This window comes from Pseudoalteromonas sp. C2R02 (genome assembly GCF_018860845.1).
Lineage (GTDB): Bacteria > Pseudomonadota > Gammaproteobacteria > Enterobacterales > Alteromonadaceae > Pseudoalteromonas.
Map to the genome: position 1 here is coordinate 258467 of NZ_JAHKQC010000034.1, position 42055 is coordinate 300521.

The 42055-nt window shown below is 33.4% G+C and carries 36 protein-coding genes (1 of these 36 only partly in view); 13 read left to right on the plus strand and 23 right to left on the minus strand.

Going from position 1 to position 42055, the window contains the following annotated elements:
- Both KO527_RS14390 and KO527_RS14395 read left to right on the plus strand, forming a co-directional pair.
- Positions 1-1279: the 3' portion of an acyltransferase gene (locus KO527_RS14390; protein WP_216040976.1), read on the plus strand. It extends 44 nt beyond the left edge of the window; 1279 of the gene's 1323 nt are visible here — the last part of the coding sequence; the start codon falls outside the window, past its left edge; it ends in the stop codon at positions 1277-1279.
- Between the two features lie 15 nt (positions 1280-1294).
- The gene (locus tag KO527_RS14395; RefSeq protein WP_216040977.1) at positions 1295-6427 is read left to right on the plus strand and encodes a diguanylate cyclase; all 5133 of its coding nucleotides are present in this window, start codon (positions 1295-1297) and stop codon (positions 6425-6427) included.
- Between the two features lie 24 nt (positions 6428-6451).
- Here KO527_RS14395 and KO527_RS14400 read toward each other — a convergent pair whose 3' ends face one another.
- The 5 genes from KO527_RS14400 to KO527_RS14420 form a co-directional block, all read right to left on the minus strand.
- Entirely contained in the window at positions 6452-7060 is a 609-nt protein-coding gene (locus KO527_RS14400; protein ID WP_216040978.1) for an ABC-type transport auxiliary lipoprotein family protein, read from the minus strand.
- Positions 7061-8719 carry an intermembrane transport protein PqiB gene (pqiB, locus tag KO527_RS14405; protein WP_216040979.1) on the minus strand — a complete coding sequence of 553 codons (1659 nt, stop codon included), beginning with the start codon at positions 8717-8719 and terminating at the stop codon, positions 7061-7063.
- The gene (locus KO527_RS14410; protein ID WP_216040980.1) at positions 8716-9969 is read right to left on the minus strand and encodes a PqiA/YebS family transporter subunit; all 1254 of its coding nucleotides are present in this window, start codon (positions 9967-9969) and stop codon (positions 8716-8718) included. Before KO527_RS14410 ends, pqiB begins: the two co-directional genes overlap by 4 nt.
- 104 nt (positions 9970-10073) lie before the next feature.
- Complete coding sequence (locus KO527_RS14415; protein WP_216040981.1) at positions 10074-10346, minus strand: hypothetical protein; 273 nt, start codon at positions 10344-10346, stop codon at positions 10074-10076.
- Between the two features lie 79 nt (positions 10347-10425).
- Positions 10426-11205 (minus strand): hypothetical protein, encoded by a 780-nt coding sequence (locus tag KO527_RS14420; RefSeq protein WP_216040982.1) that lies wholly within the window; start codon positions 11203-11205, stop codon positions 10426-10428.
- A 134-nt stretch (positions 11206-11339) separates the two neighbouring features.
- Here KO527_RS14420 and KO527_RS14425 point away from each other — a divergent pair, with 134 nt between their 5' ends.
- Positions 11340-11918, plus strand: a complete 579-nt coding sequence (locus tag KO527_RS14425) for a hypothetical protein (RefSeq protein ID WP_216040983.1) — start codon at positions 11340-11342, stop codon at positions 11916-11918.
- A gap of 53 nt (positions 11919-11971) precedes the next feature.
- Here the strand turns inward: KO527_RS14425 and KO527_RS14430 are convergent, their stop codons facing one another.
- Positions 11972-13165, minus strand: a complete 1194-nt coding sequence (locus KO527_RS14430; RefSeq protein WP_216040984.1) for a cation:proton antiporter — start codon at positions 13163-13165, stop codon at positions 11972-11974.
- Positions 13166-13301: 136 nt separating this feature from the next.
- Here KO527_RS14430 and KO527_RS14435 point away from each other — a divergent pair, with 136 nt between their 5' ends.
- From KO527_RS14435 to KO527_RS14480, 10 genes are all read left to right on the plus strand, one after another.
- The gene (locus tag KO527_RS14435; protein ID WP_216040985.1) at positions 13302-13709 is read left to right on the plus strand and encodes a hypothetical protein; all 408 of its coding nucleotides are present in this window, start codon (positions 13302-13304) and stop codon (positions 13707-13709) included.
- A 60-nt stretch (positions 13710-13769) separates the two neighbouring features.
- Positions 13770-14096, plus strand: a complete 327-nt coding sequence (locus tag KO527_RS14440; protein ID WP_216040986.1) for a DUF3302 domain-containing protein — start codon at positions 13770-13772, stop codon at positions 14094-14096.
- A 4-nt stretch (positions 14097-14100) separates the two neighbouring features.
- Positions 14101-15249 carry an HlyD family secretion protein gene (locus KO527_RS14445; protein WP_216040987.1) on the plus strand — a complete coding sequence of 383 codons (1149 nt, stop codon included), beginning with the start codon at positions 14101-14103 and terminating at the stop codon, positions 15247-15249.
- A gap of 66 nt (positions 15250-15315) precedes the next feature.
- Positions 15316-15882, plus strand: coding sequence for a DUF4136 domain-containing protein (locus tag KO527_RS14450; protein ID WP_216040988.1), 567 nt, complete (start codon positions 15316-15318; stop codon positions 15880-15882).
- Between the two features lie 152 nt (positions 15883-16034).
- Entirely contained in the window at positions 16035-16850 is an 816-nt protein-coding gene (locus tag KO527_RS14455; RefSeq protein ID WP_216040989.1) for a DUF3365 domain-containing protein, read from the plus strand.
- Positions 16847-17707 carry a methyl-accepting chemotaxis protein gene (locus KO527_RS14460; RefSeq protein WP_216040990.1) on the plus strand — a complete coding sequence of 287 codons (861 nt, stop codon included), beginning with the start codon at positions 16847-16849 and terminating at the stop codon, positions 17705-17707. The genes KO527_RS14455 and KO527_RS14460 overlap by 4 nt, the downstream gene beginning before the upstream one ends.
- Positions 17708-17822: 115 nt before the next feature.
- The gene (locus tag KO527_RS14465) at positions 17823-19031 is read left to right on the plus strand and encodes an iron-containing alcohol dehydrogenase (protein ID WP_216040991.1); all 1209 of its coding nucleotides are present in this window, start codon (positions 17823-17825) and stop codon (positions 19029-19031) included.
- Positions 19032-19125: 94 nt separating this feature from the next.
- Entirely contained in the window at positions 19126-19776 is a 651-nt protein-coding gene (locus KO527_RS14470; RefSeq protein ID WP_216040992.1) for a hypothetical protein, read from the plus strand.
- Between the two features lie 4 nt (positions 19777-19780).
- Entirely contained in the window at positions 19781-22141 is a 2361-nt protein-coding gene (locus tag KO527_RS14475) for an EAL domain-containing protein (protein WP_216040993.1), read from the plus strand.
- Entirely contained in the window at positions 22126-23355 is a 1230-nt protein-coding gene (locus KO527_RS14480) for a hypothetical protein (protein ID WP_216040994.1), read from the plus strand. The genes KO527_RS14475 and KO527_RS14480 overlap by 16 nt, the downstream gene beginning before the upstream one ends.
- A gap of 83 nt (positions 23356-23438) precedes the next feature.
- Here the strand turns inward: KO527_RS14480 and KO527_RS14485 are convergent, their stop codons facing one another.
- The 17 genes from KO527_RS14485 to KO527_RS14565 all read right to left on the minus strand — a co-directional run.
- The gene (locus tag KO527_RS14485; RefSeq protein ID WP_216040995.1) at positions 23439-24833 is read right to left on the minus strand and encodes a hypothetical protein; all 1395 of its coding nucleotides are present in this window, start codon (positions 24831-24833) and stop codon (positions 23439-23441) included.
- A gap of 217 nt (positions 24834-25050) precedes the next feature.
- A complete protein-coding gene (locus KO527_RS14490; RefSeq protein ID WP_216040996.1) occupies positions 25051-26277 on the minus strand; it encodes a threonine/serine exporter family protein in 1227 nt (408 codons plus the stop codon).
- 204 nt (positions 26278-26481) lie between these two features.
- Entirely contained in the window at positions 26482-27702 is a 1221-nt protein-coding gene (locus KO527_RS14495) for a glycosyltransferase (RefSeq protein WP_216040997.1), read from the minus strand.
- Between the two features lie 178 nt (positions 27703-27880).
- Positions 27881-28483 (minus strand): hypothetical protein, encoded by a 603-nt coding sequence (locus KO527_RS14500; protein ID WP_216040998.1) that lies wholly within the window; start codon positions 28481-28483, stop codon positions 27881-27883.
- Between the two features lie 105 nt (positions 28484-28588).
- Positions 28589-28954, minus strand: coding sequence for a hypothetical protein (locus KO527_RS14505; RefSeq protein WP_216040999.1), 366 nt, complete (start codon positions 28952-28954; stop codon positions 28589-28591).
- Positions 28955-29032: 78 nt separating this feature from the next.
- Positions 29033-30502, minus strand: a complete 1470-nt coding sequence (locus KO527_RS14510) for a M48 family metalloprotease (protein WP_216041000.1) — start codon at positions 30500-30502, stop codon at positions 29033-29035.
- 12 nt (positions 30503-30514) lie between these two features.
- A complete protein-coding gene (locus tag KO527_RS14515) occupies positions 30515-31177 on the minus strand; it encodes a hypothetical protein (RefSeq protein WP_216041001.1) in 663 nt (220 codons plus the stop codon).
- Positions 31178-31264: 87 nt separating this feature from the next.
- Positions 31265-31876, minus strand: coding sequence for a hypothetical protein (locus KO527_RS14520; RefSeq protein WP_216041002.1), 612 nt, complete (start codon positions 31874-31876; stop codon positions 31265-31267).
- Positions 31877-31912: 36 nt separating this feature from the next.
- Positions 31913-32911, minus strand: a complete 999-nt coding sequence (locus tag KO527_RS14525) for a vWA domain-containing protein (protein WP_216041003.1) — start codon at positions 32909-32911, stop codon at positions 31913-31915.
- A gap of 8 nt (positions 32912-32919) precedes the next feature.
- On the minus strand, positions 32920-33999 hold the full coding sequence (locus KO527_RS14530; protein ID WP_216041004.1) for a vWA domain-containing protein: 1080 nt from the start codon (positions 33997-33999) through the stop codon (positions 32920-32922).
- Between the two features lie 3 nt (positions 34000-34002).
- On the minus strand, positions 34003-35295 hold the full coding sequence (locus tag KO527_RS14535) for a hypothetical protein (protein WP_216041005.1): 1293 nt from the start codon (positions 35293-35295) through the stop codon (positions 34003-34005).
- Positions 35296-36108 carry a MotA/TolQ/ExbB proton channel family protein gene (locus KO527_RS14540; protein WP_216041006.1) on the minus strand — a complete coding sequence of 271 codons (813 nt, stop codon included), beginning with the start codon at positions 36106-36108 and terminating at the stop codon, positions 35296-35298.
- Positions 36109-36120: 12 nt separating this feature from the next.
- Positions 36121-36396, minus strand: a complete 276-nt coding sequence (locus KO527_RS14545; protein ID WP_216041007.1) for a hypothetical protein — start codon at positions 36394-36396, stop codon at positions 36121-36123.
- Positions 36397-36408: 12 nt separating this feature from the next.
- Positions 36409-38481 (minus strand): PEGA domain-containing protein, encoded by a 2073-nt coding sequence (locus KO527_RS14550; RefSeq protein ID WP_216041008.1) that lies wholly within the window; start codon positions 38479-38481, stop codon positions 36409-36411.
- A 4-nt stretch (positions 38482-38485) separates the two neighbouring features.
- Positions 38486-40003 carry a hypothetical protein gene (locus KO527_RS14555; RefSeq protein ID WP_216041009.1) on the minus strand — a complete coding sequence of 506 codons (1518 nt, stop codon included), beginning with the start codon at positions 40001-40003 and terminating at the stop codon, positions 38486-38488.
- Positions 40004-40158: 155 nt separating this feature from the next.
- The gene (locus KO527_RS14560; RefSeq protein ID WP_216041010.1) at positions 40159-41328 is read right to left on the minus strand and encodes a hypothetical protein; all 1170 of its coding nucleotides are present in this window, start codon (positions 41326-41328) and stop codon (positions 40159-40161) included.
- Between the two features lie 5 nt (positions 41329-41333).
- On the minus strand, positions 41334-42055 hold a 722-nt coding region (locus KO527_RS14565), incomplete at its 5' end, for a hypothetical protein (RefSeq protein WP_216041011.1).

Here is a 42055-nt window from a genome sequence, read left to right on the forward strand (position 1 = left end):
TCGCGCTAATATCATTTTCACTAATGGATATGTTTTTGATGGCACAGCCGATATTAATCAACTCAAAAAAAGTTTTAAAGCTGTATTTGATTATGTAAATAAATTTAAGTTTCAATTAAAATACACATCTCAAAGTGATTTTGTTTGGCTTAACACGGATTCAACTACAACCTTATTCAATCATCAATTATCTGATAATATAGAAGCCGATTTTAAAAACCTATCAAGTCAAAGTATCGATCTTATTGGTAACGCACCAATGATCGTTACTATGATTGAAAATAAATATAAATCAGAATTCATAATTGCAGTATCAAGTAACCATAAATATATGGATGCAAGAAGTGCCAATTATTTTTTTAACAATTTCATAAATCATTATAATTCTGTGTTACAAGATGAACCTGCTTTAAGCAAAGGGATATTAAGTAAAATAAAATCTCTTCAAACAATTTCAGGCGACAATTTTATAACGCAAGCTCTATCACAAAGAACAGAAATAAATAACTCTCAAAATATTGAAGACTTACTAGAATACAAAATTGAAGATATCGGTGAATATGGTATAGACAGATCTGAACTGACAAAGTGCCTGGCTCATTTCAAAACCAGTATACGAGCACCTCAAATTAGTCAGTTAGATATTAATCAATGTATCGCTCACTGTCGTATTATTTATCCCCAAATAACAAAAAATAGTATTGTATGTGCAATGCTTGCAAAATCGATTTATCTAGTCAATGTTGAGCAAAGGTCTAAACCAGCTAAACATAAAATCAGTTTCAAAATGTTATCTGATTTATTAAACGACGAGAATAGACAACAATACACGGGTAACTATATTTCGTTTTTACCTGTGACTATTGATGGTGAAAAATCCCTGAGTGAAATTGCTTTACAGATACATAATCGTATCGTGGAATTTAAAAAAAATGGCATTGATATATCTATGTTTTCTTTAACAGAGCAGGCAATAAAACAGGAATTGGTAGGAACGTCAGATGAAGCCCTTTCTTTTGTTGTAACCAACTGGAATAATTATGATTTCCTAGACTCTAACAGATTCTTACATGATTGTATCTCCAAAAAACATTTAAGTGCCGTCAATATAGCGCCTAAAGATAACTTAGGCGCTGCACTGGTAAATAGACCCGTCGCTGTTATTAATTTCTCTCCGAACTCTGAACTGTGTTTATCTTTTTTTCCATCATTAAAATGTCCACAAGAGAATAAAGATTTGTTAACTAAGTTTAAAACCTTGCTTCACGCTAAAAATTAAGATTCGGATTTATTTGTGAATTTCTCAGACTTTAAAATTACAGAAAAAATATATGAAAGTGATATTTCAATTGTTTACCGTGCGGTTACTTTAGATGATTTAACGCCAGTTATATTGAAAACACTTAATCGTGATTACCCAACACAATTAGAATTAAGCCAATTTCGTCGAGAGTATGATGTTTCCCAAGAGTTAAGAGGGATTGAGTGTGTTTGGCAAACAAAAAACTTGCTACAAATACATAATACATTAGTTATCGTTGGTAATGATATTGATGGAATTTCATTAAGTAAATGGTTGAAACTTAATACAGAAATCAATATTGATAAAAGATTAGTAATCGCAATATCTTTAGCTAATGCCTTAAAGACCTTGCACTTAAATCATTTGATTCATAAAGATGTTACACCTGATAATATTGTTTATAATGAAGATACTAACGAAATCCAAATTATTGACTTTGGCATAGCATCTTTACTCAATAATGAGTTTCATAATTTCCAAAATGTAAATCAACTTGAAGGTACGCTTTCCTACATCTCACCAGAGCAAACTGGGAGAGTGAATCGAAATCTTGATTATCGTAGTGATCTTTATTCTTATGGCGTTGTATTATATGAATTATTTTCTGGATTATTACCATTTAAAGAACAGCAAGAACTTGCTTTAGTTCATGCTCACATTAGCAAGCAAGCAATCGATGTGCGTGAAATAAATAACAAAATTCCAAAAGCGCTTGCAAAAATAATTATGAAATTATTGTCTAAATCTGCAGATTCACGCTATCAGAGTTCTGAAGGTTTAATCTCTGATTTAGATACCTGTTTATATGAATTAAAACTTAATAATCAAGATTTTGATTTTGAAATTGGTAAAAAAGATTGCCTTCAAGTCTTTAATATCCCGCAAAAATTATACGGTCGACAAAAACATATAAAAACGATATTAAATTCTTTTTTTAATATTTGTAGTTCAAAAGCTGAAGTTTTATTTATTTTAGGGCAATCAGGTACAGGGAAAACCGCTCTGGTACAAGAAATATATAAACCTTTAACCAGTACATCTGGTTTCTTTATATCTGGGAAGTTTGACCAGTTTCAAAAAAATATTCCCTTTTATGCTTGGTCCCAAGCATTAAATGAATTGGTTCATCTTTTATTAAAAGAAAAAGCAGATGTATTGAAATTCTGGAAAGATATTATTCAAGACGCAGTAGGGGACTTAGGCAAAGTCATAACACAAGTTGTACCTTCACTTGAACTAATAATAGGAACGCAACCAGATGTATCAGAGCTTTCTAGCAGCCAAGCATATAACAGGTTTAATTATGTATTTATAAAGTTTTTAACTTCTTTAGCAACTAAAAAATTCCCTTTAATTATCTTTATTGATGATTGGCAATGGGCTGATAATGCCTCATTATCATTATTAAAGCGTGTATCTGATGAGATGCAGGATTCATGTTTATTATTGATCAATGCATACAGAGATGATGAAGTTGATGATGCACATTCACTCTCACTTGTTAGAAGCCACATAACAAGTTCAGCTATCAATAATCATGATATCCTACTTGAAAATTTAACTTATCAGGATGTTTATGATCTTATAAGTGAGATGCTTCAAAGCCCGATAGGAATTGATGATTTAGTAAAATTGGTATTTGATAAAACTGCCGGAAATGCTTTCTTTTTAATTCAGTTTTTAGACACTCTAAAAGAAAAATCTCTCATTTTGTTTGATGTTAAAAATGACTCTTGGTATTGGCATCATGATGAATTACATAAAGAGAATATGACAAGTAATGTCATTGAATTACTGTCTCAAAAGTTCTTAACATTGGCCGAAGATACACAGCAAGCGTTAAGATATGCTGCAAGTATTAATAATCGCTTTTCGCTTAAAATGCTCGCTAGTGTAATAGGTAAACCCCAAAATATAATCGCTCAATCATTAGAACCCGCTTTATTAGAAGGGATAATAAGGCCGCTGGATATCAATTACCGTTATGCTACACAAAAAGTAATTTATCAAGATGTACATTATCGATTTACCCATGATAACTTACAACAAGCAGCATATGCTTTGCTTCCTGAGCCATTAAAAACACAAACGCACTTACAAATAGCACGCACATTAGAATCAAAACTATCAAACACAGAAAAACAAAAAGAGCTGTTTAACATCGTTAATCACTACAATATTGCGACAGATTTGATTAAAAATGACGCCGATATTCATAATTTAATTAATTTAAATATGGCTGCAGGTAAAAAAGCCATGAACAGTACTGCATTTTCATCTGCTCTTAGTTATTTTGAAAATGCAATTTCGTTACTACCTGAAGACCCTTGGTGTAATTTACAAGATATTTGTGCTCAATTGCTGACGCTGGCTGCCGAAACCGCATTATTAGAAAAACAATATTGTAAAATGGAGTCGTGGATTGATGAACTATTAGCGCATACACGCTTACCAATTGAACAAGCAAGTATCTGGACATTAAGACTACAAGCATACACTGCACAAAACCGACTTGAAGAAGCTGTTGAGGCATCGAATATTGCTTTATCTTTTCTTGACGTAAATTTGTCTAAATTGCCTTCATCTTCAAAGGTAATGTTTGAGTTATTCAAAACAAAATATAAATTACGAAATCAAACCTGTGAAAGCTTACTAGAACTGCAAGAAATGACCGATCCTAGTAATTTATTAATTATGAGGATTCTAGGTTTAACAATCCCACCCGCATATTGGACTAGCCAAAATTTAGTCGCTGTCATCGTTTTTAAAATGACGCAAATATCTGTTGAACTAGGTTATTCGCCAATGACAGGTTATGCTTTTTCGTGGTGGGGGATAACAGAATCTGCGCTATTAAATCAAATTAAATCTGGCACTGAATTTGGCAATCTTGGAATAAAAATCGCTGAAAAATATGATTTACAGTTACAGCAGCCGCTATTCTTTATGGGCTGGATGTTACAAAACTTTGAAAAACCGCTAACGGATTCTATTGCAACTTTAGAACACGCTTATGAAGTATCTTTAGAAAAAGGTGATAATGAATACGCATCTTATGCACTAAATAATTTAACACAAGCTAAATTTAATAGTTCGCAGCCATTAGATGAGCTTGTAGCAGGTATGAAAGATACACACAAAATACTTAAAGGTTTTGGATATGCTTCTTCTCAATACTGGCATGATATCTGTTGGCAAACTGCTAACAACTTTTACGAGCCATGTGATGAACCAGATATGTTATGTGGAAAAGCTTATAACGAAAATCAAAAATTAGCACTACATCACAAAGCACAAGATAACAGTACCTTATTTTTATTATATTTTAATAAATTATTATTGAGTATATTTTTTAACAAAGAAAATGCCATAACCTATGCAAATAAAGGCCGTGAGTTTTTAAAATCTGGAGCAGGCATGTATGCATATGCAGCTTTTCACTTTTACGATTCTCTTGCCTTATTAAAAGATATTAAAGCTGTTCCCGTAAATAAGCGTAAACATCTAAAACGTATTAAAAAGAATCAAAAACAGTTAAAACATTGGGCACAGCATGCACCTGAAAACTATTTAAATAAATGGCAACTCGTTCAAGCAGAATATTGTAGCCTTTTTGGAAAAACCCAGAAAGCCATGACATTTTATGCTGATGCAATTCGTAATGCGCAAAATTCAAATTTACACCATGAGCAAGCACTTGCCCATGAATTAACCGCTAAGTTTTACCTATCATTAAATCAAGAACGTTTAGCGATTACAGATATTAAACAAGCATATTATTTATATAGGAACTGGCAGGCACATAATAAAGCAAGTGAGATAGAAAAAGAGTTCATAAACATTATGCCTAATTTATCTCAACCGGACCTTAATACACAACTTAGCTTAACACGAAAAACTCACACAGGTGACGGACTTGATTTAACAAGCTTAATTAAATCATCTCAAATGATGACTAAAGAAATAGAGTTAGAAAGTTTAACCAAAACATTGTTAAAAATTATTATGGAAAATGCAGGGGCTGATCGCGGTTTTCTATTTTTATTGCAAGAAAACGATAGTCTTGCATTACAAGCCTTTGGTTGGGTTGAATCTCTAGCTCTAAATATCACTTCAATAAATGAAACTGATGAGCAAATATTAAAATCTATGTTACCAGTCAGTATCATTAATTATGTAACAAGAACACAAACTGATTTATTAATAGAAAATGCAACGCAAGATAAACTCTTTAGCGATGATGAATATTTTGAGAGCCATGCGGTTTATTCATGTTTTTGTCACTGTATTATGCATCAAGGTAAACAAGTTGGCATCTTATATCTAGAGAATAGTTTATTACAGGGTGCATTTAGTAATCAAAAGATAGAAATGATTGAGCTTTTATCATCTCAAGCTGCTATTTCAATTGTTAATTCTCACTTTTTCTCTCAATTAGAAAAGAAAGTATTAAATAGAACTAAAGAACTCCAAACATCCCTTGAAAAACAAGAGCTACTTAATCATGAGTTGTTAAAATCAAATAAAAAGCTAGATGATACTCATCAAAAATTACAACAAGCGAATTTAAAACTGTTAAAACTGGCAAATACAGATGGCTTAACAAATTTAGCAAATCGCAGACAGTTTAATCAACGTCTTGATGATGAATTTAATAGAGCCAGGCGTCTTGCACAACCTTTAACCTTATTATTTTGTGATATAGATAATTTTAAATCTTTCAATGATACATTTGGTCACGTAGAAGGGGATGAGGTATTAAAACAAGTTGCTAAAGCGATGGAATCTTTATTTGTCAGAAGTTCGGATTTAACCGCTCGTTATGGTGGAGAAGAGTTCTCAATTATTTTGCCTGATATTGATAAAAAACAAGCGCATTTTATGGCACAAAGGCTCAATCAAGTTATTGCTGAACTTAATATTACACATTCTGGTAACTTGCCTCATAATAGAATTACATTAAGTATTGGTAGTTACACACTTGTGCCAACGATTGAAACTAATGTCAAAATGTTATTAGAGGGTGCTGATAAAGCCGTTTACGCAGCAAAACATCAAGGTCGCCACTGTCATATAGATTTTGAAAGCCTTAAAACCGAAACATCAGTGAACTTAACAGATTGAATTAAGTGACAACAAAAACTCTGGTTAAATGCGATTTAGTGCCTCTAAAAAGTTTTTATTCACTTTAAACCAGAGTGATTCTAATGCTGATACTAAACCGATATAGCCATCCTCTTTAAGCGCTTGAGTCTCATTAAAGTACTGTTGCTTTACCAGAGACATAGTGCCATCCCCATGATGTTTATATAATTGCCAAAGACCAGAAATTTCAGCATCATTATCTAAGCCGCCATTAAATTTATTTAAATACCATTTCACTTCAAAATGAAGATCGTTTTTCACTTGATTAACGGGGCCCTTTTGAGTTAAAAACAACCAATCTGATTGTAAAAAAACAAGATTTGATGCCATATTTGTTAACAGCATTTCATCCGGAGATGTACTCCATAAATGCCAGTTAGCGTTTTGTAACCTATGTTGATTAACCCTCATCGCTATACCTCTATTATTTAAACTTCCTGGTAATGTAATATCAGAAATCAATAACATAGGTTTTTTTGTTGTATTTACCACAGTTAAATTATTATTTTGGCCGTAAAACTGGTAATAATGTGTTTTGTTTAAACTGGTATTTTTAGCACAGCCACTGAGAAACATCATTATCAATAAAATTAAAACCGGCTTATAAAACATCTAATTTTTACTCCTAGGTTCAATATCAGAAATATTATTCTTATCAAAAATCAACATGTCAGGCTGTTCGTTCAAACTTTTTGTAAAGGGCTGTAACTCTTGGCTTAATTGCTTTAACTCTGCCATGGTGCTTTTCATCTCATTATAAACTTGTGAGCCTTCTTCATAGTCAGACATGGTTTTTCTAAACTGTTTCATTGTTTGGTCAAATTGCGCCATGCTTTGTGTAACTTGAGCCATCGTTTGATTAAAATTGTCGGGAATTGCCCGAGTTTTATTATCACTAATTAGTGCTGTGACATTCGTTGCGAGTACTTCATATTCAGCCATAGCTTTTTCAAACTGGGACAAAGAGCCTTCAATATTGAGTTTATTAAATTTTGTTAGGACCTCAGATACTTGATTGGTTAAAACACTAAAACCACTAGAAATACTTGGCAAGACTGAATAGCTAGCAATAGATTCTATCTGATATGGCGGGGCGTCAGGGTATATGTCTAAATCAACATATAATGCGCCTGTAATTAAATTACCGGGTTTTAAAGATGCACGCATACCTTTTTTTAGCCAAGATTCTAAATTTGATTGCCAGAAATCTTGAGAAATTTTGGCATTATGGAATATTCTTTTATATTCAACCTTAATTAAAACAGGCACTCTTGTATCTTCTGTTGCAAAATAGGCGGGCTTATCGTCAACAATAAGCATAGCAGGGGACTCTACAACCGTTCCTATTCTAATACCTCTATACTCAACAGGTGCGCCAGGGTTTAAACCTCTAATAGATTGCTCGAACTGTATGACAAAATAATCATACAGAAAATACCTTTGCTCCAGTGCTTTTTTATAATTTTTACTTAAAGAAAATATATGTCCAGCTTTGACAGTATCACCAGGGTTTTCACGCTCAGGCACAGTGAAAGAGATGCCACCTTTTAGCATTTTGCTTAAAGAGCCAGTTTTTATATTGATACCATCAGCAGATAAGTCGACTTCGAGACCTGAATTAACCCAAAATACAGTATTAAAAGTAACGAGATTTTGAAAAGGTTCTTTAATAAATATTTGATAACGCATAGTTTGCTCTTGCCAGTCAAAATTTGCGGTTTCAATTTGTCCAACCTTATAACCTTTATAATATAAGCCTGTACCGACCTCTATCACCTCAGAATCCCGGCTGAGTAAATTAAAACGTCCACCTTGAATATCATTTGCAATAAGAGGGGGTTCATCAAGTAATTTAAAGTAACTACTGGTATCTTCTATTGAGCCGGGGGAAAACTCTAAGTAAACGCCAGAAAGTAAGGTGTTTAAACCTGTAATACCAGCTTGATCAACTCTGGGTTTAACGACCCAAATTTTGGCATCTTCTGTTAATAAATGCTGATATCGTTTATCAATTTCGGCGCGAGCCATAACATATTTTCTATCATCTGATAATTTCACATCTGTAATAAGTCCCATATTCACGCTACGTACTTTGATCTGAGTTTTACCCGCAGTAATACCCTCAGCGTGTGGCATTCGAATAAATATCTCTTCTCCTTTCGCATTCTGATATTGATAAACCATCCAAATCCCAACAAACAATGCAATAAAAGGGAGTATCCAAATAGGTGATATTGAAGCACCTTGTTTAATATCTGCTGATTGTGTCATTCAATATCTCTTTGATTGTTATTTGAAAGCTGATTTTCTTTATCCCATAAAAGTCGGGGGTCAAATGCATGTGCAGCAAGCATAGATGTAACAACCATACCCGCAAAAAATATTGCACCTTTACCAGGAGTAATTGACATTAAGGCGCCTAATTGAACCAAGGCTACTAACACGGCGACTACAAATACATCTAACATTGACCATTTACCGATAAACTCAGTAACTTGATAGACTTTTGTATACTGATGCTGCGCAGTATAATCAATATCATTTTTATAGCTGACAACATAACATAAAAGACTTAATACAAATATTTTTGCTAAAGGAATAATAATACTGGCTATAAAAATAATAATTGCGATTGGATAAGAGCCCATTTTCCACAACGTCATTATTCCGCCAAGTATGGTAGCCGGTTCATCTTGATTTAAAACCCAAGTATGCATGATTGGGTAGAAATTCGCGGGTAAATAAAGCATTAAGGAAGTTACGAGTAAGGCGATTACTTTTTGAATACTCGATGGGGTTCTAAAAAAAGTATTACTATGGCAGCGACTGCATTGCGTATGACTCGTTAGTAGGTGACATATATGGCACGCCCTTAAATTATTATCTATTGCTCTTGAAGGGCTACAAATAATGGGGCTATTATCTGAATGTGAAATATGACGCCATAACTTTTTCTTATCTATTTGTGTTAAACACATTAAATAAAAAATAATAAAAGCAGAAAAAGCATAAAAACTTAAACCAAAACCGATGTCTGCAATAGACATTATTTTTACCATACTGATCAAAATGCCAATCAAAAAAATCTCTGACATAACCCAAGGGATCAACTTAAAGATTAATTTTAAAAGTTTAATAGAATATTTTCTTGGCAGTATTTTTAATAAACCGATATGTATTAATACAAAAAACACTAATAAAGTAAGTGGTAAGAAAATAATAGACACATCTATCAGAACCCCTAAAAAAGGGCTGTTATAAGCAAATAGTATTTTCCCAGCATCAAGCAGAGTGATTGTTTGAGTGATCCCTTGCTCACTAAAAGAAATAAAGGGATAAAAGAGTGCGCTCAATAGCATTATTATCGCACAGAGGCTCAGAGCAACAACTTTTTGCTCACTATTTTTTTTGCCAATATGTAGTTTACACTGACAATTTGGACAAGAAGCAACTTGATTTGGCTTTAATACATCTATAAAAATAAGCTGATCACAGTGATCACAGGCTAAATGTATTTGCATTTAAAATCAGTAAAAAGTTGTTTAATATGTATTCTCAATTTTTACTCAACAGATGTACCATGATATCAATATTATAATCTAATACAGGTAAAATAGTATAGCTGCTATATCTTTGTATTTTCAATCATTTGATCATTGATCTCGTGATATAAAGAAATTGCTTGAGAAAAAATTCTTGTATATTCAGGGTGATTTTTAACTTTAGGTAATAACTCATGAGCATCTTTAAATACTTGTTCTAAAAACACCAGCTCTAAATCACTTAATAATTCCCCCTTATCCACTTTATCTTTAAGGTTTCTTATAATGTGCAACCTTTGTTTATCAAAGCGCTCTAATGATAAAGTACACACTTTATCTTCATTGGTTGGATTCATCTCTTGTCCTTAAGTGATATAATTTTTATTAACGTAATTAAACATATCATAAATACGTTATACGTATATGATTCAACAACTATTCTTTTAATGCAAAGCTTTTCAATGTGCTGTCATCTGCACCTTCTATAAAATATCGTAATAGTTTATTATTTTTAAAATCTTCTACTGGCATAATATAAAATGGTAAAATAGAGTTGGCTTGAATTAAATCATATTGCATATTTTTTAAAAAATAATTAGCTGACTGGGTAAAAGCCGGCATAATAACGTTATCCTGAACAAATGACTCTAGCTGACTAAAAATAGCTTTTAAAACTGCTATATTCGTAAATATCATGCTTAGAACAATATCACGATTTAAACACCGACCTATTAAACAATGGCCAAGCAATACATCGTTATAACTTACTTTTATAATCTTTAAATCTAATCTTTCAAAATTATTAATTGTGTTACTTAAAGATTCATTGGTCAGATTTTCATGAGCCTGTGCTATTAGTTCTTTTTCAACTGTTTCCAGTTTCTCCCAAGACACTAATTCAACTTTATTATAGTGGTAGTCATAAATATTCTGAAACTTTTGATGTTGTAAGTCTAATGATTGAGCATGTTTAAGTTGATTTTTTTCTTCTGTATTTAATTTATAGCTTTGACCTAAAATATTAGCAATACACATACGCTTAATTAAAGGCGGTTCCTGTTTCGCACTTTCCCATTTACTTAAAATTGACTGAGATACAGCTTCAAACATAGGATGATTTAATGCTAACTCTTGTGAAAAATGATCTTGTGATAATTTCTGTTTTTTGCGATAAAAAGTAAGCGCTTGTGAAAAAGTGTCACGACAAAACTGCATTTATATTTCTCTTTATGTTGTTTTGATGATGTTTATTTGAGAACGCCATGATAACAACCACCATTATTCCTTAACCTTAACACATCAAAAATCAAGTGTGAAAACACGATTAAACTTTAGGAATATAGGAAAAAATGAAAAAATATTTATTATGTGCGTTAATTGCAACAAGCTCTTTTTCTACGATGGCAGAAATTGATCCATTTAGTTATTTAGATTTTCAGGCTGTCATGTCAGATGTTGAGCGACATGATACTGAGTTCACTGGAAAAATGGAGTTATCTCAATCTTTTGGTGAACACTTCTACGGAGGCTTTCAAGTAAGTGGCAATGATAGTTTAGATATTGCTACTTATGGCGCGACATTAGGTTTTCAACAACAAGTGTATGATGGAAAAAATAATAACCAATACTTATTTGCTGAATATACTTGGTTAGATACCAAAATTGAAGAGCAAGAATTCAGTGAAGATAAACTGGATTTTAACTCAAGTACTTATAAGTTAGGCTTAGCATCGACTTATGAAAACTTAAGTACTAAGGTTTATGTTGGCTATCAAGATGTGTATACCGATAAATTAGATAATAGCTGGGTCATGGGGGCAGAGGTTTATTATCAAGTTAGCGAAAAAGTCTCTTTTGGTGTCAATCTGCAAACAGATGGCCAGTTTGATATGGGACAAGTCGGTTTAGGTCTTAGAATGCGCTTTTAGATTTGTTTTTTCACGTAACCAAATGCGCTTTTAAGCTCATTTGGTTAAATTGGTCATCTAAACTTGTTAGTCATAGGCAAAGCAGATATGCCATGGGCAAATATACTGATTAAAACTGTTAAAACTATCACAGATAAAACATCTTCATGGCCCTCGGTGCCAATATCACCGATCACAATTAATAAATATAAAATTGAAGCAATCCCCCTAGGCCCAAACCACCCAATAAAGAGTTTACTATACATATTCACTTTAAATCCCATTAAGCATATTGCAACGGGTAACATTCTAATAACAGTTAGACTTAAAATTGCATATACAATGCTTGATAAATCCCAATAAGAAATAAATGCAGGTACTGCGACTAGACCAAAAATTAAAAATATAAATAAAGATAATAATTGCCCTTCAGCTTCTCCAAACTCTTGAATTCGGTCCCTAACTATCCGGTTATTTACAGATAAGGTTAACCCAGCAACAAAAGCAGCAATAAAGCCGTTACCTTGAACAGCTTCAGCAAAAGAAAATGCCAATATTGCCAAAGATAAGCAAGACAGCCGCTGAAATGTTGATTCCATCCAATTATTGGAGCATGCAAAGTCAATCGCTTTACCACCAAAATGGCCAATTATCACACCAAAAATTGGCCCTAAAGTAAGTTGCAAAATAATGTATTGCAACCAATTTTGATCGTTTGGTAACGCAGTTCCACCTTGTGCAAGTGCAGCGATGCAAATGAGAATTGGCGGTAAGACCATACCATCGTTTAGGCCACTTTCAATACTAATGCCTTGTTTTATTTCATCAGGTACAACTTCACTTTTTACAACTGCTTGCCCTAAAGCTGCATCGGTAGGAGATAAAATAAGCGCTAACAGTAAGATTGACCACACTCCCCATTCTGGAAAAATCAATATGCCAAAAAGGGAACCCAAAATGGCAGTTAAGGGCAAACCTATTAGTAATAAACGACCTGATATACCTGAAAGCGCATCTTTTAAGTGTGTTAATTTTAGTAACGAACCATCAACAAATAAAATGATAATTAAAGTCAACTCAGCTAGAAATTTCACCATTTGAGTGTCTGCTTTTATGTGAAATAAGCCTAGGCCAAATGAAGAAATCATAATACCAACGGCAACAAAAAACATAGGCGCTGTAAATATAGATCTAGCAGATAATTTAGAGACTAAACCAAATATAAAAATGAGAACTGATGTTAATATCAAAGCGTGATGGTCATGCATTTTTATTGCCTTTATGTCATATTTTTTAAATTTATTTGAAAACAACATAGCGGAGGTATTTCCGACACTCTACACTAGAAGCATAGTTTAACTAATAAATAAATTATCAAATTAATTGTTTTTAAAGGAAATATGTATGAAGAAATTATTACTTTGTGGATTTTTATCTTGTTTATCTCTGAATATAGCTGCTGCAACAACAATTGTTGAGGGCGTAGTCAAAAAATCAGAAGTGATCACAACCCAAGTTGGCTCTGATGGTAAACCTTTACTCGGTGCTGCAGTAGGTGTTGGTGTAGGTTCTGCCTTTGGTTCTGGCAGCGGGAAAGATGCAGCAAAAATAACCGGTGCTTTGTTAGGTGCCAGATCAGCTAGGAAAGCTAAAAAACAAACACTATATGGTTGGCGCTACATTGTTGAAGTTAAAGGAGAATTAGAAGTAGTAGATGCTTGGTGTATGCAACCAAACCAACAATGTAGTGGTATTATCAAAGATAAAAAAGTTTACATAGTTAATAACAATGAATTAGTTGTAAAACAATAAGCAGAACACTAATGTATTTATACTTGCCTAATTTTACACATTTTTTAAAAGGATATTTGTATGTTTTTAGACTATTTTGCACTATTTTTAGTCTGTTTTGTTTTCATCGCTGTTTTTTACGGAATTATTGTCATTCATGATATTCCATATGAAATAGCGGTACACCGAAACCACCCTCACCAAGATGCAATACATGTTGCGGGTTGGATTAGTTTATTTACTTTAGGTGTTATTTGGCCATTTTTATGGATATGGGCAACCTTATATCGTGAAGACAGAGGCTGGGGATTTAAAGAGCAGGTTAAAGAAAATAAATTTGAAAATCAGTTATCGGAACTGCAAAAAACAGTACAGCAATTACAGAAACAAATAGCTGATAAGGAGTAATACGATGGATCTGCTAATAATTTTAATTTACACCGCTATTTGTATTGTTATATTTAAGGTATTTAAAATTCCGTTAAACAAATGGTCTGTACCTACAGCAGTTTTAGGCGGTATTGTGCTCTTATCGGCAATTATTTTCACCATGAACTACAACCATCCTTATGCAAAATATGCAAAAGAAGTATTTGTTTCCGTTCCGATTGTGCCTCAAGTAACGGGCACAGTTAAATCTGTAGAAGTTGTGCCAAATCAGTTGGTACACAAGGGAGATCTTTTATTCACTCTTGAAAACACACAACAAAAAATTGCGTTAGCAAAAGCCGATGCCGCTTTGATTGAAGCTAAAAGTGGCGCATTACAAAAAAATGAAAGCTTGCTTGCTGCGGTTGCAAAAGTAGATAAAGCAAAAGCAAATAAAGAAAGAAGCAAAACGACTTATGATCGTTATCGTGATGGTCATATTAAAGGCGGTGTAAACTCACCATTTTCAGAGCAACAAGTTGATACCAAAAAGAAGTTATATGAAGCAGACAGTGCTGCACTTGAAGGGGCTCAAGCTGATGAAAGACGTACTAGGTTAGTAACTGAGTCAACAATCTTTGGTGAAAATACACAAGTAGCACAGTTAAAAGCTGCTAGAGATAAAGCTAAACTTGATTTAGAGCGTACTTTTGTTCGTGCACCATCAGATGGGTTTCCAACTCAGGTTGCTATTAGACCAGGCATAAGGGCAGCGAGTTTACCTCTGAGGCCAGTTATGACGTTTGTACCAAAAGAGAAACGTAGAATAGCAGGTCTTTTTTGGCAGAACTCTTTGCTAAGGTTAGAAACTGGCATTGATGCAGAAGTTATTTTAGATGCTGTACCAGGTCATGTATTTACAGGGAAAGTTGTTGAAATACTACCAGCCATGGCAGAAGGTGAAGTGCAAGCTAACGGTACATTAATTTCGTCAGGTTTAATAGCAAAACATGGGTTCGCCATCGCTATTATTGAATTAGATGAAGACTTAAACCAGTATAACTTACCACTTGGAGTACAAGGACAAGCGGCAACATTAAATTACGAACACGACATTATGCATGTATCAGCGATGCGCCGTATTTTATTACGTATGCTTGGCTGGTTGAAATATATCTACCCAGTGAAATAACCACAATGAGGATAGGCCCACTAATATTAAGCCTATCTTTAACCAAACATCCTTTTAGGACATATTATGATTAAAATGAAATCGATTTTATTATCAAGTTTAATGATGTTATTAACAGCATGTGCTACGCCAGGGCCAAGAGTTAATTTTGATAAAAATCCAAATGTTGATATTAGCACTGCAAAAACATTTGCATGGCTAAAAGAATCAAAAGCATTACATATTAGTGTCGGTTTTAACCCAATAACTAAAGCCCATATCGACAAAACAATTGAAGAAACATTAATCAAAAAAGGCTACATATTAGTGGGTGATGTAACAACAGCTGATTTAGCCATTTCATATACAGTCGGCAGTAGAAATAAAATACAAGTCGATAGCTACCCCGTAACATATCAAGGTGGGTTTGGTTGGGGCAGAGGATATTATGGTCGATATGGTAGTGTTGGGATCAGTTCAGAAACCCATGTACGCAATTACACCCAAGGTGAGTTGGCTATAGATTTTTATGATGTAAAATCGAAACAACCTGCTTGGCATGGTTGGGCAACTAAAAAAATAACGCAAGATGATAAAGAAGATATTGGGAAACTAATAAACCTTGTCGTTACTAACACATTAGCTAATTTTTAGTTTTCATATTTATAGCCTGGATCACAATTCAGGCTTTTATACGCCTCTATATTCATCTTAAATAAATCACCAATTTATCAGCTATTTATCAGCTATTTCTATCATAGCAACTATAATTAATTCAATGTTTGTTAGTTTGCTAAGGTTTTTTTATGTTAAAAAAATTCTTACTACCTATCCTTACTTTATTGTTTATTATTGCAGTTTTAGTTGCGGTTTTATTACCCAACATGCAACAAAATTCGATGATTTCACTCAGTGAACAAGATGCAATAAAAACTGTAAAACAAATTAAAACATTACGAGGTTATTACACAAAAAATGTAATAGTTAAAGCTAAAAAATTTGGTATGACGCCCCATTATGAGCATAAAGACAATCCGAATAGTATTCCATTACCTGCAACTTTAGTTCATGAATTAAGTGATATTTTTGAAAAAGATGGCACTTCATTTCAACTATTTAGTAAATATCCTTTTCCAAACCGTGCCAATCGTCAGTTAGATAATTTTCAATTAAAAGCATGGAATAAGTTGTCAGCAGATCCAAAAATAATCATTTCAGAAGAAACAATACTTAATGGAAAACCCGTTTTAAGAGTCGCACTTGCTGATACCATGCAAGCCCAAGGTTGTGTTGATTGTCATAATTCTCACCCGAGTTCACCAAAAGTTGATTGGCAATTAGGTGATGTGAGAGGTGTTTTAATGGTTAATAAACCGCTCTCAGACATTTATGCGCAAGCAACAACGGTTCGAATTGAAATCATTGTAATCACAGCATTAGTCATGTTATCAATTGGCTTAATCATGAGTTGGCTTTTTAATCGTATTGTTTTATCTCGCACTAATAGGCTAAATTCTTCATTATCATTGCTTGCACAAGGTAAAGGCGATTTAACCACTGAGCTTGAGATTGGCGAGCATGACCAAATTGGTGATGTTGCTGAAAATTCAATCTATTTTTGACAACTTTTAGAACATTAGTCATCAATATCATTGAAAATGCAGCAAAAGTTGAAGATGCAATCAATCAAGTAAAAATTGCTACAGAATCAATAGCAAATAAACTAAGCGATCAAGGTAATCAAACTCATGAAATAACTGATAATATACATAATGTGACATCTAGTATAAAAGATATTAGCCATAATACTGATATTGCTTCAGAAAATACCAAAGAAACTGATTCTGAAATCAAAGAAAGTACAGCCAATATGAAAGTCAGTGTGAATGATATTCAAAAGCTTTCAGGTAATATGAATGATACTGCAGATGTTATATCAAAATTGAGTAAACAAAGTGGTGAAATAGGCTCTGTACTTGATGTAATTAAAAATATTGCTGAACAAACAAATCTATTAGCATTAAATGCCGCAATAGAAGCAGCTAGAGCTGGAGAACAAGGGCGTGGGTTTGCCGTCGTGGCTGATGAAGTGAGAGCCCTTGCCAAAAGAACCCAAGATTCTATTTCTGCAATAGAAACAACAATAGCTTCATTACAAACGCTTGGTAAACAAGCTGTTGATAATGTGGATAGCAGTAATAGTACAACAGAGCATGCACAAGAGTACATTTACAAAGTTGCGGCCAGATTACAACATACTGAAGAACTCGAAAGCGCTGTTGCAAGATCTATAAAACAAATAGCATCAGCGATGGAGAAGCAATCTCAAATGTCTGTTGATATGGAGCACAGTATTGATCATTTAAATTATTCTTCTACTCAATCACTAAATGAATTACAAAGCATACTAGATAATTTGGATGACGTGTCTAAACAAGCCCATGCACTAACGGAGGAGTTAGCTAAATTTAAGGTTTAAGTGATGATTTGAATAATGACATAAAAATTAATAGATATAAAACTCTAATTTACTTTGCAGTATTATAAAAAACAGATAAGGTGGGCTTATAACAATAATAATTATAAGTTCAGCTATGCTACTAACAACAAAACTTTTTTATCGTAGTTATCATTATTCACTTAAACTATTTAGTTCAATTATTCCTTTCCCTAGGCCAATTTTATATCAAGGTGAGCATGCCTTAAACCAGTTGATTGAAAATATAAAATCAAATGAACAGCGTTCATTATTACTTGTTACAGATAAAGTATTAAAAGACCTTGGTTTATTAGAGCCTTTAATTACACTACTGAAGAAAAATAAAATAGCGCATACAATTTATAGTGATGTACAGCCAAATCCAACGATTGAAAATGTAGAAAGTGGTTTACGTGCTTATTTAAATTCTGACAGCCAAGCCATAATCGCGCTTGGTGGTGGTTCAGTAATGGATTGTGCGAAATTGATTGGTGCAAGAGTTGCCAAACCAAAAAAATCTGTTGCACAATTAAAAGGACTGTTTAAAGTTCTTAAAAAGTTACCCGATCTATATGCGATACCAACAACCGCAGGCACAGGATCAGAAACTACTATTGCTGCTGTTGTATCTGATCCTATAAACAAACAAAAATATGCTGTCACAGATCTGGTGCTTATGCCAAAAGCTGCGGTTTTACTGCCAGAATTGACTTTAAAATTGCCTGCCCAGATTACAGCCGCAACCGGCATGGATGCATTAACCCATGCAATAGAGGCTTATATCGGCGTCAACGGCAATAAATTCACAAATGATCGTGCTTTAAAAGCATGTAAACTGATTTTTGACAATTTACTGAATGTATATAAAGAAGGAGGAAATTTAACGCAAAGAAACAATATGTTATTAGCATCTTTCTACGCTGGCGAGGCTTTTACGCGTACATCTATTGGCTACGTACATGCCATTGCACATAATTTAGGTGGATTATATGGCACACCTCATGGACTCGCAAATGCAGTGACTTTACCTTACATACTTAAGTGGTACGATAATAAAGCGCATAAATCACTTGCTGAAATCGCTCGTTATTGCAACTTAGGAAATGAGTTTAAACTCCATTGCGATAAAGCCAATGCTTTAATTGAAACGATAGAGAATTTAAATAAACAGATGGGCCTACCAACAGGCTTGCCTGAATTAAGAGAATCAGATATCAGTATGCTTGCAACTAAAGCATTAAAAGAAGCGCATCCAGATTACCCTGTACCAAAATTTATGACTTTAATGCAATGTAAACAAGTTATCAGTAAGTTATTAGTTTAAATAAATAATTTGAAAGTTATTTCTGATAAATAGGGTCTATAATTTCTAGAGTAGATTTTTAGTTGTTATAAACCCAATTTAGAGGTGATTTTTCTTGATATACAAATTTAGTTTCATTAGTTTTTTATTGTTAAGTAGCCAAGTTTTAGCTAATCATATTACTGTGACAGTCTTAGATCCAACATTGGCAAAAATAGAAGGGGTGGTTGTGTATTTATCCCCTTTAGATAAATCCTCCATTAATTCTCTTACAACTCAAACTCTCATAATTTCTCAAAATAACAAGAAATTTACCCCTTATATTGCGGTTTTACAAAAAGGTCAAAAAATAAAATTTAAAAACCAAGACGATGTTACTCACCACATTTACTCTGTATCAGGTAAAAACCGTTTTGATTTCAAAGTCAAAGCAGGGGAGCATAATAACAACATTGATATAAGTGCAGTAGGGGAAGTTGCTATGGGATGCAATATACACGATTGGATGAGTGGATATGTACTAGTTGTTGATACACCTTATTTTAATAAAACTACATCAACTGGTATCAGTAACTTTGAAAATATACCTTCAGGTAATTATAAACTAACCATATGGCACCCACAGTTAGACATCAATAATAATGAATTTATAACAGATGTATTGATACAAAAAACGCAAAATATTAAAATCACATTGCCTAAATCGCTTCTTCCTATACCCGTTCAACAAAATCAAGATGAATTTGATTTCCTAGAAGGATACTAGTTTGATGAAAGTTTCTTTTATGAAAAGTTTGCAAAGCCGTATTTTTATCTTATTTATCTTCTTGCTTTTATGTATTCAAATGATGTCTTTTTATTCAACATATCAAGCAAAACAAAATTCTGAAACCGTTCAACTCAATAATAAAATAGAAACCGCAAAACAAGTTTTTGAAACACAACTCAACAACAGAAATTATTACCTAAATGCATTTGCTGAAACAGCAGCAAAAGATTATGGCTTAAAAAATGTATTTACCGAAGATAGAAAAAGCTTTTTGTTAGCACTTAATAACCACAGAAAAAGAATTAATGCAGATTTAGCCATATCTATTAAATCCGATGGTGAAATTACTGGTCAATTAGTTACTTATTATAAAAATAATCATAAAAAAGTAAAAGTAGGCTCAGAGCAAGGAAAATCATTTAATAATTTTGAAATTTTTACTCAAACAGACACAACTGAGCTTTATTATTTAGATGCTAAAATATATCAATTAAGCTTAGCACCATTAAAAAGTGGCAGCAGAATAATAGGCTGGGTCGGATTTGGCTATATAATAGATCATAATTTGGCAAATGAACTAGCAGAATTAACAGGTGTTAATATCAGTTTTTTGCTTGAAGATCCTGCGATAAATAACACTAAAGAAGTGGTTAGCTCTCACTCAACAGATGAAAAAAAATATGATCTTAAATCCATTCAATCTATAAACGCTGGCATTGATATTAATTATATTTCAAGTCACTTTAGATTAGGTGAAGTTAATAGTTCAAACCTGACGGCATTAATGTTTCAGTCTAAAGTATCAGTGCTTAAGAATATTCAGGCAGACTGGCAGGAATTCCTCATAATATTCATGTTTGAACTTGTATTATCTCTTTTTGGTGCATATTTGATTTCTGCGGGCATTACCCGTCCAATCAAACAATTAATTCATCAAATAAAACATATTGGCCAGGGGAAATATGATCATGATGTTGAGATTGATGCCTCACATGAATTGACTCAATTAGCTGATGAATTTAATCAGATGAAAGATGCCGTAGTCGCACGAGAGCAGTTGATCAGACATCAAGCATATCATGATTCAATTACTGATTTACCAAATAGAAACTACCTTGCAGAGCGATTAGTAGAATATAAAAACAAGGAAACCGGCTTTATCATTCTTCAAATCAATATTAGAAGAATAAAAGAAATAAACGATACTTTAGGCCATAAAGTTGGAGATAAGGTCATTATTGAGTTTTCTAACCGGCTTAAAGAATTTAGCCTTGAAGACGAATTATTTCATCTAGGGGCTGATGAATTTGTACTCATAAGCCAAAAGTTAAATATTGAAAACACCATTTCACAGTTATCAGTTAGTTTAGACCCTTTGTTTAACCATGAAAGTTTAAATCTGCATTTACAATATTGTATCGGCATTGCGCAATATCCTGAGCATCAAACAGATGATATTACCGATCTATTAAAGAAAACAGATATCGCTTTACAATACGCTAAAAAACATAATCGCATCTATCAAACTTATGATCGTCAATTTGACTTTAATACAGTAGAACGCCTTCATTTAATTAATAGTTTAAAAACTGCAATAGAACAAAACCAATTAGTATTGCATTATCAACCTAAAGTGTCTTTGTCATCAATGCAAATTAGCCATGTTGAGGCTCTCGTACGTTGGGAACATCCTATAAATGGATTAATTCCACCAGATTCATTTATCAGTATTGCAGAGCAAACAGGCCAGATGGATGCATTAACCCGATGGGTGACTAAAGAAGCCGTTGAGCAATATTTAAAATGGCAAAAACTTAATATTAATATCAAAATTGCCATTAATATTTCTGCTGAAAATTTAAAAGACAAATCTTATAGCGACTATGTCATAGCATTGAAAGAAGATAATAATATTGCAGATTATGAAATCACTTTAGAAGTCACTGAAGATGCTGTTTTATCTGATCCACAGCAAGCAACTGAAATTTTATCATATTTAAAATCTCATGGCTTTAAACTCTCTATAGATGATTATGGCACTGGCTATTCTTCATTAGCTCAACTAAAGCAGCTGCCTGTACAAGAGTTAAAAATTGATAAATCATTTGTTCAACAATTAATGCAAAACAAAGACGATCAAATCATTGTCCGTTCGACAATTGAGTTAGCACATAATATGGGTTTAACTGTTGTTGCTGAAGGCATTGAAGATGAAAGAACACTCCTTTGGTTACAAAAACATAATTGTGAATTAGCCCAAGGGTATTTTATTAGTCGCCCAATCAAAGCAGATTTATTTCAAACATGGTTAAAAGATTGCCCATTCACAACTGCTAAGGAAGGTAAATGGTTAAAATTATAGTTTCTACATTTGCACTACTTAGTATCAATACTTTTGCTATTGAACATGAAGTTAAAGGCGTTATTGATGCAAGACTTATATCAGTGTCTGACGATAGCACAAGTTATTTAGAAGGGGGTTATGGTAAGTATAATTATAGTACTGATACACAGTTATCTTTATCACAACTTGGTTTGCAATACGCTGTGAAATGGGAGAATAATGTCGCTTTGCATGTTGTTGCTAATGCATATCTAGATGGCGTTAATGACGGGGTAGGGTTAACTGAGGCATTTATATCTTATAAAAGCTTACCAAATCAAACTGGCTGGCGTATAAAGTCAAAAGCGGGCATTTTCTATCCCAAAATTTCATTAGAAAATATCGCAACGGCTTGGTCTACACCTTATACATTAACAAGTTCAAGTTTAAACAACTGGGTAGGGGAGGAATTAAGACACTCTGGCGTGCAAATTTCATTAGATAAACTCGGAAAATTCACCAAATCTTCTCATAACTTTTCTTTAGATTTGGCCTTATTTCAAAATAATGATACTACTGGCGCCATGTTATCTTGGCATGGCTGGACGATAGGCAATAGACAAACATTGTTGCATGAAAAGTTAGTTGTGCAACCTTTTGCAGCGCGTGAATCAACTTTGAGTGCTCAAGCGGCTAATTCTGACCCCTTTCTTGAGCTTGATAACCGATGGGGCGCACATTTAACTTCAAACTGGAAGTACAGTAATTATTTAACTGTATCAGGTGGCATTTATGATAATAATGCAGATGCAAGTATTGTTAAGTCAGGTCAATATACTTGGGATACAAATTTTGAACACCTTGGCATCAAGTATAACTTCAATAAACAGCTTCAGTTCCTTATGCAATATATGACTGGCAGTACATTTATGCAGTCACCTTATGGTGATAAAGTTGTTGAAAATGATTTCAATAATGGTTTTATCTTATTACGATACCTTCAGGATCATAATCAATATGCCTTAAGAGTAGAAGAATTTGAAGTGAAAGATTTGGACGCTACTGTCGGTGATAATAATAATGAATATGGAAAAAGCATCACGTTAAGTTATCGATATAGATTAAATAAAAGAAGTTTTTTTCATACTGAATATAATTGGATTAACTCATCAAGACCCGCACGCTGGTATTTAAAGCAGGATATAGATTTGATAGAAAACCAATTTCAGCTCGCTTTTAGACATTATTTTTAATATTAAGAGTGAGCGTAAAGAAATACTATTTAAAACAAAAGGAGCTTATTAAGCTCCTTTTATAATATATCGAAAAATAAGGTTTATTCTACGATTTTTGCTACTGTGTGTTCGATTGTAAGTTTAAACTCAGTATCGTCACAGTTTTCAGTATTACAATCTTTTTCTTCTAAAACGATAATGTAGTTACCATCTTCATTAAAGTCTTGCTCAGGTGCAGTTATTAAACTTCTAAGCTGGCCATCATCATCAAAAACAACTTGAATAGTATAAGTTTCATTATCGATAGATAATGATTTATGTTCATATTTTGTAATGTTCTTAGCATAAGTATTTGTATCTTCGATACTTTCACCAGATTTAGTAAAGAACACATCAAGCTGGTTCATTTCGATACCATTTGAAGAGTCGATTAAGTTCATGATTTGGATATCATGAGATACTGAATTTGGAGATAAGTTTTCAGTAATAGACTTCATACTAGGCTTAGTTCTATCATCATCTTGATAAACAACTGCCGCTAAACTTTCTTCTCGGTCCAGCGTAATTAAGTACTTCTCGATAATCACATCACCAGTTGTTTCATCAGTCATACTAATGCTGTAATCGCCAGGCGCTAGTTTTACATAATCAGAAAAACTGTCAGCAGAAATAGGCGCAGTACTATTATCTAAATTAGTCGCAGTGAAAGTGACACTTTCATATTGATTTAACGAATTATAAAAATGAATTTGACCTTGTGCGTCTTCATGTTTTAAAGCGGTAACATTATTACTATCAGATACTAAATCAACAGCAATGCTATCATCTACAACGCTGTAACCATCACGGATAATTGCTAAATAGCTAGTACCATCGTATAAAGACGTTTCAGTTGAACGGAAAATAACTTCATCTTCACCTGCTTTAGTCACATAGATGCTAAAGCTGCCTTCAGTGTAATTTACAAAGTCACTTGCTGATAATTTTGCAGTTGTCGTAATAAAATCAGCCTCAGTAAAATCAGCATCTTCTTTTGCTAGGTATACATCAAAATTTACATCTGAGCCAACAGTACTTATGAATGCTAAACTAAATAAATTATCATCAGCATCTGCTTCATCAACATCATCAATTGTAACTTCAGTAAATGTAGGTGCTTCAAAGTCGCCTGACATGATCATAAGTTGTTTTTGATCTGAGCGAACTTTTACATCTTGTTCAAAGATAGATTTATAATCACCATCATCATTTTGGTACTCGTAGCTTACTTCATAAGTATCAGGTTGATAGCTGTGACGTGTAGATACTTCACCAAACTCACCGCCAGTTCTTACAATATCATCAACAACTAAAGTAGTAAGTGGACTATTGTATGACCCATTATAGAATTGAACATAACCATTATTGTTTGAGCTACTTGAACTACTACCACAGCCAGCTAAAGCAAGTCCGACTAGTGCTGGTATTGCAAGTTTTTTAGTTTGGTATAATTTCATTTTTTAGATCCTGTTATCTATCAATTGGCGACAGTATGCCATGCTAAAATTGAAAAAATTACCAACTTTACCAATTATTACCATTGATAACTTATGGTTACAAACGTGACAAAAACTCACAATTGCACAAGGGTTTAAGCAGGATTAAAGCAATAATATTCAGCTTAGATACAGTTTCAAATATGAAAGGATAGCCCTAAAAATTAGGGCTTATTAATTAGAGGCTTTTCTTTGGTGGTAGTGCGACGTTGGCAAATATTATTCCAGCAATTAAAGACATAAAAATAATGAAAGTTTGCTGTCCTATATGTTCAGTATGTAAAAAATCTTGACCAGACATCAGTGCGTTTAAACCAATATAAGTTTTACTTCCTGGTACCAATACAATTAGCCCTTGCATAGATACAATACAAGCAGGTGCATTTGCAATTCGGGTAAATAAATTACTATATATTCCTACTGCAAAAGCACCAACAAAAGCACCTAAAGTGAAATCTAAATATATCGCACCTAAATAACTGGCACCAAATGCAATGAAACCTGAGGCTATTGACCAAGTTGCATGTTTTGCTTTAGTTTTAAATATTATGATTAAGCTTGTACATAATGCAGCTATAGCCACCCAAGCAGTCCACTTTTCAAGTGGTACAGGTGCGATAAACTCAGCTTGACCAAATAGCGCAAAACCTAATGCCATGCCTAAAAATGCACCGAAATATAGCTTAAATAGCAGCATGATTGCATCCATGATCCGAGCTGTACCAGAGACCAGATGTCTTGCTGAAAGTTCAGCTAATCCAAGTGTTAAAGCGAGACCCGGAATGAACACAATAATAGCAGAGAGGATCACAAGCCTTATATTAATTCCAGGGTCGATATATACACTGATAGCACAAGCAATTAATGCTGATACAACAGCGACTAAAGGCTCTAACATATGGGCAACGCCTTTTGAGCGCTCAGACCATAAAACAAAAATATAAACAACTAAACTGATAATCGCAGACCAAAAAGCATCATTCCAGCTGGTGCCCATCAGCATAGCAAAAGCACCTCCAGACATTGAAAATGCTAAACCTGTGGCTACTTTACTGTATGGATTTGGTAAATCGTTTATATAGTCTAATCTTTGATCCGCTTCTTCTAAAGTTCTTGTGCCGTTAGATAATTCATCAACCAATTCGTCTGTACGGGACAATGAGCCTAAATCAAGTTCACCAGGGGCGACACGTGCTGCATGAGTATATTCATTTTCATGACCTTCACTCCAAATAACGAAAGTTAAAGCGGTAGGAGTGATAATAAATGAAGACTTTAATCCAAATGAGCTGGCTACATTGAGTAAGTGTGCTTCTAATCTGTACGCTGGCGTACCATATTTGTGAAGCATCTTTCCAAGTTTTACTATAAATTTTCTTTTCTGAGTAAAAGTCGCGTTGTTCAAAATTCAATCCACAAAGAAGTATACATAAACTATAGCTAAAATATTTATATAAAAGCGATAGGTAATTATATTAATAGCTTAAATACTAATAGGCTATTTTATGTAAGCATTTTTTAATGAACACATTTTATAATAAAACATGTTCATAATTTTAGGTGGATTGTAAATTGAAAAAAAAATCTGTCACGCTTTATTTCACATTTTTTATTTGTTTTTCGCTTCAATCCACTGAGCCATATATTTTGTACTGCTCATAGTATGATGTTTTAACATAGCACCCGTAAAATTACCAAGTCTATGGCAAGTTAATCCATTGATGGTACAACCAATTTTCTCAACAAGCTGTTGGCCTAAAAGTTCACCATTATATCTATTTTTTAATAGAGGAGAAGCAGCCTGACTAGCCGAATTCCATAATGCTTCATTCTCATAAAGTTTAACTGCTTGTTTCACGAATTCATTAATATCATTCTGAATGTCTCCTGGCCATTGTTCATTATCATACATGCCCTCAGCACCAATATCCGTAGTGATATTTGGCGTGCCAACAGTCATAGCATCTAATAATTTACCTTTTATCCCTGCACCAAATCTAAGCGGTGCTAAGCAAATCTTTGCTTCTTGCATTACTTCAAGTGCATCATCAGCCCAACCTTTAATATTAAAACCCATTTTTGGATTATTGAGGGCGGTTGCTTTTGGTGGTGGATAAGAGCCATAAATATTTAATTGTGCATCTGGTATGTGTTTACGGATCAGGGGCCATATTTTTTGTAAAAATAATACTGCATCCCAATTAGGTGCATGACGAAAGTTTCCGATTGTCATAAATCCAGAGCGTTCGTTAAAGGCTTTTGTTTTACTGGGTATTTTATTTAAATCAAGCATAAAGGGTAAATAATGCAAAACGTTACAAGGGATATTAAATGTATCTTTAAGCAACTTCATTTCAAAACTTGATATTATTAAAGAGATATCACACCTTAAAATTGCAGCGATTTCTCTTTTCGCAATATCGCTTTGCAAGTCAGTTAGTGTCATTGCACGCTCTTTTTTATGAGCTTGATGTCGCGCATTTCTTAAACATTGTAAATCTTCCGTATCTAATATCTTTAATGCATCAGGACAAAACTTATCAATTCTCCAGCCAAATTGTTCTTCCATCATAAAACGGTCAAACATTACGATATCTGGAGATAATGTTTGAATATACTCATCAAAACTTGAGCAATTTAATGCTATTTCTTTACTTGAAATCCCTTCAAGTTCTAAATCTATCATATGCTCTGTTTTTTGAGCGGGCGTTGCAAATTCAACTTGCCAATCTTGCTTTATGAATAACCTCAAAATTGATAGCATATGGCTACCAGCAGCTGATGAGTTTGGTTCAGGCCAAACATAACCGATCACAAGTACTTTTTTCATTACAGAATTCTTCTTACATAAAATAGGATAAAAGTTCAATCTAGATAAAATTGACTAATATATAACAAAAGCTTAAAAACAGATAACTAAGCTTTATACCTAACATCATAGGTATTATAAAAAGAAGATAATAACAGGAAATCAAAACTTTTAGACACAGTATTTTATGTTTACAGTTTTAATTTATTTGTTCATAAAGCTCTGAGTACTTAGTTCTATGGAGGTTAAATAAAAACTTTCTCAAACAGTCTCTGCCTTGCGCGACATTCTTAAATCTTCCCGCGATGATATTATTCTCAGATCTTACTGATTCTAAGGCTAATTTTACTTGCCGCTGATCAGGTAAATGCATCTCAAGCTCTTTACCTTCGAATAGTTTATTAGCGCTCGTTATACAGTTTGCCCGCATTGTGATGCCAGAACTTGATAAGGACAAAATTTCTACTTGTTGCTTAGTGCCTTTATTATGTAGTGAAACATTTTGTGGGGAGTTTACACGCCAGCTACGATCAATACCTTGCATATCCATAATTTCAGGCGTACCAAGTATTGGCGTGAATTCATTATCTTGATTTTTTTTGATTGTTAAAGGGAACCATAATTGATAATGGCTTATTTGTGCTAATAAGGTCAGCTTGGCATTGCCTAGTATATCAGCGACATTTTTAGGAATGCTTGTTTCAACAGTTAAATTATGCTCATTTGCAATCGTTTTGTCAGTTTCAGTTTCTGATGTAAAGACATGCTGAAAAAAGTCGAGCTCTTCGGTAGAAAAATCCATATTGACTTACCATATTGTTTTTATAATTATTTTTATGCTCGAATTATATACAATTTAACAAAGTAGTCAATTTGCCCCTTAGTAGGGACAAATTAAATTAATGAATTATTCTTTTAAATCCACATTTTCTTTATTCATCTGACAAAACAGGATCCGCGATTTTAGTGATTCTATTGCAATTTGGCTTATCACAAAATTGATAAATATGAGGGCAGACAAAGCCAATTGAATTGGACCATGCTGCATACCAAGTTTTGAATCATAAATGGCTAAGCCAAATAATAAAAAAAGAACAACTAAGAATACTTTCAATAGCTGATTTGTATAAAAAGTTAATATACCTTCTTTTTTGATATCTTTTTTAATAAACACAGAACAAAAATATGGAATAACTTTTACTTTGAATCCAGATTTCTTTTCTACAAAGTTCTCATTCATCAGTGTTAATTGATCACGTAATGCATCAATCACTAAAATACCTATCGAGTTAGTTTTTTGATTTTGGATTGTAATCAAATACAATTAAAAAATCACTCTATAAGTAAACTGTTATTTTATTATTTTTATCCATTGCCCAGATAATGGCTCTCCTCGCGGATATTGACCATTTATCAAGCGTAATTGCTGCTCTCCATAAAGTCCTATCTTTAATTGCTTAGCAAGTAATGAGTACTTAGTTTGATCATTTGCTTTAACATAATGAATGATTTTAGATTTCTTATTGGTATTTTGAACCCTATGGGGCTTGAAGCTATGAATACTTTTCAAGAAGATACTATCGTAGTCTATCTCTGGGTCTATATCATTCACTGTGGATATTAACGTATACGCGCGTCCACCTTGAAAAATAGTCGCTACTCTTTGATCTGTTTTACCATTAGCACCTTCAATAATACCTGTATGGCCAATTAATCCATTTTGTTTAAAGTCTTCAGAGCGTTTTAACATAGATACTTTAGTTTGATTTCTTAAATGTGCTGCTGGAGATACGCCTTTTAACCTCTTGGAAACCAGCAATTGTATTTGGGCTGATTTATTTTTAGGTTCGCTTATAATTGCTTTTCTGGTGTTAGTAACTTGCCAATCTACAGGAAATAATAGCGAAAAACCCAACTTTTCATGTATATATCTGTTTTTCTCAACAGGTTGTTTTTTTAAAAGGGCGCTGTAATTAACACCGTAAATCATGCCTTCTGTTTTTTCTCTATATACTTGTTCATTAATTTTTTTATTATCATTTGATTTAAGCGTACCAGCTTTTGAAATGACCTCTTTTAATCGAATATCATTTCTTGGGTGAGTGGAAAATACACCATGATAGCTTTTATTCTTTTTACCTTCTTCTTTAGCTCTGTACCTCGCAAACTTCTCTTGATCTTTTAAAACACCGATTGTTTCAACCATAGCATGGGGATCATAACCACTATTAAATAAATATTCAGCACCTAAACCATCAGCTTCTAGCTCCATTTCTCTCCCATAACCTTTAACTGCAGCGGTTCCCCAAAGGTTTGTAACATCACCAATGGCTGCACTACCTGTTGTAAATACAGATAATACAGATAATACACTTGCTCCTTTTCTTGCTGAGTCTTGCCTAACGACATGCCTAGCCGTCACATGTCCGACTTCATGTGCTAATACGGCAGCAAGTTGTGCTTCTGAATCTAAATAGCTCAATAAACCTCTATTGATGTATATATAACCCCCAGGCAGTGCAAAAGCATTAATATCGGGCGCATCAATGATAGTAAAATGATATTTAATATCTTTTCTGTGGCTATTTTTAACAATTTTTTGACCTATACTGTCTACATATTCGGCTAACTTTTCATCCTGATAAATCGGCATAGATTTTATCAACTTTTCATGCATTTCTTTGCCCATTTCAATTTCTGAGCTTTCAGACATCATTACGATATCTGGCGTGCCAGTGGCTGGATTTATTGAACAAGCCATCATTAATAAAATAGGGAGCAAAATCATAAATCTGACTATAGTCATAAGCAATATATTCATAAAAACTCCCATTTAGCCCTGTGTATTATTGAAAAAGTGCTTTAATTGCACAGCCATACCTTTACAGGCATCAGCTTGTACTTGTGCGATAATTGGGATGGGAATAACAACAGCAGGCATATAGGATGTACCATCTGCTTCGCTGCTAATTTTGCCTATCAGTTTTTTCTTTTTATAATCCCAGATTGAAGCTTCATATTCAGCTTTTTTATCCCAAGTGCCAAATCCAAAACACCCTAAGCCACCACCACCTAAGCTACAGGTGATACTGCCACTACTTCGGGTCGTTTCTGTATTACCATCAACCCAAATAATGTAGTGAACATTAAAATCGTTAAATTTTTCAGATACTGCATCATAGGTTAGTAAACGTTGTAAATCTCTCACTCTCAATGGGGCAGTACGGGGCTCAAACCAAGGATATAAATTATCAACAAATGTTTGTTCTGGGATCACATTCAGCTGATTTTCACCTTTTGCTAAAATCTTGCCTATGCAAGAAATAAGCTCAGGCTCAGTTTCATAATCACTGCTAGTTCTTCTACCAATAACAACAATCGACTCGCCTTCTACTAATTCAGTAGAGGCATGTTGAACTTCTTCTATGGTCACAGTAGTACAACCAAATAAAATAAAAAAAAGGCTAAATACACACGCATAAGATAGTTTGATCATCATAATTACCTTTAGTATTGAGCAATTGAAAATAAAGTGCTTATAAATTAAGCATAGCTTCTATTATTTAAATTCACCATTTCATGATTATTTATTTGCGTGTTTCTTTAACCAGTTATTTATTTCAGGTATATGACTGAATTTAAGCGTTAAACCTGCGCCTGCATCCCTTAATGCGATAACCATAGCCTCGTTTAACGCACTTTCTTGAGTTTGCATAAATGCGGTAGGAGTTTTACCATAAGCTGTTAATATCCAATCTGCTAATAACTGGCCTTGGTTATCATATACCTTCATATTATATTTGATCCAAACCTCAAACATATTTAGCTTAGTTTCTTCTGGTACGTTATATTGCAACTCATCAACATGGGGTTTAAAAAATATATCAATGGGGTTATTTGGTTTACTTTCAAGATCTGGCACACTAACAACATCAGAGAACATAGCAGGCAATACTGTGTTAAATAAGGCTAACTGAGCATCGCCGACTTCAATTTCCCATTCTTCTCGTTTTTCATCTTTTTCATTATATTGATATGCCTTAAACTCTTTGTCATAAATCACCCCTAAAGTGTAAGGTAGTTTATTAACGACGGGGGTAGGGAATTCCCCCTCTACTGTTAAAGTGCTTTTACATCCTGTAAAAACAAACAAAACTAGAATAAAAGAGATGAATTTTATAATATTAAATATCATTAACATGTCCTTTTTATAAAAATTAAGCGTTATTATCTATTTGTAATCATTTAGCCCAACAAAAGTACCGCCATTTCTATATGTTAGTTCTCGCATTAAGGTTGCAAATCGAATGCCTGTTGTTTGTAAATGAGTTGGTCGCATAAATTGAACAGGAAAACCAACCGCGTGTATTCTTACCAATCTTTCGTTATCCTTATTTACTTTGTTTATTCGCTCTATGGTACCCAGTACTGTTTGAATTGAACGTCCAGAAAATTCATCACCCATGACGTACAAACTAATTTTTTTATCTTGAGTAAAAAAAGTACTAATCGCCTTTTGAATGCCTTCAACTGGACTACTGTTACTAAAGGGGTTCCATGTTCTTAACCGTTTTATGATTGCCTCTCTACGTCCTGGTGTATCGGGGATCCACTTCCTTCTATAATTTGTGAACATATATTTACCCATATCATTCATAATTTGAATGCCTTTGACTTTAGGGTATATATCCAATGTTGCGATAATTTCTTCTAATAATCTTTGCCAACCATAGTTATACATACTGCCGGATGTATCTATAATGAAAACTAAATATTCACTATCAACTGGGATCCCCCCAATTAAGTTATTTTTATTCTGATAATTTGCACCTAACAAACGGGTCATTTCATCCGAAAGCGATTGCAGCGCAATGGCTAGTTTCCCTTTTTCTTTCTGCATGTAAGTTGCAGCTTTTGAAGTTTGGGCGTATTGGGCTTCAATGGTCGCGAGCTTTGTACGTAAAATAGCAATGCGCTTTTTTTCGTTGTCAATTTGTTCATGTTTGGCCGTTAAATTCCGATTAAAAATGGTTGTTTCGCCTCTAATACTAAATAAGGTTTTTTGTAGGTTTTCAACTTGGGCATCTAAATTAACTGCTGACTTTTCAAGTACAATTGGCTGTACAGTTTTAGTGATCATTAACAGTAAAATGATGGCACCAAAGCCACAACAAATCACATCTAAAAATGCAATACTTGATTCTTGTTGTATCCTTTTATTTCTTGCCATAAAAACTCCTAGGGCCAATCTTGTGAAGGGCTCATAAATGAACCTGAAGTATATTGTGCAAGTTTCCAAAATGCAGAAGCAGCCATAGGATCACCTTCCATTGGCCAGAGTAAAACATTAACAGGAATACCTTCAGGCAAACTATTTACTGCTTTTTCAAATAACGCTTCTCTTTGAGGGCCTGTGATCGTGGTCGCATTTTTATCCGTGGTATTACTCTGAGTTGGTAAACCATCGGTAATTAACAAAATATTATCGGGTAGGGGATCTAAGTAATTAACCACCTGAAATGCTTTTTCTAGATTTGTACCGCCAGTAGGCGTTGTTGTTCTCAGGTTTTTAATACTAGAGTTTAGAGTCTCTTTATCCGATATATAATGCCATTTGTGAATACTGTCTTTAAATGCCGCAGACACATCTGTATTAAAAGCATAAATTTGATATTGGCTTTGAACAGGAAATTTAGCGATTAACCATTCAACGGCTAAAATGGCACGCGTCCATTTTGAAGATGCTCTTTTTGCTTCATCTGGCATATATTTTTTTCGAATGATATTTACAATCGAGTTATCTAACATACTTGCGGAGGTATCTATTAAAATTAAGGTTCTGGCACCACTGAGCTTTAGGCCTGTTAAATATTGTCTATTTCCTTGTCCGGCAAAGTCTCTGGCGTCATTCCCTTTAGCTTGTTCATCTTCAAGTTTTTCTTTTTCAAGCATCAGGGTTTTTATTTTATTCTTTAAATCTAATAATTGTTGATCGTCATCGGGTATATCTAGTTGTGTTACTTTATTATTTATTGCATCAATTTCATCATTAATCCTACGGGCTAAACCACTGGTTTCCACCAAAGTTTGATCTAAAGTTGAAATTGTATTTTTTAGTTTTACTAAATTTTTATCTCCTTCTAAAATTTCTTCTTCTAATAAATTAACTTCAGCCTTTAAAGTAATGTTTTGTGCATCAACAACAGTATCAACATCGTGTTTAATAATTAAAAAAACTAAGATCACAGCACCAAAACCGCAAGACATAATATCAAGAAATGATAAGCTAAAAGTTGTAAACTGGCGCTTTTTTGTCATAGATTAAAACTCCTCTTCAACAGTAATTAATTCGAAATTAAAGTTATCGGAAATTGAAATTATGTCTGCATTGTTTAAAAGAATATTATCTTTAACGGATGCACCATTGACAGTTAAGCTTTTTGCTCTAATTGCAGTTAAGGTGATTTTGTTACCATTGGGAGTCAAAACTGCAAATGATTCGGATGTTTGATGTCGACTAAATGGGTGTATGGTCTTTTTATCATTAGGATTGTTTAAATACACAGGTTTATTTTTAAATGCCACACTTAAATGATTAAATACAATATGTGTGGCATGATTGATATTTATAACGTTATCTTGTTGGTATCGTTTTAGAGTCGGGATTTGTTCCAATAAACACACGCCAGATTGCTGTTTAATAAAAGGTAGTAGGTTTTGTATCAAGGCGAATATAGAAGGTTTTTTTAATCGTTTACCGTCATTTTTATACTGAGTATTAGCAATTAAATTATAAAAGTCATGTGTAAAATATAATGGAGCGTCTTTGGGTTTATTTTCAAATAGAACACTAAAAAATTCAGCTATTTTTTCTAATAAATCCTGAGTTTCTAGATTAATTGATTTTTCATTAATAGATATATCAGTATCTGCTAATTGTCCTGTATTTGATAACTTAATAAGCAATGTATAAATTTGGTTAAATAAGCTTTGTTCAGTGCGAGCACTATGAAAAGCATCAAAACGGTTATGTTTAATAAATTTTTGGTTGCACCAGTTTGATATATACCAAACTAACTCAATAAACCCTAATTCATGAAATATATTTTGCTCATTGAGTTTAATTGTCTTGCTAATGGTCAAATTCGATAAATTACAATTGTGTAACCCTAATTGGCCAATAGTATAATCACCCATATAATCAACAGCTTCAATATTTATTACATCTTGATTTATCAATGCTAATGTATTTAAATTACAACTTTGGGCTAAACCTAATAACAATGATAATTCTTGCTCTTTGTAATAAGATGGCGTGATGAAAACAACTGGAATATTTGAATCATATTTTTCAGTAATCTTTAAAAGCTGCTGATACGCTAAATCTGCAAAATGCCTAATACTGTCATTTTTACAGTTAATTTCTTCATAGCCTAAACGTTGCCAAAAATGAGAATAAAAGTCATCAGGAGATAATTTGATATAAGGTAAAGCATCTTCACCAAATATAATCTTATCTTTTGAGGTATATGCATAAGCTCTTGACTCTGAGCTTGAGTGACTATCATGGACTATAAGTTGAAAGTCATTAGCTTCGATAACAATAAAATCCATTTAGCACTCCTCTGAACCATCAATTTTTAAGTGATTTAACAGATTTTCATCACAATAATCTTGTGTATTTTGTACATGCCGTTCTTGAAATAGTTGCAATTGATGAGTGAAAAACATGATAAATATACTGATCACTAAAGCGATAAAGGTTGAGTTAAATGCCACACCTAGGCTATTGGTTACCCCTATAATATCGCCTTCAACAGCTTTATGCGCTTGACCTAATGCTTCACCTATTCCTCGTACAGTACCAATAAATCCAATAGAGGGAATTGCCCAAGAAATATATCTGACCATTGCTAATTCACTATCTAATCTATCAGCTTCTGAATCACAGGTATCTTTTATAGCGGTCGCAACTGCTGCGATATTTTCTGTGGCTATAAATCGCTTTAGTGCAATTAAAATTGTGCGTGGTAATAACAATACCTGTTTGTCTTTTGACAGGTTTTCAATTGGACGGCATAAACTATTGGCATCTTCTGGCAAAACCTTGGTACCTTGTTGAATGTTTAATACTGAAAAATTTAGCATTGAAGTTTCATTAACAGTTTTTTTTGCTTTAAATGCCATGATCATCAATACCCAAAACATTAATATAAAACAGGTTTCTTGTTCATAATCTTTTAGCACTATATAAAGGGATCTTTGAGTACTAATTTCACTACCAGCTTGTTGCTGTGCTTCTTGCTGTTGTAAAAGCGCTTCTGCATTGGGTCTGATCACAGCAACATACACTGCATGTACAATTAAAATTGAGATCAATAAAGAAAATATTTGGAATATAAATTCACTGCCAGAACTTCGTTTCATAATAAATATCCTTTATATATCAACAGGGAATGGAACCGATAAGTCTTCAGAAATAGACTCTGTCGGAATAAACTTTTTATCTTTGTTTTTAGGTTTTACGTTACTTTGAACAGGTTTATTTTCTGATAAGCTAAAAACTCTTTTCGGCTTATCAGTTATTTTCTTATCAATATCACTTGTTGATATTTTTGCTTGTTTATTACTAGTAGGTGAAATGTTAATCGCTTCATTTGATACACTTGATGTTGTAAAAATTAAGAACATAAAAACACTTATTTTTATAACCATATAATTTGCCTCTTAATTAGCATATTTAGCAATTCTAAAACCAAGATCTTGTCTTTTATCATTACCATAATCCCGAAATGAAAGTCTTAGTTCTGTCCGAGTTCCATGTGCCCAACTTGAGCCGCGGATAACATGATAGTCTCCTGTTAGAGGCCCCATAGGATCATATTGCACTTTTGAAGATAGTCCGGTTTGAATTTCGTATAAATCATGACTCCATTCTGCGACATTACCAGCAAGATCATAAATTCCTTTTTGGTTTTTATTAAATGACGCAACGGGAGCAGATACTGGATATTTGTCATTGTATTTAGGTTGCACATTACCCAAAATTGCTGCGCCTGAAATATCTGCGAAGTTTCCTGATTTTTTAGCTGGAGGCAGTGAATCCCCCCAAGGGTATTTCAGCATTTTGTCATCTATAAATCTTGATGACCAAATCCATTCAGCTTCTGTTGGCAATCTATAACCTGTCGCATTTTTATCAAATGAAACAAGTTTATTATCTTTTATGTCATAAACATTGTTTAATTTTTCTTTGTCTGATAACCAGTTACAAAATAATGCAGCCTGAATCCAAGTGATATTTACAACAGGTTGATGTATGCCATTTAAGCTTTTACCTTTTACATTGCCAGAAGAGTGTTCGCTTTGAAACTGCTTAAATTGTTTATTGGTAACTTCTGTAAACCCTAAATAAAACGGACGAGATAAGTTTAGTGTACGCTTGATTTCATTTGCACGACGACCTTGTTCACGACGCGAAGCACCTGCGTAAAACGTTTTTTTCGGCTTAAATAATTTTAATTTTCCACCTGAGGGATCTGAAATAATTGGCTTCATATTTTCCCACTTTGCTTGTTCTAACGTTTTAAGCTGAATACTAAATGTTTGTGCTAATGTGGGATTAGGTAGTATGTCTTTGTGATATGTAACATATCCGCTCTTTTCTATTCGTATATTTTGTTTTTTAACCGATAAAGTTAAATCTTGTGATGCGCGTCCCATCAAAGTGTCATTAATATAAATCAAAGCATCAGATGGGACGACTTTAAACTTAACATCACCGAGAATAGGGGACAGACTGATATTTTTATTAACCTGAGTATTAGAATTAACAATTAATGTTTGACTATGCTGCTTAAATCCCTCTTTAAAAATCAATAATGAAGCACTTTGATCAGGGACTACATTAGCTAAAATAGGGGTTTTTCCTAAAAACTCATCACCATAGGTAACACTTGCGCCACTAGGAGAGCTTGTAATTTTCAAAATACCTAACAACTTTTCTAAATGCACATCTCTTATTGTTTCATTTTTTAGCGCTATTACATCTATATTTCTTTGAACATCTTGATAACCTTTCTTTTTAAACACTAAGGAATGAGCACCTTGAAGTAAATCGAGCAAAGCGGGAGTCGTGCCAAGATGTATGCCATCTTTAAATATTTTAGTTTCTGTAGGCGTTGAACTTATGCCGATCTGAGCCCAAGCGGGTGATAAATCTATCGTTAAATTTTGAGTTTCATTTTTACCGACAATTGTTATGGGAGTTTCGTAGTCAAAATATTTATTCGCTGAAACTACTAAAGTATGATCACCAGCAGGAATGCTTTTTATAATTCCATCTATTAAATCAACAGATTCAGAACCTATTTTTACTGCAACTTTGACTTTGGGTTTAACAATTAATTTAAGATTTCCTGGTAACTTAGTAAACTCATAATCAAAAGATTGATTTTGTTCTTGAGTTACTTCAAAACTAGTATCAAGTTGATAATATCCTGTTTTATCTGACTTTAAGTTGTATTTACCAGGCAACATTAAATAATAATCTGACATTTTAACGTAGAAGCCACCCGATAATGTAATATTCTTAGAAGCGGGCATAGTGCTGAAAGTAACTGATTTAGCAGTAAACACATATAATAACGCGAAAATACTGATACATAATAGAATTACCAGTACCAGATGCTTTGTGCTAAATTGACTTTTTTTATGCGCTACCACTTCACTTGAAGGCACAAAATTTGACGGTTTAATTATATTGTTTGAGTTATTTGTAAAATTTGAATCTTTATCCATAACATCACCCGTTATTTACTTTTTCAACGCACTTAACAAGAATTTTATTATTTTTACTGCCAGGTAGTAAATTCACAACTTTTCTAATATCCCTATAACCATTTCTTGAGCCAATTAAAGTATATTCACCTGGTTTTAGAGACATATTTTTATTGGTGAAATGACCAATATCTCCAATACGATAAATAGTGATACGTGTTAAATCATCAGATAAAATTTCAATATTGATTGGTAATTTACTTTGCCTTAAAATATGTTGTACTGATGTGATTTGTTTTAGTAGGTTTACATCTGGATTTTGTATTTCAGTTGCTTGTTTATAAATATTTTGTGCCTCTTGATACACATTATTGTTTGATAACCGCGTTGGATAATTAATAATGCCATTAAGTTTATGCTCTAAGTCAGCTTTTGATTTAGTTTTTATTAAGCCCACTCGTGCTGAGGTAAGGCTTGAATCTATTAATAAAGCTTTATTATATTCTTTAGCCGCAGCTTGCCATTGAAGTGACTCTTCTAGTTCTAAGGCTGATTTTAATATGTTCGAAATTTGACTCTGCGTTTGTTGATTTTTAGATTGTAATATTGCTGCTTTGGGATCATTCGAATCAGGTATTATTTTTTGTGCTTGGGTAAAATACTTTATAGCTGTTTTAAATTCATGGTTATTTAAACTGATATAACCTTGAGACATGGCTTTAGAGAAATCTCTTTGTGTGATTTTAGCTTCAACTGATTTTAAATTATCTTGTGTTAATTGAGAGTTTTCATCTAAATCTATTGCAGTTAAAAAACGTTTTTTAGCATTATCTAATGATTTATTTTTTATTAAAATGACACCCTCATTATTTAATGAGAGTACCTCATCTAATACTAGTGCACGATCGTATTTTTTTTGTGCCTCAACGTCTGTGGGCTTTAAATACATGGCTATTTGTAATTGTTTCTTTGCTCTCGTTGCATTATTGTTAGCTAAAGCTTCACTGCCTTTTTTTAAATACAATTGATAGTGTTGTTCAATTTCAAGCTCTAGAGTAGTTAGCTCAGTGAGCGATTCAGTATAGAGTGAAATCGCTTTATCAAACTCCTGACTTCGATAAGATAAATCACCTTGTTTCGCTTTTTCAAAAGCCAGGTCAAACTTCTCTTTTCCCCATAGCTCAACATGATGCTGTTCAAGTATATTCTGTTTATCAAGCACTTTAGCCAAAATTGTTTGAGAGGTTTTTCGATGTTTTGATAATTGTGCTTCGTGCCATGGAGATTCATCAATTGCTTTACTTAATTCTTTCTCCATAAACACTTTACTATCAGTTTCTAACTCAGGTTTAGAGATATTTTTTGGTAAATAAAAAATAACAAAAATCAAAGCGAAAACTAAGGCTGTTATCCCTATAAGGTAATAAAAGTTAACGCTATTAAACTTAGTATTTGAGTTCCTTACATTTTTATCATTTAATTCAAAAGTTTTAGAGTGAGTTATCGCCTGTTCTTGTTGTTCCGAAGTATCTTTATGAGTCATCCAGCCTCCTAAGTTAACGAATAATCTAAAATCTTTTCTATGTTTAATATATAGTTTAGAAATTAATGAATTGCATTTTTAAATTTAATATTAATTCATTTAAAACCAACTTCCTTGTCATGGGTAATCGCTTATATAAAAAGCATCATAAGCTGTTATTCACCTACATTAACTTTATAGATATCTTTTAAAATTTCTCGCCATTGCTCATATTGATTATCAACAGTACCACTTAATGTAATAGTGCGATCTTCAAGTTCTATAACATGTGTTTCTAAGTTAGCCTCTAATGAATCACCCAGCTCTTGAAGTGCCTCTATGTGAATTTGAGACTCAGCATCTCTATCGAATCCATCTTTAATAATGTAACTACCACCAGCCACTGCTACGGCGCCTGCTGCACGAGCTGCACCACTTGAGTGTCCTGCAGCAAAAATACCAGCGATGATAGAGGCTGCCCCGATGAGCTTTTGGTTATTGGCCTTTCTTTGCATCGTTCTCATAGCTATGACTTCATTGTAGCTTTCTTTACGCCAGGTTTGATATGGAGTTTTCATGCCTTTAACATAACGACCGTAATATTCTTGAAGCGTATCAACAAATAAGTAATCTCTTTCTCTTATCTGTCTGATCCTAACCATCATAGGATCTCCCTCGGCAGGCAGCCTGTTCACAGAATAATTGCCAGATTGATCTTGTGATAAATGGCCCTCAAACATATTCGGAGAAAAAGACTTAGCAAATTTTAATTCTGATATTTGCCTTATTTTAGTTAATTGATTGGGCTGCAATGTTTTTAAATATAGATATAGATCATTTGTTATTTGATTATATACATTCTGAAAGGGCTCTTTTGGTAACTGCATTTTAGCATTATAAGAATATTTACTTGCTTTATGTTGATATTCTTTAGTGTACCAATGCTTACCCGTTGCATCTGTTACTTTTATGCTGAGTGTTAGTAATTCACCATCAGATTTAAGTATTTCACCAGCAACTAAAACATCTACTGAATCATGTTCCAAAGGGACAACCCTAACAGCTCCCCAAGCGGCACTTGTTTGTAGTGTTTCCATTAATAGATAGGGAAAATAACTCGCTTCAGCCACACGTATTTCGGGGAAATAGATAGCATCATCATCTAATTCTTGTAGCTTATCTAAACCAGGATCAAAAACTCGTATTCCAATATCAAGTAGATGTTCATCCGAAATTTCAGTAGTTTCAAGTATGACAGGGGTTACTTTAGTCGTTTTAATCTCTGTTGTTGCACAGCCAAGCTGTAAAATGATTAAAGGAATTAGAACATGTATAAATTTTAGCATTTCATTTACTCCTTACCTTGATTTTTATATTTTCGATATTCTTGCCATAATTTTTCTCTAATAATCGGATCTGCTTCTTTAAGTGCTGCCTCTCTGATCTGCCTTGCAACAATATCATCATCTTCACCACTGGGAATATCTGTAGGGGGTGCATATATTTGCTGATTTTTTGAATGTTTAAAGTCTCCTTCAGGTTGTCTACTAGGCATTGGCATTGATCCGTTTCCTGAATTCGAATCCGAATTCATACCTCTTTGTGTAGCTTGAGAAGAATCAGTTTCACCATTGAGGACATCATCATAAAGTCTGCCATTATTTGCATTTTCTACTTCTTCTTCACTGCCTTCTTCACTACCTTTGTTTTGAATATAAGCTCTTTCACTCAGTATCATGCCATCGTAATCATTCATTGATTTATTCAGTTTATCTTCAAGCTTTGCGATTGTTTCTCCTCTGGTAGACTGAAGGACGCCAGTACTTGATTGTGCACCTGAATTTGATTGCTCGCCTGAACTTGATTGTTCACTAGCACTAGATTGTGAACTTGAGGATGTACTTGCTTCCTCTTCTGAAAAGTCTATTTCTTTATTGCTTGGTTGACTTTGTTCATCACCAAATGCATCTTCTGATTGTTGCTCTGATTGCTGTCCTGAATCATTAGAGCGAGTTTGTGCTTGACTTTGACTCTTTTGAGATGAAGACTTTGATTGGCTTTGGCTTTGGCTTT

What these genes read in the sequence shown, in the direction of transcription:
- KO527_RS14400 (WP_216040978.1), bottom strand. Translation starts at nt 7,060, where the DNA reads ATGTTTTATAAGCCGGTTTTAATTTTATTGATAATGATGTTTCTCAGT.
- pqiB (WP_216040979.1), bottom strand. Translation starts at nt 8,719, where the DNA reads ATGACACAATCAGCAGATATTAAACAAGGTGCTTCAATATCACCTATT.
- KO527_RS14410 (WP_216040980.1), bottom strand. Translation starts at nt 9,969, where the DNA reads ATGCAAATACATTTAGCCTGTGATCACTGTGATCAGCTTATTTTTATA.
- KO527_RS14415 (WP_216040981.1), bottom strand. Translation starts at nt 10,346, where the DNA reads ATGAATCCAACCAATGAAGATAAAGTGTGTACTTTATCATTAGAGCGC.
- KO527_RS14420 (WP_216040982.1), bottom strand. Translation starts at nt 11,205, where the DNA reads ATGCAGTTTTGTCGTGACACTTTTTCACAAGCGCTTACTTTTTATCGC.
- KO527_RS14425 (WP_216040983.1), top strand. Translation starts at nt 11,340, where the DNA reads ATGAAAAAATATTTATTATGTGCGTTAATTGCAACAAGCTCTTTTTCT.
- KO527_RS14430 (WP_216040984.1), bottom strand. Translation starts at nt 13,165, where the DNA reads ATGCATGACCATCACGCTTTGATATTAACATCAGTTCTCATTTTTATA.
- KO527_RS14435 (WP_216040985.1), top strand. Translation starts at nt 13,302, where the DNA reads ATGAAGAAATTATTACTTTGTGGATTTTTATCTTGTTTATCTCTGAAT.
- KO527_RS14440 (WP_216040986.1), top strand. Translation starts at nt 13,770, where the DNA reads ATGTTTTTAGACTATTTTGCACTATTTTTAGTCTGTTTTGTTTTCATC.
- KO527_RS14445 (WP_216040987.1), top strand. Translation starts at nt 14,101, where the DNA reads ATGGATCTGCTAATAATTTTAATTTACACCGCTATTTGTATTGTTATA.
- KO527_RS14450 (WP_216040988.1), top strand. Translation starts at nt 15,316, where the DNA reads ATGATTAAAATGAAATCGATTTTATTATCAAGTTTAATGATGTTATTA.
- KO527_RS14455 (WP_216040989.1), top strand. Translation starts at nt 16,035, where the DNA reads ATGTTAAAAAAATTCTTACTACCTATCCTTACTTTATTGTTTATTATT.
- KO527_RS14465 (WP_216040991.1), top strand. Translation starts at nt 17,823, where the DNA reads ATGCTACTAACAACAAAACTTTTTTATCGTAGTTATCATTATTCACTT.
- KO527_RS14475 (WP_216040993.1), top strand. Translation starts at nt 19,781, where the DNA reads ATGAAAGTTTCTTTTATGAAAAGTTTGCAAAGCCGTATTTTTATCTTA.
- KO527_RS14480 (WP_216040994.1), top strand. Translation starts at nt 22,126, where the DNA reads ATGGTTAAAATTATAGTTTCTACATTTGCACTACTTAGTATCAATACT.
- KO527_RS14485 (WP_216040995.1), bottom strand. Translation starts at nt 24,833, where the DNA reads ATGAAATTATACCAAACTAAAAAACTTGCAATACCAGCACTAGTCGGA.
- KO527_RS14495 (WP_216040997.1), bottom strand. Translation starts at nt 27,702, where the DNA reads ATGAAAAAAGTACTTGTGATCGGTTATGTTTGGCCTGAACCAAACTCA.
- KO527_RS14500 (WP_216040998.1), bottom strand. Translation starts at nt 28,483, where the DNA reads ATGGATTTTTCTACCGAAGAGCTCGACTTTTTTCAGCATGTCTTTACA.
- KO527_RS14510 (WP_216041000.1), bottom strand. Translation starts at nt 30,502, where the DNA reads ATGAATATATTGCTTATGACTATAGTCAGATTTATGATTTTGCTCCCT.
- KO527_RS14515 (WP_216041001.1), bottom strand. Translation starts at nt 31,177, where the DNA reads ATGATCAAACTATCTTATGCGTGTGTATTTAGCCTTTTTTTTATTTTA.
- KO527_RS14520 (WP_216041002.1), bottom strand. Translation starts at nt 31,876, where the DNA reads ATGATATTTAATATTATAAAATTCATCTCTTTTATTCTAGTTTTGTTT.
- KO527_RS14525 (WP_216041003.1), bottom strand. Translation starts at nt 32,911, where the DNA reads ATGGCAAGAAATAAAAGGATACAACAAGAATCAAGTATTGCATTTTTA.
- KO527_RS14530 (WP_216041004.1), bottom strand. Translation starts at nt 33,999, where the DNA reads ATGACAAAAAAGCGCCAGTTTACAACTTTTAGCTTATCATTTCTTGAT.
- KO527_RS14535 (WP_216041005.1), bottom strand. Translation starts at nt 35,295, where the DNA reads ATGGATTTTATTGTTATCGAAGCTAATGACTTTCAACTTATAGTCCAT.
- KO527_RS14540 (WP_216041006.1), bottom strand. Translation starts at nt 36,108, where the DNA reads ATGAAACGAAGTTCTGGCAGTGAATTTATATTCCAAATATTTTCTTTA.
- KO527_RS14545 (WP_216041007.1), bottom strand. Translation starts at nt 36,396, where the DNA reads ATGGTTATAAAAATAAGTGTTTTTATGTTCTTAATTTTTACAACATCA.
- KO527_RS14550 (WP_216041008.1), bottom strand. Translation starts at nt 38,481, where the DNA reads ATGGATAAAGATTCAAATTTTACAAATAACTCAAACAATATAATTAAA.
- KO527_RS14555 (WP_216041009.1), bottom strand. Translation starts at nt 40,003, where the DNA reads ATGACTCATAAAGATACTTCGGAACAACAAGAACAGGCGATAACTCAC.
- KO527_RS14560 (WP_216041010.1), bottom strand. Translation starts at nt 41,328, where the DNA reads ATGCTAAAATTTATACATGTTCTAATTCCTTTAATCATTTTACAGCTT.